Source organism: Buttiauxella noackiae ATCC 51607 (genome assembly GCF_001654865.1).
Taxonomy (GTDB): domain Bacteria; phylum Pseudomonadota; class Gammaproteobacteria; order Enterobacterales; family Enterobacteriaceae; genus Buttiauxella; species Buttiauxella noackiae.
This window is the reverse complement of sequence record NZ_LXEO01000043.1, coordinates 1-57,671: the sequence shown is the minus strand read 5'-3', so window position 1 is coordinate 57,671 and position 57,671 is coordinate 1. Positions and strand designations below refer to the sequence as shown.

53 protein-coding genes, 1 tRNA gene, 1 other RNA gene and 1 pseudogene are annotated in these 57,671 nt (G+C 49.8%); 38 read left to right on the top strand and 18 right to left on the bottom strand.

From position 1 onward, the window contains the following. Nucleotides 1-116: 116 nt before the first annotated feature. From tdcA to M979_RS13940, 8 genes are all read left to right on the top strand, one after another. Nucleotides 117-1,055: a transcriptional regulator TdcA gene (tdcA, locus tag M979_RS13975; RefSeq protein ID WP_064555298.1), complete on the top strand. Its 939-nt coding sequence runs from the start codon at nucleotides 117-119 to the stop codon at nucleotides 1,053-1,055. A gap of 100 nt (nucleotides 1,056-1,155) precedes the next feature. Beyond that, nucleotides 1,156-2,145: a bifunctional threonine ammonia-lyase/L-serine ammonia-lyase TdcB gene (tdcB, locus tag M979_RS13970; RefSeq protein ID WP_034457758.1), complete on the top strand. Its 990-nt coding sequence runs from the start codon at nucleotides 1,156-1,158 to the stop codon at nucleotides 2,143-2,145. An 87-nt stretch (nucleotides 2,146-2,232) separates the two neighbouring features. Then, nucleotides 2,233-3,564, top strand: coding sequence for a threonine/serine transporter TdcC (gene tdcC / locus M979_RS13965; RefSeq protein WP_034457756.1), 1,332 nt, complete (start codon nucleotides 2,233-2,235; stop codon nucleotides 3,562-3,564). Between the two features lie 29 nt (nucleotides 3,565-3,593). Further along, complete coding sequence (gene tdcD, locus M979_RS13960) at nucleotides 3,594-4,802, top strand: propionate kinase (protein ID WP_064555297.1); 1,209 nt, start codon at nucleotides 3,594-3,596, stop codon at nucleotides 4,800-4,802. 30 nt (nucleotides 4,803-4,832) lie between these two features. After that, complete coding sequence (gene pflB, locus M979_RS13955; protein ID WP_064555296.1) at nucleotides 4,833-7,127, top strand: formate C-acetyltransferase; 2,295 nt, start codon at nucleotides 4,833-4,835, stop codon at nucleotides 7,125-7,127. Between the two features lie 157 nt (nucleotides 7,128-7,284). Next, nucleotides 7,285-8,145, top strand: a complete 861-nt coding sequence (locus M979_RS13950) for a small-conductance mechanosensitive channel MscS (protein WP_034457751.1) — start codon at nucleotides 7,285-7,287, stop codon at nucleotides 8,143-8,145. 139 nt (nucleotides 8,146-8,284) lie between these two features. After that, a complete protein-coding gene (gene argO / locus M979_RS13945) occupies nucleotides 8,285-8,920 on the top strand; it encodes an arginine exporter ArgO (protein ID WP_064555295.1) in 636 nt (211 codons plus the stop codon). A gap of 108 nt (nucleotides 8,921-9,028) precedes the next feature. After that, complete coding sequence (locus tag M979_RS13940) at nucleotides 9,029-9,763, top strand: oxidative stress defense protein (protein ID WP_064555294.1); 735 nt, start codon at nucleotides 9,029-9,031, stop codon at nucleotides 9,761-9,763. Nucleotides 9,764-9,875: 112 nt separating this feature from the next. Here the strand turns inward: M979_RS13940 and argP are convergent, their stop codons facing one another. After that, nucleotides 9,876-10,775, bottom strand: coding sequence for a DNA-binding transcriptional regulator ArgP (gene argP / locus M979_RS13935; protein WP_034457745.1), 900 nt, complete (start codon nucleotides 10,773-10,775; stop codon nucleotides 9,876-9,878). A gap of 167 nt (nucleotides 10,776-10,942) precedes the next feature. Here argP and rpiA point away from each other — a divergent pair, with 167 nt between their 5' ends. The 3 genes from rpiA (at nucleotide 10,943) to M979_RS13920 (ending at nucleotide 13,849) form a co-directional block, all read left to right on the top strand. Then, nucleotides 10,943-11,602 (top strand): ribose-5-phosphate isomerase RpiA, encoded by a 660-nt coding sequence (gene rpiA, locus M979_RS13930; protein WP_034457743.1) that lies wholly within the window; start codon nucleotides 10,943-10,945, stop codon nucleotides 11,600-11,602. Between the two features lie 280 nt (nucleotides 11,603-11,882). Next, nucleotides 11,883-13,121 carry a phosphoglycerate dehydrogenase gene (gene serA, locus M979_RS13925; RefSeq protein WP_034457741.1) on the top strand — a complete coding sequence of 413 codons (1,239 nt, stop codon included), beginning with the start codon at nucleotides 11,883-11,885 and terminating at the stop codon, nucleotides 13,119-13,121. A 116-nt stretch (nucleotides 13,122-13,237) separates the two neighbouring features. Beyond that, the gene (locus M979_RS13920) at nucleotides 13,238-13,849 is read left to right on the top strand and encodes a DUF2238 domain-containing protein (protein ID WP_064555293.1); all 612 of its coding nucleotides are present in this window, start codon (nucleotides 13,238-13,240) and stop codon (nucleotides 13,847-13,849) included. Between the two features lie 2 nt (nucleotides 13,850-13,851). Here M979_RS13920 and M979_RS13915 read toward each other — a convergent pair whose 3' ends face one another. From M979_RS13915 to zapA, 3 genes are all read right to left on the bottom strand, one after another. Beyond that, a complete protein-coding gene (locus M979_RS13915) occupies nucleotides 13,852-14,448 on the bottom strand; it encodes a 5-formyltetrahydrofolate cyclo-ligase (protein WP_064555292.1) in 597 nt (198 codons plus the stop codon). Between the two features lie 25 nt (nucleotides 14,449-14,473). After that, nucleotides 14,474-14,657, bottom strand: a non-coding RNA gene (gene ssrS / locus M979_RS13910) — 6S RNA. A gap of 41 nt (nucleotides 14,658-14,698) precedes the next feature. Continuing rightward, nucleotides 14,699-15,028 carry a cell division protein ZapA gene (gene zapA, locus M979_RS13905; RefSeq protein WP_034457736.1) on the bottom strand — a complete coding sequence of 110 codons (330 nt, stop codon included), beginning with the start codon at nucleotides 15,026-15,028 and terminating at the stop codon, nucleotides 14,699-14,701. Between the two features lie 166 nt (nucleotides 15,029-15,194). Here zapA and M979_RS13900 point away from each other — a divergent pair, with 166 nt between their 5' ends. The 8 genes from M979_RS13900 (at nucleotide 15,195) to M979_RS13865 (ending at nucleotide 25,345) form a co-directional block, all read left to right on the top strand. Continuing rightward, complete coding sequence (locus M979_RS13900; RefSeq protein ID WP_034457734.1) at nucleotides 15,195-15,773, top strand: YecA/YgfB family protein; 579 nt, start codon at nucleotides 15,195-15,197, stop codon at nucleotides 15,771-15,773. Between the two features lie 24 nt (nucleotides 15,774-15,797). Continuing rightward, the gene (gene pepP / locus M979_RS13895; RefSeq protein ID WP_064555290.1) at nucleotides 15,798-17,114 is read left to right on the top strand and encodes a Xaa-Pro aminopeptidase; all 1,317 of its coding nucleotides are present in this window, start codon (nucleotides 15,798-15,800) and stop codon (nucleotides 17,112-17,114) included. Then, complete coding sequence (ubiH, locus tag M979_RS13890) at nucleotides 17,111-18,289, top strand: 2-octaprenyl-6-methoxyphenyl hydroxylase (protein WP_064555289.1); 1,179 nt, start codon at nucleotides 17,111-17,113, stop codon at nucleotides 18,287-18,289. The genes pepP and ubiH overlap by 4 nt, the downstream gene beginning before the upstream one ends. 12 nt (nucleotides 18,290-18,301) lie before the next feature. After that, nucleotides 18,302-19,504: an FAD-dependent 2-octaprenylphenol hydroxylase gene (ubiI, locus tag M979_RS13885; protein WP_064555288.1), complete on the top strand. Its 1,203-nt coding sequence runs from the start codon at nucleotides 18,302-18,304 to the stop codon at nucleotides 19,502-19,504. A gap of 420 nt (nucleotides 19,505-19,924) precedes the next feature. Next, entirely contained in the window at nucleotides 19,925-21,022 is a 1,098-nt protein-coding gene (gene gcvT, locus M979_RS13880; protein ID WP_064555301.1) for a glycine cleavage system aminomethyltransferase GcvT, read from the top strand. Nucleotides 21,023-21,044: 22 nt separating this feature from the next. Continuing rightward, nucleotides 21,045-21,434: a glycine cleavage system protein GcvH gene (gene gcvH / locus M979_RS13875; RefSeq protein ID WP_034457727.1), complete on the top strand. Its 390-nt coding sequence runs from the start codon at nucleotides 21,045-21,047 to the stop codon at nucleotides 21,432-21,434. Nucleotides 21,435-21,657: 223 nt separating this feature from the next. Continuing rightward, nucleotides 21,658-24,531 carry an aminomethyl-transferring glycine dehydrogenase gene (gene gcvP / locus M979_RS13870; RefSeq protein WP_034457725.1) on the top strand — a complete coding sequence of 958 codons (2,874 nt, stop codon included), beginning with the start codon at nucleotides 21,658-21,660 and terminating at the stop codon, nucleotides 24,529-24,531. A 70-nt stretch (nucleotides 24,532-24,601) separates the two neighbouring features. Then, nucleotides 24,602-25,345 carry an SDR family oxidoreductase gene (locus M979_RS13865; protein ID WP_064555287.1) on the top strand — a complete coding sequence of 248 codons (744 nt, stop codon included), beginning with the start codon at nucleotides 24,602-24,604 and terminating at the stop codon, nucleotides 25,343-25,345. Nucleotides 25,346-25,393: 48 nt separating this feature from the next. Here the strand turns inward: M979_RS13865 and M979_RS13860 are convergent, their stop codons facing one another. The 3 genes from M979_RS13860 to M979_RS13850 all read right to left on the bottom strand — a co-directional run bounded on the left by M979_RS13860 (nucleotide 25,394) and on the right by M979_RS13850 (nucleotide 27,137). Beyond that, entirely contained in the window at nucleotides 25,394-25,657 is a 264-nt protein-coding gene (locus M979_RS13860) for a pentapeptide MXKDX repeat protein (RefSeq protein WP_064555286.1), read from the bottom strand. Between the two features lie 70 nt (nucleotides 25,658-25,727). Continuing rightward, a complete protein-coding gene (locus tag M979_RS13855; RefSeq protein WP_064555285.1) occupies nucleotides 25,728-26,516 on the bottom strand; it encodes a molybdopterin-dependent oxidoreductase in 789 nt (262 codons plus the stop codon). Nucleotides 26,517-26,525: 9 nt separating this feature from the next. Continuing rightward, nucleotides 26,526-27,137, bottom strand: coding sequence for a cytochrome b/b6 domain-containing protein (locus M979_RS13850; RefSeq protein ID WP_064555284.1), 612 nt, complete (start codon nucleotides 27,135-27,137; stop codon nucleotides 26,526-26,528). Between the two features lie 140 nt (nucleotides 27,138-27,277). Between M979_RS13850 and M979_RS13845 the strand changes: the two genes are divergently transcribed. Beyond that, nucleotides 27,278-27,991, top strand: coding sequence for a response regulator transcription factor (locus tag M979_RS13845; protein WP_064555283.1), 714 nt, complete (start codon nucleotides 27,278-27,280; stop codon nucleotides 27,989-27,991). Nucleotides 27,992-27,994: 3 nt separating this feature from the next. Beyond that, nucleotides 27,995-29,461, top strand: coding sequence for a sensor histidine kinase (locus tag M979_RS13840; RefSeq protein ID WP_064555282.1), 1,467 nt, complete (start codon nucleotides 27,995-27,997; stop codon nucleotides 29,459-29,461). A 43-nt stretch (nucleotides 29,462-29,504) separates the two neighbouring features. On the opposite strand, the gene M979_RS13835 is transcribed toward M979_RS13840, so the two are convergent. The 3 genes from M979_RS13835 to M979_RS13825 form a co-directional block, all read right to left on the bottom strand. Continuing rightward, nucleotides 29,505-30,938, bottom strand: coding sequence for a 6-phospho-beta-glucosidase (locus tag M979_RS13835; protein WP_064555300.1), 1,434 nt, complete (start codon nucleotides 30,936-30,938; stop codon nucleotides 29,505-29,507). Nucleotides 30,939-31,103: 165 nt separating this feature from the next. Next, a complete protein-coding gene (locus M979_RS13830) occupies nucleotides 31,104-31,832 on the bottom strand; it encodes a MurR/RpiR family transcriptional regulator (RefSeq protein ID WP_034457717.1) in 729 nt (242 codons plus the stop codon). Between the two features lie 15 nt (nucleotides 31,833-31,847). Then, a complete protein-coding gene (locus tag M979_RS13825) occupies nucleotides 31,848-32,456 on the bottom strand; it encodes an HD domain-containing protein (RefSeq protein ID WP_064555281.1) in 609 nt (202 codons plus the stop codon). A gap of 169 nt (nucleotides 32,457-32,625) precedes the next feature. On the opposite strand from M979_RS13825, the gene trhA reads away from it, so the two are divergent. Further along, entirely contained in the window at nucleotides 32,626-33,279 is a 654-nt protein-coding gene (gene trhA / locus M979_RS13820) for a PAQR family membrane homeostasis protein TrhA (RefSeq protein WP_034457713.1), read from the top strand. A 39-nt stretch (nucleotides 33,280-33,318) separates the two neighbouring features. On the opposite strand, the gene ygfZ is transcribed toward trhA, so the two are convergent. Continuing rightward, the gene (ygfZ, locus tag M979_RS13815; RefSeq protein WP_034457711.1) at nucleotides 33,319-34,305 is read right to left on the bottom strand and encodes a tRNA-modifying protein YgfZ; all 987 of its coding nucleotides are present in this window, start codon (nucleotides 34,303-34,305) and stop codon (nucleotides 33,319-33,321) included. A 247-nt stretch (nucleotides 34,306-34,552) separates the two neighbouring features. Between ygfZ and sdhE the strand changes: the two genes are divergently transcribed. Together sdhE and M979_RS13805 are read left to right on the top strand one after the other, a co-directional pair. Next, nucleotides 34,553-34,819 carry an FAD assembly factor SdhE gene (gene sdhE / locus M979_RS13810; protein WP_064513590.1) on the top strand — a complete coding sequence of 89 codons (267 nt, stop codon included), beginning with the start codon at nucleotides 34,553-34,555 and terminating at the stop codon, nucleotides 34,817-34,819. Further along, entirely contained in the window at nucleotides 34,800-35,222 is a 423-nt protein-coding gene (locus M979_RS13805; RefSeq protein ID WP_034457706.1) for a protein YgfX, read from the top strand. Before sdhE ends, M979_RS13805 begins: the two co-directional genes overlap by 20 nt. 7 nt (nucleotides 35,223-35,229) lie before the next feature. Here M979_RS13805 and fldB read toward each other — a convergent pair whose 3' ends face one another. After that, complete coding sequence (gene fldB / locus M979_RS13800; protein WP_064555299.1) at nucleotides 35,230-35,751, bottom strand: flavodoxin FldB; 522 nt, start codon at nucleotides 35,749-35,751, stop codon at nucleotides 35,230-35,232. A 100-nt stretch (nucleotides 35,752-35,851) separates the two neighbouring features. On the opposite strand from fldB, the gene xerD reads away from it, so the two are divergent. The 8 genes from xerD (at nucleotide 35,852) to M979_RS13760 (ending at nucleotide 45,452) form a co-directional block, all read left to right on the top strand. Continuing rightward, on the top strand, nucleotides 35,852-36,748 hold the full coding sequence (gene xerD, locus M979_RS13795) for a site-specific tyrosine recombinase XerD (RefSeq protein ID WP_034457704.1): 897 nt from the start codon (nucleotides 35,852-35,854) through the stop codon (nucleotides 36,746-36,748). 24 nt (nucleotides 36,749-36,772) lie between these two features. Then, nucleotides 36,773-37,489 (top strand): bifunctional protein-disulfide isomerase/oxidoreductase DsbC, encoded by a 717-nt coding sequence (dsbC, locus tag M979_RS13790; RefSeq protein ID WP_064555280.1) that lies wholly within the window; start codon nucleotides 36,773-36,775, stop codon nucleotides 37,487-37,489. Nucleotides 37,490-37,496: 7 nt separating this feature from the next. After that, nucleotides 37,497-39,230, top strand: a complete 1,734-nt coding sequence (gene recJ, locus M979_RS13785) for a single-stranded-DNA-specific exonuclease RecJ (RefSeq protein WP_064555279.1) — start codon at nucleotides 37,497-37,499, stop codon at nucleotides 39,228-39,230. A 96-nt stretch (nucleotides 39,231-39,326) separates the two neighbouring features. Then, nucleotides 39,327-40,425 (top strand): peptide chain release factor 2 gene (gene prfB / locus M979_RS13780; RefSeq protein ID WP_122974007.1). Its coding sequence is split into 2 segments (ribosomal slippage): nucleotides 39,327-39,401 and nucleotides 39,403-40,425, totalling 1,098 coding nucleotides; the frame shifts between segments, so codons are not numbered across the junction. A 9-nt stretch (nucleotides 40,426-40,434) separates the two neighbouring features. Further along, a complete protein-coding gene (gene lysS / locus M979_RS13775) occupies nucleotides 40,435-41,949 on the top strand; it encodes a lysine--tRNA ligase (protein WP_064555278.1) in 1,515 nt (504 codons plus the stop codon). A 71-nt stretch (nucleotides 41,950-42,020) separates the two neighbouring features. Beyond that, nucleotides 42,021-42,788 carry an amidase activator ActS gene (gene actS, locus M979_RS13770; protein WP_034457696.1) on the top strand — a complete coding sequence of 256 codons (768 nt, stop codon included), beginning with the start codon at nucleotides 42,021-42,023 and terminating at the stop codon, nucleotides 42,786-42,788. A gap of 220 nt (nucleotides 42,789-43,008) precedes the next feature. Continuing rightward, a complete protein-coding gene (gene pepT, locus M979_RS13765) occupies nucleotides 43,009-44,256 on the top strand; it encodes a peptidase T (RefSeq protein ID WP_064555277.1) in 1,248 nt (415 codons plus the stop codon). Continuing rightward, entirely contained in the window at nucleotides 44,253-45,452 is a 1,200-nt protein-coding gene (locus M979_RS13760; protein WP_064555276.1) for an MFS transporter, read from the top strand. The genes pepT and M979_RS13760 overlap by 4 nt, the downstream gene beginning before the upstream one ends. A gap of 34 nt (nucleotides 45,453-45,486) precedes the next feature. Here the strand turns inward: M979_RS13760 and M979_RS13755 are convergent, their stop codons facing one another. The 3 genes from M979_RS13755 to M979_RS13745 all read right to left on the bottom strand — a co-directional run bounded on the left by M979_RS13755 (nucleotide 45,487) and on the right by M979_RS13745 (nucleotide 47,870). Next, nucleotides 45,487-46,665 carry an MFS transporter gene (locus tag M979_RS13755; RefSeq protein WP_064555275.1) on the bottom strand — a complete coding sequence of 393 codons (1,179 nt, stop codon included), beginning with the start codon at nucleotides 46,663-46,665 and terminating at the stop codon, nucleotides 45,487-45,489. Beyond that, nucleotides 46,666-47,067: a GlcG/HbpS family heme-binding protein gene (locus M979_RS13750; RefSeq protein ID WP_064555274.1), complete on the bottom strand. Its 402-nt coding sequence runs from the start codon at nucleotides 47,065-47,067 to the stop codon at nucleotides 46,666-46,668. It abuts the gene before it with no gap. Between the two features lie 104 nt (nucleotides 47,068-47,171). Then, nucleotides 47,172-47,870, bottom strand: coding sequence for an IclR family transcriptional regulator (locus tag M979_RS13745; protein WP_064555273.1), 699 nt, complete (start codon nucleotides 47,868-47,870; stop codon nucleotides 47,172-47,174). A gap of 211 nt (nucleotides 47,871-48,081) precedes the next feature. On the opposite strand from M979_RS13745, the gene M979_RS13740 reads away from it, so the two are divergent. Together M979_RS13740 and M979_RS24060 are read left to right on the top strand one after the other, a co-directional pair. Further along, nucleotides 48,082-48,155: transfer RNA gene (locus tag M979_RS13740), tRNA-Gly, on the top strand. A 134-nt stretch (nucleotides 48,156-48,289) separates the two neighbouring features. Continuing rightward, nucleotides 48,290-48,411: pseudogene (locus M979_RS24060) on the top strand (integrase); the annotation flags it as partial. Nucleotides 48,412-48,506: 95 nt separating this feature from the next. On the opposite strand, the gene M979_RS13735 reads toward M979_RS24060, so the two are convergent. Next, nucleotides 48,507-49,304, bottom strand: coding sequence for an SDR family oxidoreductase (locus M979_RS13735; RefSeq protein WP_064555272.1), 798 nt, complete (start codon nucleotides 49,302-49,304; stop codon nucleotides 48,507-48,509). Nucleotides 49,305-49,452: 148 nt separating this feature from the next. Between M979_RS13735 and M979_RS13730 the strand changes: the two genes are divergently transcribed. Continuing rightward, nucleotides 49,453-50,346 (top strand): LysR family transcriptional regulator, encoded by an 894-nt coding sequence (locus M979_RS13730; RefSeq protein ID WP_064555271.1) that lies wholly within the window; start codon nucleotides 49,453-49,455, stop codon nucleotides 50,344-50,346. Nucleotides 50,347-50,380: 34 nt separating this feature from the next. Here M979_RS13730 and M979_RS13725 read toward each other — a convergent pair whose 3' ends face one another. Together M979_RS13725 and M979_RS13720 are read right to left on the bottom strand one after the other, a co-directional pair. Continuing rightward, nucleotides 50,381-51,370 (bottom strand): aldo/keto reductase, encoded by a 990-nt coding sequence (locus M979_RS13725; RefSeq protein ID WP_064555270.1) that lies wholly within the window; start codon nucleotides 51,368-51,370, stop codon nucleotides 50,381-50,383. A 26-nt stretch (nucleotides 51,371-51,396) separates the two neighbouring features. After that, on the bottom strand, nucleotides 51,397-52,248 hold the full coding sequence (locus M979_RS13720; protein WP_064555269.1) for an aldo/keto reductase: 852 nt from the start codon (nucleotides 52,246-52,248) through the stop codon (nucleotides 51,397-51,399). Nucleotides 52,249-52,773: 525 nt separating this feature from the next. Between M979_RS13720 and M979_RS13715 the strand changes: the two genes are divergently transcribed. The 3 genes from M979_RS13715 to M979_RS13705 form a co-directional block, all read left to right on the top strand. Beyond that, a complete protein-coding gene (locus M979_RS13715) occupies nucleotides 52,774-55,308 on the top strand; it encodes a type VI secretion system Vgr family protein (protein WP_064555268.1) in 2,535 nt (844 codons plus the stop codon). Next, a complete protein-coding gene (locus tag M979_RS13710) occupies nucleotides 55,308-56,597 on the top strand; it encodes a VRR-NUC domain-containing protein (RefSeq protein ID WP_064555267.1) in 1,290 nt (429 codons plus the stop codon). Before M979_RS13715 ends, M979_RS13710 begins: the two co-directional genes overlap by 1 nt. Nucleotides 56,598-56,609: 12 nt before the next feature. Then, nucleotides 56,610-57,671, top strand: a 1,062-nt coding sequence (locus tag M979_RS13705; RefSeq protein ID WP_064555266.1) for a DUF3396 domain-containing protein, incomplete at its 3' end; no start/stop codon positions are given.

Genomic DNA, 57,671 nt, shown 5'->3' with positions numbered 1-57,671 from the left:
AGTTGATTGCTCTATATGCAATTAACTCTCAAGTATTTGTGAGTCAAGCCACATAACATCCTGTGTGCAATTCGTTATGATCTTCTGCATGGAAAGTAAATTGAGCGCAGAACTTCATGGACAATAATTCGTTACCAAAGACACAACACCTGATGGTATTCCAGGAAGTTGTCAGAAGTGGTTCATTTGGTTCTGCGGCAAAACAGCTTGGCCTCTCACAACCAGCAGTCAGTAAAGTTATTAGTGAGATGGAAGCTTATTTCGGCTTAGAGATCATCATTAGAAAAAATACCGGCGTAATATTAACCGAAGCAGGCAAAGTGTTACTGACATACTCAGAATCCATCACGCGTGAACTGAGAAATATGTGCAGCGAAATGAGTCGAATGATTGGCAATACTGTCTGTGATGTATCATTTGGCTATCCTTCCCTGATCGGTTTTACTTTTTTGCCCGGCATGATGAAAGAGTTTAAAGGGCTCTTTCCGCAATCTCAGGTATCAATGTTTGAAGCCCAGCTTTCCTCATTCTTGCCCGCAATCCGTGATGGTCGTCTGGATTTTGCTATCGGTACGTTGAGTGATGAAATGCTATTGCAGGATCTCCATATTGAGCCGCTGTTTGAGTCAGAATTCATTCTGGTCGCGAACCGAACACGGGTAGTCAAAGGAACGACTACGCTAAGTGCTCTGAGCCATGAACAATGGGTCTTGCCGCAAACGGAAATGGGATATTACAGCGAACTCCTTACTACGCTACAAAAGAACAATATTAAAAGCGAAAACATCGTTAAAACTGATTCGGTAGTGACTATTTATAATTTAGTGTTGAATGCCGACTTCCTGACGGTAATCCCTCGAGATATGATTGCCCCATTTGGTTCTAACCAATTTATAAAAATTCCAGTTGAAGATAAATTACCTATTGCTCGCTATGCTGCGGTGTGGTCTAAAAATTACCGAATTAATCATTCTGCAGCCACATTAGTTGAGCTTGCCAAAAAACACTCGTTGCGTAGCCATTTTCAATTTAATCAATTAACTGAAGTTGCTTAGCATAATTCAGTAATTGATAAATATATAACTTATTCAAGGCGATTGATTTAATAAGCAGTCACCTCCTGTATTGTTTTAGCTTTTTAATGTTGAGGTCAACATGCATATCGACTATGAACTTCCTGTAACTATTATTGATGTTCTTGAAGCAAAAAAAAGACTCGCTGGATATATATATAAAACAGGAATGCCTCGTTCTAATTACCTTAGTGAATGCTGCAAGGGCGAGATATTTTTGAAATTTGAAAATATGCAGCGTACCGGTTCATTTAAAATACGCGGTGCTTTTAATAAACTTAGCTCCTTAACTGAAGAAGAAAGAAAAAAAGGGGTAGTGGCTTGTTCTGCTGGCAACCACGCGCAAGGGGTTTCACTTTCCTGCGCCATTCTGGGCATCGATGGCAAGGTGGTGATGCCTAACGGTGCACCGAAATCTAAAGTGGCAGCAACTACTGATTACTCCGCGCAGGTAGTGATGCACGGTGATAACTTCAACGACACCATCGCTAAGGTCAGCGAAATTGTTGAGATGGAAGGGCGTATTTTCATACCGCCGTATGATGATGAACATGTTATTGCCGGGCAAGGCACCATCGGCCTCGAGATTCTTGAAGATTTATATGATGTCGATAACGTTATCGTGCCGATTGGCGGTGGTGGCTTAATCGCGGGTATAGCGCTGGCGATTAAATCAATTAACCCGACAATTAATATTATCGGTGTGCAGGCTGAAAATGTGCATGGTATGGCCGCATCATTTTATAAAGGCGAACTGATGGCACACCGTACTTCAGGTACATTAGCCGATGGCTGCGATGTTTCTCGTCCGGGCAGAATAACCTATGAAATAGTGAAGAAATTAGTTACCGACATTGTTTTAGTCAGTGAAGATGAAATTCGCAACAGTATGGTGGCGTTAATCCAACGCAATAAAGTTGTTACTGAAGGCGCTGGTGCTCTGGCCACGGCGGCTTTATTAAGTGGCAAATTGGATCACTATATTAAAGGCCGTAAAACAGTAAGTATTATCTCCGGCGGAAACATCGATCTCTCGCGTGTTTCGCAAATCACAGGATCAGCAGATATTTGATATAGCCAACTAATTCGGGTTGCACTCAGAATAATAAATGTGTAGCCCGGAATATAACGGATATTGAATTATTAAAGGAACTCTATTATGAGTAATACTGACGCAACTATTATTGGCCAAAAAGCTGTATCGCAGTGGCGTAAATCTGACACTACCTGGACATTAGGCTTATTTGGCACCGCTATCGGCGCCGGAGTTTTATTTTTCCCTATTCGTGCAGGTTACGGTGGCTTAATTCCAATATTGATTATGTTGTTCCTGGCCTATCCCATTGCATTTTATTGCCACCGCGCACTAGCACGCCTGTGTCTTTCAGGCAGCAACCCTTCTGGAAATATTACCGAAACGGTAGAAGAGCATTTTGGTAAGACTGGTGGTGTGGTCATTACCTTCCTGTACTTCTTCGCCATTTGCCCGCTGCTGTGGATTTACGGCGTTACTATTACCAACACCTTTATGACTTTCTGGGAAAACCAGTTGCAACTCATGCCGCTAAACCGCGGTGTAGTAGCGCTGTTCCTGCTGCTATTGATGGCTTTTGTTATCTATTTTGGCAAAGACCTGATGGTCAAAGTCATGAGCTATCTGGTGTTCCCGTTCATTGCCTGCCTGATCCTGATTTCTGTCTCGCTGATCCCTTACTGGAACTCTGCGGTTATCGACCAGGTGAGTCTCAGCGATATTTCCTTTACCGGCAGTGACGGCATTCTGGTGACCGTATGGCTCGGTATTTCTATCATGGTCTTCTCCTTTAACTTCTCGCCGATTGTCTCCTCGTTTGTAGTTTCTAAACGCGAAGAGTATGAGCAGGACTTCGGCAGGCAGTACACCGAAGACAAATGCTCCAAAATTATCTCCCGTGCCAGCATGTTAATGGTGGCCGTTGTGATGTTCTTCGCCTTCAGCTGCCTGTTCACGCTCTCTCCACAAAATATGGCTGAAGCTAAAGCGCAAAATATTCCGGTGCTTTCTTATCTGGCAAACCACTTCTCATCGATGTCTGGTTCTAAGTCTACCTTTGCAACCACACTTGAGTATGGCGCGTCGATTATTGCCCTGGTCGCTATCTTCAAATCCTTCTTCGGCCACTATCTTGGCACCCTCGAAGGGCTTAACGGTCTGGTTCTCAAGTTTGGCTATAAGGGCGATAAAACCAAAGTCTCTGGGGGAAAACTCAATCTTATCAGTATGGTCTTTATCATGGGGTCGACCTGGGTTGTGGCTTATGCTAACCCGAACATCCTCGATTTGATTGAAGCGATGGGCGCACCAATTATTGCCTCTCTGCTTTGCCTGCTGCCAATGTATGCCATTCGCAAAACCCCTGCTCTGGCGAAATATAAAGGCAGAACCGAAAACATTTTTGTCACAGTAATTGGTTTGCTGACCATTCTTAATATTGTTTACAAGCTTATTTAATTACTTACTCAGGATGAGTGGAATTTAAAATGAATGAATACCCGGTAGTGTTGACGATTAACTGTGGTTCTTCTTCGGTTAAGTTTTCAGTGTTAGATGCAGAAACTTGCGATGTGCTTTTATCTGGAATTTGTGAAGGTATTAATACCGAACATGCATTTTTAACGGTCAATGATGGAGAGCCAGTTATTCTGGCTCACCAGAATTATGAAGAGGCACTGGCGGCAATATCTGCTGAACTTGAGAAGCGTCATTTAATTGATAGTGTGGCCTTTGTTGGCCACCGTATTGCTCACGGTGGTTCTTTATTTAGCGAGTCTGTATTAATTACCGATGACGTTATAGACAAAATTCGCCAGGTTTCACCTTTGGCTCCGCTGCACAATTATGCCAATTTACACGGCGTGGAGTCTGCACGGCTTCGTTTTCCGGGCCTTCCTCAAGTCGCGGTATTTGATACCAGTTTCCACCAGACGCTAAAGCCCGAAGCTTATCTGTACGGTTTGCCATATCGTTACTTTGAAGAGTACGGTGTGCGCCGCTATGGGTTCCATGGAACTTCACATCGTTACGTAGCGCAGCAGGCATGTGAGTTATTAGGTCTTAGGCCAGAAGACTCGGGGTTGGTGATTGCTCACTTAGGAAATGGAGCTTCGGTTTGTGCGGTTCAGAATGGTGCGAGCGTCGACACTTCAATGGGCATGACGCCTCTCGAAGGGCTGATTATGGGCACACGTTGTGGTGACGTGGATTTTGGCGCAATGGCCTGGCTTGCTCGTCAGACAGGGCAATCGATGGATGATCTTGAGCAGGTCGCCAATAAAGAGTCAGGGCTACTGGGTCTTTCAGGTCAGTCATCTGATTTACGTACGCTGGAAAATGCCTGGCACAATGGTGATATACGGGCGCAATTAGCAATAAAAACATTTGTCCATCGTATTACCCGAACAATTGGTGCACATGTCGCTGCGTTAAAACGTTTTGATGGCGTTATTTTTACCGGCGGTATTGGTGAGAACTCAATACTTATTCGTCGCCTGGTCGCCGAGCGGTTACGCGTTTTTGGTATTGAAATGGATGTAGATAAAAATAACCAGCCTAACCGAATTGGTGAACGTGTTATTTCCTGCTCACAGTCGCCGGTCAATTTAGCTGTTATTCCCACCAATGAAGAAAAAATGATTGCGTTTGATGCTTTGCATTTAGGTAGAGAATGCCATCTCGCAGAATACGTCTGAATTAATCATCTGGTACAAAGGAATGAAGTAATGAAAGTGGATATTGATATTACCAACGATAATTATTCCCATGCCTGGCAGCAGTTTTCGGGCGAAGAATGGAAAAAGACAATTAATGTTCGGGATTTTATCCAGCAGAACTATACACCGTATGAGGGTGATGAATCATTCTTAGCGGGTGCAACTCCAGCGACAACTGCGCTGTGGGAAAAGGTCATGGACGGTATTCGTATCGAAAATGCCACCCATGCCCCGGTGGATTTCGACACCAATATTGCCACCACGATTACGGCCCATGCACCGGGTTATATTCTCAAAGAGCGTGAGAAAATTGTTGGTTTGCAAACCGATAAACCGCTGAAGCGTGCCCTCCATCCGTATGGCGGCATCAATATGATCAAAAGCTCATTCGAAGCTTATGGTCGTGAAATGGATGCAGACTTCGAATACCAGTTCACCTCACTGCGTAAAACCCATAACCAGGGGGTATTTGACGTTTATTCACCGGATATTCTGCGCTGCCGTAAATCGGGCGTGCTGACCGGCTTACCGGACGGTTATGGTCGTGGTCGTATTATCGGTGATTACCGCCGTGTGGCGCTCTACGGGATTGCGTATCTGGTACGCGAGCGGGAATTACAGTTTGCCGATCTACAGGGCCAGCTTGAGCGCGGTGAAAAACTGGAAGCAGTGATACGTCTGCGTGAAGAGTTGTCTGAACATCGCCGCGCACTGTTACAAATCCAGGAGATGGCGGCGAACTATGGCTTTGATATTTCACGTCCAGCCAACAATGCACAAGAAGCGCTGCAATGGCTCTATTTTGCTTATCTGGCCGCGGTGAAATCGCAAAATGGTGGGGCGATGTCGCTGGGCCGTACCACCACGTTTATCGATATTTATATTGAACGCGATCTGAAAGCGGGCTTGCTGACTGAGTTGCAGGCACAAGAGCTGGTCGATCATTTTATTATGAAGATCCGTATGGTGCGCTTCTTGCGTACGCCAGAGTTCGACTCGTTGTTTTCCGGCGACCCAATCTGGGCGACAGAAGTCATTGGTGGTATGGGATTGGATGGGCGCACACTGGTCACCAAAAATGCGTATCGCTACCTCAACACGCTTTACACTATGGGGCCTGCACCAGAGCCGAACCTGACGATTCTGTGGTCGGAGGCGTTGCCGAAACCATTCAAAGTGTATGCAGCAAAAGTCTCTATCGAAACCTCGTCTTTGCAATATGAAAATGACGATCTAATGCGCTGTGATTTTGACAGTGATGATTATGCGATTGCCTGCTGTGTCAGCCCAATGGTGATTGGCAAACAGATGCAGTTCTTTGGTGCACGCGCTAACCTGGCAAAAACGCTGTTGTATTGCATCAACGGCGGCATGGATGAAAAACTCAAAATCCAGGTCGGCCCGAAAATGCCGATGTTGTTGGACGATGTTCTGGATTATGAAACGGTGATGAGCAGCCTCGATCACTTTATGGACTGGCTGGCAGCGCAATACATCACGGCGCTCAATCTCATCCACTATATGCACGATAAATACAGCTACGAAGCCTCGCTGATGGCGCTGCACGACCGGGATGTTTATCGCACGATGGCATGTGGTATTGCCGGGCTCTCGGTGGCGGTGGACTCGCTTTCCGCGATCAAATACGCGACGGTGCAACCGGTGCGTGACCAAAGCGGGCTGGCAGTAGATTTCGTGATTGAAGGGGAGTACCCGCAATACGGTAATAATGACGATCGTGTTGATGCCATTGCCTGCGATCTGGTTGAGCGCTTTATGAAGAAGATCCAGGCGCTGCCAACTTATCGCAATGCGGTGCCGACTCAGTCGATCCTGACGATCACTTCAAACGTGGTGTATGGGCAAAAAACGGGTAACACACCGGATGGTCGCCGTGCCGGAATGCCATTTGCACCAGGGGCGAATCCAATGCACGGACGGGATCGGAAAGGTGCGGTGGCTTCATTAACGTCGGTAGCCAAACTGCCGTTCAGCTACGCCAAAGATGGTATCTCTTATACTTTCTCGATTGTTCCTGCGGCATTAGGGCGTGATGACGCCGTGCGCCAGTTAAACCTGGTGGGTTTGCTGGATGGTTATTTCCATCACGATGTGCGAACTGAAGGTGGGCAGCATCTGAATGTTAACGTCATGAACCGGGAAATGTTGCTTGATGCCGTTGAACACCCGGAAAACTACCCGACGCTGACCATTCGTGTTTCCGGCTACGCGGTGCGTTTTAATGCACTCACGCGTGAGCAGCAACAGGATGTGATTTCTCGCACCTTTACTCACGCTATCTGATACCTCGCTGCATTTATTCACTCTTTAAACCCGCCACGTGCGGGTTTTTTTCGGCCAAATTTGTGAGCAACTTGGCATATTCGGTTGTTTTGTTTACCCTTTAAACTCTCTGTTGTGCCTTTCAGGCGCAAAAATCAGTAATGACAAGGAACCGTGAATGGAAGATCTCAACGTAGTAGACAGTATTAATAATGCTGGAGGCTGGCTGGTGCGCAACCAGGCGTTACTGCTGAGCTATGCGGTCAACATTGTGGCGGCGATTGCGATAATCATCGTCGGGATGATCGTGGCTCGCGTGGTTTCCAATACTATTAACCGTGTGATGTTGGCGCGTGGTATTGATGCGACGGTAGCTGATTTCCTTTCCGCTCTGGTGCGTTACGGCATCATCGCATTTACATTAATTGCCGCGCTGGGGCGCGTTGGCGTACAGACTGCGTCCGTTATCGCTGTGCTCGGTGCCGCAGGTTTAGCCATTGGCCTGGCATTGCAAGGTTCGCTTTCTAACCTTGCGGCAGGCGTCTTGCTGGTTACCTTCCGCCCATTCCGCGCGGGTGAATATGTTGATCTCGGCGGTATTGCAGGCTCGGTACTGAATGTGCAGATTTTCTCCACCACTTTGCGCACTGTAGACGGCAAAATCGTTGTCGTGCCAAATGGTAAAATTATCGCCGGCAATATTATTAACTTCTCCCGCGAACCGGTGCGCCGCAACGAATTTATCATCGGCGTGGCGTACGATTCGGATATCGATAAAGTTAAGCAAATCCTGACAGATATCATCACCAGCGATGAGCGTGTGCTAAAAGACCGCGAAATCACCGTGCGCCTCAATGAGCTTGGGCCATCAACCATTAACTTTGTGGTACGTGCCTGGAGCAACAGTGGTGACCTGCAAAATGTCTATTGGGATGTGCTGGAACGCATTAAACGCGAGTTTGATGCACAGGGGATCAGCTTCCCTTATCCGCAAATGGATGTGAATTTCAAACGTGTGAAAGAAGCAGAAGCTGCATAAGAATGATTTTCTCGGCCAGCTTCGGCTGGCCTGATTATTATTAGCCATACTAATAAGCCATTAATATTATCCATTTCCTCTAATAATTATTCCTCATTACACTCTTCCTCAATCGCTAAACATTGAAGAGTGAATCACCGTGTTATCTTATTTCTTTCAAGGTCTTACATTGGGCGCTGCGTTAATCCTGCCGCTGGGGCCACAAAATGCGTTTGTGATGAACCAGGGCATTCGCCGCCAATATCATCTGATGATTGCTTCTCTTTGCGCAATTAGCGATGTAGTGCTGATTTGCGGTGGGATATTTGGCGGTAGCGCGCTGCTGATGCAATCGCCATGGCTGCTGGCTATCGTCACGTGGGGCGGTGTGGCATTCCTCTTGTGGTATGGCTGGGGCGCATTGCGTACCGCGATGAGCAGCAGCGTTGAGCTGGCGTCGGCTGAGGTGATGAAGCAAGGGCGCTGGAAAATTATCGCCACCGTACTGGCGGTGACCTGGCTTAATCCGCATGTTTATCTGGATACTTTTGTGGTGCTGGGGAGTCTCGGCGGGCAACTGGCTGATGAACCGAAACGCTGGTTTGCATTAGGTACCGTGAGTGCGTCTGTTCTGTGGTTTTATGGTCTGGCACTGCTGGCGGCATGGCTGGCACCGCGCCTGCGTACCGCGAAAGCGCAGCGTATTATTAATGGTGTGGTTGGCGTGGTGATGTGGGTTATCGCGTTGCAGCTTGCGTCTGACGGGGTTCGCCACATTGCATCGCTGATAGGTTAATTAGCCTTTATCTGATAGACAACTGACTATTCCAGGCTAAGCTTGCAGCCAGACGTCAGTGTATTTTGCAGACGTAATGACAGTGGAATGTAGCATGGAGGAATTACAGTGAAGTTTAAAACCCTGGCATTAGCCGCTTTAGTGGGATTAGGTTCGGTTCCGGCGTTGGCCGATGAGTTGCCAAATGGCCCACATGTCGTGACATCCGGCACCGCAAGCGTGGATGCTGTTCCTGACATTGCTAAGCTCGCAATCGAAGTTAATGTGTCAGCCAAAGATGCTGCATCAGCTAAAAAACAGGCTGACGATCGCGTTGCACAATACCTGACATTCTTGCAGCAAAGTGGCATTGAGAAGAAAGACATCAATGCTGCCAATCTTCGTACCCAACCAGAATATGAATACCTGAAAGATGGTAAAACGCAGCTTAAAGGCTACATTGCCGTGCGTCAGGTTGATGTCACGCTGCGTAAACTCGACAAAATGAACGAGTTGCTTGATGGCGCATTAAAAGCGGGTCTTAACGAAATTCGTTCTGTTTCTCTGGGGGTTGCAAACCCGGAAGCTTATAAAGACAAAGCACGTAAAGCCGCTATTGACGATGCCGTTCGCCAGGCAAAACTGCTGGCCGAAGGCTTTAGCAGCAAGTTGGGCCCAGTTTATAGCGTGCGTTACCACGTCTCTAACTACCAGCCCGCGCCGATGGTACGGATGATGAAAGCTGACGCGGCTGCGCCGGTTTCAGCCCAGGATACCTACGATCAGCAAACAATTCAGTTTGACGATCAGGTTGATGTGGTGTTTGAACTCGAACGCGCTAAGAGCGAGCAGTCTGCACAATAAATGGTGGATGGCGCTGCGCTTACCCACCCTACAAAATCGTAAAATGTAAGTCGGATAAGCGTTAGCGTCATCCGACAAAACAAGAAGGCCGCTAAATATTAGCGGCCTTTTTCTATTCTGCGTCCTGTCGTAGAACTTTATGTCCGTATTCAAGCAGTGCATCGGTCACATTACGCATCATGCGGCTTTCTGGCGCAAAGCGGTGCCAGTAAAGCATCCGGCGTTGCATCAGCCCCGGTGTCAGGTCAATCAGCTCACCGTTGTTAATCTCTCTTTCAATTTGCAGATGCGGAATCATGCAACATGTGGTTCCCTGGCGCGCCAGTTGTACGAAGGCTTCCGACGAGTTAACAATGTGGCACGGCACGCTGCCCGGCGACAAATCGAAATTTTGCTGTAAGAACGCTTGATGCATGTCGTCGAGATGGTCAAACGCGACGGCAGGGGCTTTTAGCAGCGCTGAACGCGTGACGCCGTTCGGGAAATAGCGCGCTGCAAAATCTTTCGAACCGACAAACAGATAATCTAGCGCACCGAGTCGGTCGACCAGGCAGCTTGGCAGCGGCTGTGGCTGAATGGACACCGCACCGACCACTTCACCGCGACGCAGGCGTTCTTGCGTTCGGGTTTCATCTTCAACCTGAAGATTAAGGCGGATAGGGGAGTCTGCCAGAACAGGCGCGAGTGCCGGCAGCAACCAGGTTGCCAGACTGTCGGCGTTCACCGCAAGCGAAAGCAGCAGTGGCGTGGAGCCCGTTTGTTCATCGCCCAACCACTCTTCTTCAAGCAGTTCGACCTGGCGTAACAACGCCAGTAACTTTTGCCCTTGTTCGGTTGGACGGGGTGGCACGGTGCGCACTAACAACGGTTGGCCGAACATATTTTCCAGTTGCTTGATACGCTGTGAAACGGCTGATTGAGTAATGCAGAGCTTTTGTGCCGCGCGCTCAAATCCTCGTTCACGAATGACTGCATCCAGCGCCTGTAGCGTTCTATAGTCCGGGCGTTTCATTGTTGTTAGCTAACTCCTGTTTTTGTTATCCCCGCACTATGACATAAATTTGCCGCTGATCCAGACCAAAACCGCAAAGTTCGCCTGAGTATTACGGCAATCGCAGGACATTTTTTTGAAGCTTGCTCTATAATGCGCGTCAGTTTTCACAGCACAGGCAAAAAACCATGACGCAGGATGAACTGAAAAAAGCAGTCGGCTGGGCAGCATTACAATATGTGCAACCAGGCACGATCGTTGGTGTGGGTACTGGCTCAACTGCCGCGCACTTTATTGATGCTCTCGGGACTATCAAGCATCAAATTGATGGCGCTGTTTCTAGCTCCGACGCTTCTACCGCCAAACTGAAAAGCCTTGGTATCACGGTTTACGATCTTAACGAAGTGGACTCACTGGGCATCTACGTAGATGGCGCAGATGAGATCAACGGCCAGATGCAAATGATCAAAGGCGGTGGTGCCGCTCTTACCCGCGAAAAAATCATCGCGTCTGTGGCGGAAAAGTTTATCTGCATTGCTGATGCGTCCAAGCAAGTGGGTATTCTTGGTAACTTCCCTCTGCCGGTTGAAGTGATTCCAATGGCACGTAGTTGTGTGGCTCGCCAACTGGTCAAACTGGGCGGCCGCCCTGAATACCGCCAGGGTGTGGTGACCGATAACGGCAACATCATTCTTGATGTTTATGGCCTGAGCATTGTCGAGCCAATTGCATTGGAAAATGCAATTAACGGCATACCTGGTGTCGTGACTGTCGGCCTGTTTGCTAACCGTGGCGCAGATGTTGCGTTGATTGGTACAGCCGATGGCGTGAAAACCATTGTGAAATGATATGACCGGGGCGCATTAGCGCCCCTTAAAATGAATAAAAAATGACAAAATAATCTAACGCCAAATTTGGTGACATATGTCACATTATTAACAACTGTCTACTTTTCATTCCTGGTTCTCTCTTCTACTTAGCATTTTCTGCTGCCAGCTATGGCTTATTCCTTTTTTGACCAGATGAGTGCGCAATCGTTTATATTGCCCCGCCCGTATTTTTTGATATTTTGGCAGAAGGGTGTCTTATCACACAGCACAACATCAGTTCTAAAAATAGGGTCGGGAAATGGCAAAAGTATCACTGGATAAAGACAAGATTAAATTCCTGCTGGTGGAAGGCGTACACCAGAAAGCCGTGGATAACCTTCGCGCAGCAGGCTATACCAACATCGAATATCACAAAGGCGCGCTGGATAGCGAAGCCCTTAAAGAGTCGATCCGTGATGCGCATTTCATTGGTCTGCGTTCCCGTACTAACTTAACTGAAGATGTTCTGTCGGCGGCTGAAAAGCTGGTGGCTGTGGGTTGTTTCTGCATCGGCACCAACCAGGTTGACCTGGATGCTGCGGCTAAACGCGGTGTACCAGTGTTTAATGCTCCGTTCTCCAACACTCGTTCTGTTGCTGAGTTGGTTATTGGCCAACTGCTGCTGCTGCTGCGTGGTGTACCGGAAGCGAACGCCAAAGCACACCGCGGCGTGTGGAATAAGCTGGCGGTTGGTTCTTTTGAGGCGCGTGGTAAAAAACTCGGCATCATCGGTTACGGCCATATCGGGACTCAGTTGGGTATTCTGGCTGAAGCGCTGGGGATGCACGTCTATTTTTACGATATTGAAAACAAGCTGACGCTGGGTAACGCGACTCAGGTTCAACATCTTTCAGACCTGCTCAATATGAGCGACGTGATTAGTCTGCATGTGCCTGAAAATGCATCTACGAAGAATATGATTGGTGCAAATGAATTAGCGCTGATGAAACCAGGTTCACTGTTGATTAACTGCGCGCGCGGTACCGTTGTTGATATCCCGGCTCTGTGTGATGCGCTGGCAAGTAAGCATCTGGCGGGGGCGGCAATCGACGTCTTCCCAACTGAGCCTGCGACCAACAGTGACCCGTTCACGTCACCACTGTGTGAGTTTGATAACGTGATCCTGACTCCGCACATTGGCGGCTCTACTCAGGAAGCGCAGGAGAATATCGGCCTGGAAGTCGCTGGCAAGCTTGCAAAATACTCTGATAACGGCTCAACGTTGTCTGCGGTGAATTTCCCAGAGGTGTCTCTGCCGCTGCACGGTGGAAGCACCAGCCGTTTGCTGCATATTCATGAAAACCGCCCGGGCATTTTGACCGCACTGAACCAGATTTTTGCCGAGCAAGGTATCAACATTGCTGCTCAATACCTGCAAACAACTCCGCAAATGGGTTATGTCGTTATTGATGTGGACGCCGAAGAAGATATTGCTGAAGCGGCACTGAAATCTATGAAGGCGATTCCGGGCACTATCCGCGCCCGTCTGCTTTACTAATCTCAAGTCTACGGGAGCCTGCACGGGCTCCCGTTTTTTCTTAAAGTCCTTTTCCTGAGTTGTTTTTTCCGCCTGTCCCACGGATAGTTAGGCTTTTAGCCAGGTGGCGAAGTAACATGACAACTACATTCTTAAAATCCGGTGCCTTTATACTTCTGCTGATTCTCATCTATACGGGATTTAGCACCGCAGACAGGCTGACCTGGCTGATGGAAGTCACTCCGGTCATTATCATTATCCCTCTGCTTTTAGCGACTCATTCGCGTTTTCCCCTCACGCCACTGCTCTATATTTTGATTTTTCTGCACGCCATTATTTTGATGGTGGGCGGTTTGTATACCTACGCCAAAGTGCCGATCGGTTTTGAAGTTCAGGAGTGGTTGGGTTTGAGCCGTAATCCTTATGACAAACTCGGACATTTTTTCCAGGGGCTGGTTCCCGCACTGGCGGCACGAGAAATTCTGATTCGGGGTGGCTATGTTCGTGGGCGTAAAATGATCGCGTTTCTGGTGTGCTGCGTCGCACTCGCCATCAGTGCGGTTTATGAACTCATTGAATGGGCGGCGGCGCTGTCATTAGGGCAGGGAGCAGATGAGTTTTTGGGGACTCAGGGCGACGTCTGGGACACACAATCAGATATGTTTTGTGCGCTTCTCGGTGCGCTGACTACGGTTTTGATACTGCAATACTGGCACACAAAACAGCTACTGAAACTGCGCGTAGCCTGATCTCACCACTGCCAAATCTTTGACGGCGTGACGACCGCAGGCAATGGGATATCCCATTCTTCTGCGGGTAACGCCGGAACGTGCTGGAAATCGTGTGCCAGCCCAACTGGCCACAAACCATGCTGCTGCCAGTTCTGCAGCGTGCGATCGTAAAAACCACCACCCATTCCCAGTCTTTGCCCTTGCTCGTCGAAAGCAACCAGCGGCGTAATCAGCACATCCAGTTTATTCAGCGGTAGCACGTCGCGGACATCAAGTTTGGGCTCAAGGATTTTCAGACGATTCATCACCAGGTGGCTATCCTGGGCATAACGCAGAAACAGCAAATTGCCCTTACTAAAAGGATGAAGCACTGGAAGATAAACGGTTTTTCCTGCTTGCCATAAAGCGCGAATTAACGGCGTGGTATCCAGTTCACCATCAAACGACAAAAACACGGCGACCGTAGCTGCTTTTGCAATAGGCCCGTATGCGAGCATCCGCACAGCGGCAAGTTCAGCAAAATGGTGTTGTTCAATTGGAGTGAGTGCACGGCGTCGTTGCCGAATATGTTGTCGGATTTCCTGGCGAAGCGATGGGATTAACTGAATTTTCGTCATGGTGATGACTGGTTGGTAGAAAGAGGGAATCTCCGAGATGCCGCCGCAGGCTGTAACCCTTGAACCCTTGGTTCAAGGTGAATGCAGCGTCAGAATCATCAGGCTTCTCGGACGGACCGAGCATGCTCACAGAATCTGGAGCGCCACATTCTTGTGGTATGAAATATCGGCTCAGGGGACTGGCCCGCATGCAAACATCTCAGAGAAATTTGGTCTTCAAAGTTACTCTACCATAGGTAACTGCGAAGTGTTATTCAAAATTTGGACCCTGTCTTTCTGTTATGCGACCTTGTTCAAGCAACGCTTGTTCGATGGTCTGCTGTAACATTCGAATACGTTCTTCCATATTGGAAGCGTAGTCGCGGGTTTTCGATTTTTCCTGAGCCAACTCGTAGCAAATGTTCAGTGCTGCGATGAAAACTAACTGCTCAGTATTTGTGACTCTAGTGCGAACTTTTAAATCTTGCAACCGTTGATTAAGCTCTTCCGCCGCAAGATTCAGTGCATCCTGTTGTTCAGGCGGACAATTCACGCGCAATGAACGACCGAAAATTTGGATATCGACTGGTTGTGCAGACATGCCACCTTCCTGCTGTTAACTCGCCTGCCTTCGTTTACCGTACCTGGTAACGAAAGGGGCGTCACTATAGCTATCCCGAAATGAAGATACAAGCCCTTTTCTGGTGCCTTGGGGTCCCTGGTGGTAGCATAACATGAACTATCCCTGCCAACGATGGCGAATGCGCATGTCTATACAGAACACTATGCCTGACTATGACTTAGTCGGCCAACTATTGAACCAACAAGGTGTGGGTCTGACGGCCTCTGAAATGCACGGCCTGATCAGCGGCATGCTATGTGGTGGCAACAAAGACACCAGCTGGCAACCGCTGTTGCACGACCTGACAAATGAAGGTCTGGCTTTTGGGCAAAACCTTGCAGATACACTTCGCCAGATGCACGGCGCAACCGGTGACTCGCTGGAAGATGATGGTTTTCTGTTTCAGCTTTATCTGCCAGATGGCGACGATGTAACGGTATTCCAGCGTGCTGATGCTCTTGCGGGTTGGGTAAACCACTTTTTACTGGGTCTGGGCGTGACTCAACCTAAGCTCGATAAAGTGACTGGCGAAACCGGCGAAGCTATCGACGATTTGCGTAACATTGCGCAACTGGGCTATGACGAAGACGAAGATCAGGAAGAGCTGGAAATGTCGCTTGAAGAGATCGTCGAGTATGTTCGAGTGGCTGCATTGCTATGCCATGACACCTTTACTCGCCCGGTTCCGACTGCGCCAGAAGTGCAAAAACCCACTCTGCATTAATAATTATAAGCTTCAGGAGGTGTGATGACTCAGCACGAATTTCTCCGGCGCCGTCAGGCGTTGTTGGCCAAAATGGCTCCGGCAAGCGCCGCGCTTATCTTTGCAGCTCCCGAGGTAACACGCAGTGCCGACAGTGAGTATCCGTATCGCCAGAACAGCGATTTCTGGTACTTCACCGGTTTCAACGAACCTGAAGCTGTACTGGTATTGATTAAAAGCGACGAGACCCATAACCACAGCGTTCTGTTTAACCGCCTGCGTGATAAAACGGCCGAAATCTGGTTTGGTCGCCGTCTTGGGCAGGAAGCTGCGCCTGAAAAGCTGGGTGTTGATCGTGCGCTGGCGTTCTCCGAAATCGGCCAGCAACTGCATCAATTGCTCAACGGGCTTGATGTGGTTTATCACGCGCAGGGCGAATACGCTTATGCCGATAACATTGTGTTTGCCGCACTGGATAAACTGCGCCATGGATCTCGTCAGAATCTCAGCGCACCGACGACACTGACTGACTGGCGCCCCTGGGTTCACGAACAGCGCCTGTTTAAGTCGGAAGAAGAAATTGTCGCTATGCGCCGCGCCGGGGAAATCACTGCGCTTGCACATACCCGTGCGATGGAAAAGTGCCAGTCGGGCATGTTTGAATACCAGCTTGAAGGTGAAATCCATCACGAATTTAATCGTCATGGCGCGCGTTTCCCCTCTTACAATACCATTGTGGGTAGCGGTGAAAACGGCTGTATTCTTCATTACACCGAAAATGAAAGCCAGATGCGTGATGGTGATTTGGTGTTAATCGACGCAGGTTGTGAATACAAAGGTTATGCCGGTGACATTACCCGCACCTTCCCGGTGAACGGTAAATTCAGCGCGCCGCAGCGTGCGATTTACGACATCGTCCTCGAATCCCTTGAAACTGCTCTACAACTCTATCGTCCAGGCACCTCGATGCAGGAAGTTACCACGCAAGTGGTGCGCATTATGGTTAATGGACTGGTGAAGCTCGGCATTCTCAAAGGTGAGGTTGAGCAACTGATTGCTGACAATGCCCATCGCCCATTCTTTATGCACGGCTTGAGCCATTGGCTGGGGCTGGATGTACATGACGTTGGCGCTTATGGTCAGGATCGCTCTCGGGTGCTTGAGCCGGGAATGGTTATCACCGTTGAACCTGGTTTATACATTGGGCCAGATGCAGATGTGCCCGCCGAGTACCGTGGCATTGGTATTCGTATTGAAGACGATATTCTTATCACCGCCGACGGTAACGAAAATCTGACCGCCAGCGTGGTGAAATCCGCGGATGATATTGAAGCCTTAATGGCGGCGGCACGTCAGTCATGAGCGTGATTATTGTCGGTGGCGGTATGGCGGGCGCGACCCTGGCACTTGCGATATCGCATTTGACCCACGGAACATTGCCGGTCCATTTGATTGAAGCAGTAGATCCTGAATCTGCGATGCACCCCGGTTTTGATGCTCGCGCTATCGCCATTGCGCAAGGGACTTGCCAGCAATTAACACGCATTGGTGTGTGGCCTGCTATTAAAGACTGCGCGACGGCAATTACCACCGTGCATGTCAGCGATCGTGGCCATGCGGGTTTTGTCACGCTGGAAGCGCAGGATTATCAAATTCCCGCGCTGGGCCAGGTGGTGGAACTGCACGACGTTGGGATACGCCTGTTTGCTCTGCTGCGTAAAACGCCGGGTGTGACTGTACATTGCCCGCAGCGTGTTTCGTCGTTTACGCGTGAAACGGATAAAGTCAGCGTCGAGCTTGATAACGGCGAGCTAATCGAAGGCCAGTTGCTGGTGGCTGCCGATGGTTCGCGTTCACCGCTTGCCGCGCAGTGCGGCATGACCTGGCAGCAACAGGATTATCAACAGGTGGCGGTTATCGCCAATATCACCACCTCTGAGCCTCATCACGGGCGCGCATTCGAACGTTTTACCGAGCATGGTCCGCTAGCGATGTTGCCGATGTCTGATGGGCGCTGCTCGTTAGTCTGGTGCCATCCGCTGGACGCTCAGGCTGAAATATCGCAGTGGAGCGACGAGCGTTTCTGCAACGAATTACAGCGTGCATTTGGCTGGCGACTTGGGCGAATTACCCATGCTGGTGCGCGAGCGCAATACCCTCTGTCGTTGACTACGACTTCGCAGTCGGTATCACACCGCGTTGCGTTGGTCGGAAATGCTGCGCAAACCTTGCATCCGATTGCCGGACAGGGATTTAACCTTGGCTTGCGGGATGTCATGTCGCTTGCTGAAAATCTGGCTGTTGCGCACGAAGCATCTCAGGATGTTGGCAGCTATGCCGTTTTGGCTCGCTACCAGCAACGTCGCAGTGAAGATAAAATTGCCACCATTGGCGTGACGGATGGCTTAGTTCAACTGTTCGCCAACCGTTGGGTTCCGCTGGTAGTGGGGCGCAATCTTGGACTAATGGCGATGGAACATTTTACCCCGGCACGTGATGTGTTGGCACGGCGTACCCTCGGTTGGGTTGCGCGTTAAAGGAGAGTCAATTTGCAAAGCGTTGATGTGGCGATTGTTGGTGGTGGCATGGTTGGACTGGCAGTTGCCTGTGGTCTACAAGGCAGTGGTTTGCGAGTCGCTGTGTTGGATAACCACCTCCCGCAACCACTAGCCCCTGAATCTGCACCGGCATTACGTGTCTCTGCCATCAATGCCGCCAGCGAAAAACTGCTGGCTCACCTTGGCGTATGGCCGAAAATTATCGCTCAACGCGCCAGTTGTTATCACGGCATGGAAGTGTGGGATCAAGACAGCTTCGGGCATATCGCTTTTGACGATAAATCCTTTGGTTTCAGTCATCTTGGACACATTATCGAAAACTCGGTAATCCATCATGCCTTGTGGCAGCGTGCCGAGCAGTGCAGCGACGTGACTCTGATGGCTCCAGCCGAATTGCAACAGGTCGCATGGGGTGAAAACGAAGCGTTTATTACCTTGAAAGATGGTGCAATGCTGACCGCGCGTTTGGTTGTCGGCGCTGATGGTGCGAACTCCTGGCTACGCAATCAGGCCGATATTCCGCTGACTTTTTGGGATTATCGCCATCATGCACTGGTTGCCACCATCCGTACCGCTGAACCACATGAAGCAGTGGCTCGTCAGGTGTTTCATGGTGAAGGGATTTTGGCCTTCCTGCCATTAAGTGACCCGCATTTATGTTCGATTGTCTGGTCATTGCCGCCGCTGGAAGCTGAACGTATGCAACAGGTAAGCGATGAAGAATTTAACCAGATGCTGTCCGTCGCATTCAATATGCGCCTTGGTTTGTGCAGTGTTGAAAGCGAACGCCAGGTATTCCCACTGACAGGCCGTTACGCCCGCAATTTTGCGGCTCACCGCCTGGCGCTGGTTGGCGATGCGGCACACACCATTCATCCGTTAGCCGGGCAGGGTGTGAATCTTGGGTTTATGGATGCCGCTGAACTGATTGATGAAGTGCGTCGTTTGCATCGCCAGGGCAAAGACATCGGGCAGTATTTGTATCTGCGTCGCTACGAGCGTAGCCGTAAACACAGCGCGGCGATGATGCTTGCCAGTATGCAGGGTTTCCGCGATCTGTTTGCTGGAAGCAACCCGGCGAAGAAACTGCTGCGCGATATTGGCCTGAAACTAGCGGATACGTTGCCGGGTGTGAAACCGCAACTTGTAAAGCAGGCGATGGGCTTACACGATCTTCCGGCCTGGTTAAGATAACTACGTCACAATTCCCTTTTCGTTTATCGGAAAGGGAAACGCCCCCTCATTTGAAAAATTCTAATCTCACCTGTTATTTCGGATTACTTTTTCTCATTCCACGTTTTTAGCGATGTAGTGAATTTGTTTCTGAAATGGTCGTAAATGTTAGCTAACGCTAAATTATGACTCAAACACTTCTTATTTATGCGCGGTGTCTCGCATTTTTCCAGTCGAATACTCTGCATGCTGCGGCTTCTGTTTTGGTCATAAGCTAATGCTATAACGATTTTAGCCTTATGGTTTACTCCCTCATTCAGTGGTAACTTCAGACAAAAGGTAACGTTTGCGTCGCCCTCGGGATCGATGGCGGTGCTGGGTTTCGTCTGAAGAAAAGAAAAGCGAAATACGCTTTTCAACCAGATGGTTAAAGAGGAAAAAATGACTCAAAAGACCCCTTTGTTTGAACAGCACAATCTCTGCGGTGCGCGCATGGTGGACTTCCATGGCTGGATGATGCCATTGCACTATGGCTCGCAGATTGATGAGCACCATGCAGTGCGCAACGATGCCGGAATGTTTGATGTCTCCCACATGACCATCGTTGATCTGAAAGGCAGCCGCACCCGCGAATTCCTGCGTTATCTCGTCGCAAACGACGTAGCGAAATTGACCCAACCGGGTAAAGCCCTCTACACCGCCATGCTCAACGCCTCCGGCGGTGTTATCGATGACCTGATTATCTATTTCCAGACCGAAGACTTCTTCCGCCTGGTGGTGAACTCCGCCACCCGCGAAAAAGATCTGGCCTGGATTAATCAACACGCTGAACCGTTCGCCGTTGAAGTCACCGTGCGTGATGACTTGTCGCTGATTGCTGTTCAGGGTCCAAATGCTCAGGCTAAAGCCGCGCAATTGTTTACTGAAGAACAACGCAAAGCAGTGGCTGGTATGAAGCCATTCTTCGGTGTTCAGGCGGGTGACCTGTTTATTGCCACCACCGGTTATACCGGTGAGGCGGGCTATGAAATTGCCATGCCAAATGAAAAAGCTGCCGAGTTTTGGGCGCAACTGGTTGAGATTGGCGTGAAACCTTGCGGCCTTGGCGCGCGTGACACGCTGCGTCTGGAATCCGGTATGAACCTGTATAGCCAGGAAATGGATGAGAGTGTTTCTCCATTAGCCGCGAATATGGGATGGACTATCGCCTGGCAACCTGAAGACCGTGATTTTATTGGTCGTGAAGTCCTGGAGAGCCAGCGTGAGAAAGGCACCGACCAGCTCGTTGGCTTGATCATGACGGAAAAAGGCGTATTACGTAATGAACTGCCTGTTCGTTTTACTGATGAATCAGGCAACATCCGTGAAGGCGTTATTACCAGCGGGACCTTCTCGCCGACGTTAGGTTACAGCATTGCTCTGGCACGTGTTCCTGCGGGCATTGGCGAAACTGCCATTGTTCAAATCCGCAACCGAGAAATGCCGGTCAAAGTAACCAAACCAATTTTTGTTCGCGGCGGTAAAGCTGTCGCGCAGTGAATTTGAAATCAGGAGAAAAACAATGAGCAATGTGCCTAACGAATTGAAATACAGCAAAGAGCATGAGTGGCTGCGTAAAGAAGCTGATGGTACTTACACCGTTGGTATCACCGAGCACGCGCAAGAGCTGCTGGGCGATATGGTGTTTGTCGACCTGCCAGATGTTGGTGCAACTGTAAGCACGGGTGATGACTGTGCTGTTGCCGAGTCTGTGAAAGCGGCTTCCGATATCTATGCACCAATCAGCGGTGAAATCATTGCCGTGAATACCGAACTGAGCGATGCGCCAGAATTGATCAACAGTGAGCCGTACGCCGCGGGTTGGATCTTCAAAATCAAAGCTAGCGACGAGTCTGAACTGGACGGTCTGCTGGACGCAACTGCGTACGAAGCTCTGTTAGAAGACGAATAAATTCCCTCATCCTTCGTGTTGCTGGGGTGTTGGCGTCGCTCAAACACCTCAGTCACGTACTTATGTACGCACCTGGCGATGTTTTCGCTTACCGCCTACCAGCAACACAAATGATTTTAGGAATTGAAATTAGTCGGGTGAGCTGTACCAGCCCGGTTTGTAGGGTGGATAAACATAGTGCCATCCACCGCTAAAGCCCCACATGTTTCAGGAATCACCGCTCATGACCCAGTCTTTACGTCAGCTTGAAAATCACGAAGCGTTTATCGACCGTCACATTGGACCAAACGCACAGCAGCAACACGAAATGCTGGAGACGGTGGGCGCTCGTTCGTTAAACGAGCTGATCGCTTCGATCGTTCCGGCTGATATCCAGCTTGCCGAGCCACCGCAGGTGGGTGAGGCTGCAACCGAATTCGCGGCTCTGGCTGAATTAAAGACCATTGCCAGCCGTAACAAGCGTTTTAAAACGTACATCGGCATGGGTTACACCGCGGTGCAAACTCCCCCGGTGATTCTGCGTAACATGTTGGAAAATCCAGGCTGGTATACCGCATACACGCCGTATCAGCCTGAAGTATCACAAGGCCGTCTTGAAGCTCTGCTTAATTTCCAGCAAGTTACGCTGGATCTTACTGGCCTTGATATCGCTTCTGCTTCTTTGCTCGACGAAGCCACTGCCGCTGCTGAAGCAATGGCAATGGCTAAGCGCGTCAGCAAACTCAAAAATGCCAACCGTTTCTTTGTTGCCGCCGACGTGCATCCGCAAACGCTGGATGTGGTGCGCACCCGTGCTGAAACCTTTGGCTTTGATGTGATTGTTGATGACGCCGCGAAAGTGCTGGATCATCAGGATGTATTCGGTGTGCTGCTGCAACAAGTGGGTACTACCGGTGAAGTGCATGATTACAGCGCGCTGATTAGCGAACTGAAACAACGTAAAGTCATCGTGAGTGTTGCCGCTGACTTTATGACGCTGGTTCTGCTGACCGCACCAGGTAAACAAGGTGCAGACATCGTGTTTGGTTCCGCACAGCGCTTCGGCGTGCCAATGGGCTACGGTGGTCCACATGCCGCGTTCTTTGCCGCGCGTGACGAATTTAAACGCTCCATGCCTGGCCGTATTATCGGTGTCTCCCGCGATGCAGCGGGCCGTACTGCGCTGCGCATGGCGATGCAAACTCGCGAGCAACATATCCGCCGCGAGAAAGCGAACTCCAACATTTGTACGTCTCAGGTTCTGCTGGCAAACATTGCGAGCCTGTATGCAGTTTTCCACGGCCCGGCTGGCCTGAAACGCATTGCATGGCGCATTCACCGTTTGACTGATGTTCTGGCCGCAGGCTTACAGCAAAAAGGCCTGGTGCTGCGTCACAAACATTGGTTTGACACTATCTGTGTTGAAGTGTCCGATAAAGCTGCTGTTCTGGCGCGCGCTGAAGCGAGTGAAATCAACCTGCGCAGCGACATTCTGAATGCAGTTGGCATCACACTTGATGAAGCCACCACGCGTGAAGATGTACAGTCGCTGTTCACCGTATTGCTGGGTGAGAACCATGGTCTGGATATCGACAAATTAGATCAAAACGTGGCAGGTGATAGCCTGTCTATTCAGAAAGGCATGTTGCGTGAAGACGCGATCCTGACGCATCCGGTATTTAACCGCTATCACAGCGAAACCGAAATGATGCGTTACATGCACTCGCTTGAACGCAAAGATCTGGCGCTCAACCAGGCGATGATCCCACTTGGCTCATGCACCATGAAGTTGAACGCTGCTGCTGAGATGATCCCAATTACCTGGCCTGAATTCTCAGAATTGCATCCATTCTGCCCGGCAAACCAGGCAGAAGGTTACCACCAGATGATTTCTCAGCTGTCTGACTGGCTGGTGAAACTGACCGGTTACGACGCGCTTTGCATGCAGCCAAACTCTGGTGCGCAAGGTGAATATGCGGGCTTACTGGCGATTCGTCGTTACCATGAAAGCCGCAACGAAGGCAGTCGTAATATCTGTCTGATCCCAAGTTCAGCACACGGTACTAACCCGGCATCTGCGCAAATGGCTGGCATGGAAGTGGTGGTGGTGGCTTGTGATAAACAGGGCAACATCGATCTTCACGATCTGCGCCTGAAAGCCGAACAGGCTGGCGATGCCCTGTCTTGTATCATGGTGACCTACCCGTCTACTCACGGCGTGTACGAAGAGACGATCCGTGAAGTCTGCCAGATCGTGCATCAGTTTGGCGGCCAGGTTTACCTCGATGGCGCAAATATGAACGCACAGGTCGGGATCACTTCACCGGGCTATATCGGCGCCGATGTTTCTCACCTTAACCTGCACAAAACCTTCTGCATTCCACACGGCGGCGGCGGCCCAGGTATGGGGCCGATCGGTGTGAAAGCGCACCTGGCTCCGTTCGTACCAGGCCATAGCGTTGTGCAAATTGAAGAGATGCTGACTCAACAGGGCGCAGTTTCCGCAGCACCGTTTGGTAGTGCATCGATTCTGCCAATCAGCTGGATGTACATCCGCATGATGGGTGCGCAGGGGCTGAAAAAGGCAAGCCAGACGGCAATCCTGAACGCTAACTATATTGCCACTCGCCTGAAATCTGCCTTCCCGATTCTTTATACAGGGCGCAGTGGCCATGTGGCGCATGAATGTATTCTCGATATTCGCCCACTGAAAGAAGAGACTGGCATCAGCGAACTGGATATTGCTAAACGACTGATTGATTTCGGTTTCCACGCGCCAACGATGTCGTTCCCGGTTGCGGGTACGTTGATGGTCGAGCCAACTGAATCAGAAAGCAAACTGGAACTGGATCGCTTTATCGATGCGATGCTGACTATCCGCACTGAAATCGACCGCGTTGCGCGTGGTGAATGGCCGCTGGAAGATAACCCACTGGTTAACGCGCCGCACACGCAGGACGAAATCGTTGCTGACTGGACACATCCATATACCCGCGAACTGGCGGTGTTCCCGGTAGGCCATAGCAATAAATACTGGCCAACGGTGAAACGTCTGGATGATGTATACGGCGACCGCAATCTGTTCTGCTCTTGTGTGCCGATGAGCGAATATCAGTAACATTTATCCCGCGATACACTCTTAAGGGCACTTCGGTGCCCTTTGTTTTATCTGTAAATCAGGAGGCAAAATGGGCGTGGTTTTGGTAACGGGCGCAAGTCGTGGCATAGGCAGGGCGACCGCTATCCTGTTGGCACAGGCTGGCTACAAAGTCGTGGTTAATTTTCTGCAAAATAAACAAGCTGCTGATGAAGTGGTGAGTATTATTCGTGCGCATAGCGGCGAGGCGCTTGCCATCAAAGCGGATATCGCCGATGAACTGCAAGTGATGGCGATGTTCGCTGAAATCGACAATGCTTTCGGGCCAGTGACCGCGCTGGTCAATAACGCCGGGATCTTGTTCCAGCAATCCACCATCGAAGAACTGACAGCAGACCGAATCAATCGAGTGATGGCGACTAACGTCACCGGTTATTTTCTCTGTTGCCGGGAAGCCGTAAAACGCATGGCGTTTCGCCACGGTGGAAAGGGGGGCGCGATTGTTAATGTTTCGTCTGCTGCGTCACGTTTAGGTGCGCCAGGCGAATATGTTGATTATGCGGCGTCAAAAGGTGCGGTGGATACGTTAACCACCGGGCTGTCAGTGGAAGTTGCAGCGCAGGGCATTCGCGTAAATGGCGTGCGCCCTGGTTTCATCTATACCGAAATGCATGCTTCTGGCGGTGAAGCCGGGCGTGTTGATCGCGTAAAAGATCTTTTGCCGATGAAACGTGGCGGCCAGCCAGAAGAGGTCGCACAGGCTATTGTCTGGTTGCTTAGCGATAACGCCTCTTACGTGACGGGGAGTTTCCTGGATTTAGCGGGTGGCAAATAGGATCAATGGCAGTCACCTGAATGCTTCGGTGAACTGCCATTATTTGGGTTATGACTTTTTACCCATCTCGTCTTTAGCCATATTGTCTTTAGACATTTTGTCCTTGGACATATGATCCTTTGACATACTGTCTTTCGACATATGGTCTTTCGACATGCACTCTTTTTTCATACTGTCTTTAGAGCAGTCATGAGACATTTTCCCCATGTTATCTTTGGCCATATTATCTTTAGCCATATTATCGGCAGCATTTGCAGCCGTTACACCAAAGAATAACGCTGAGCACATCAGAGCTGTGTAGAGTTTTTTCATTTTCTATATCCTCGTCGTTTAATTAACTACTTAGGTTTGTGAAGTCTTAATAATTCATGGGCCTACTACTTTAACTTCCACCGAACCAGTTATAACCCTGATCCTCCCAATAACCTCCGGGATAACGATTGGTTATTTCCATAACTAAAATATGTTTTGGGTTTTTATATCCTAACTTGGTTGGCATTCTTAACTTCATTGGGAAACCATATTTACGCGGCAATATTTCGCCATCGTAAGTTAATGCAATAATGGTTTGTGGATGCAGCGCCGTTGCCATATCGATGCTGGTGTAATAATCGTCAGCGCATTTGAAACTGATGTAGCGGGCATTTAAATCGGCACCAATGCCTTTGAGAAATAGCGAGAATGGCACGCCGCCCCATTTGCCAATGGCGCTCCAGCCTTCAACACAGATATGGCGTGTCACCTGACTGACCTGCGCCATTTGATGCAGTTGAGCGAGTGTCCAGGGACGTTTATCAGCCACTAAACCGGCGACTTCCAGACGGTATGAATCGCCATTAACCACAGGTGCTTCCTCTTCACTGTAAAAAGCATTGAAGGGAAAGGGGCGTGTCATCATGCTTTCCGGATAAACCGGCGCGAGGTCATTGGCATTAAATATCCAGCCCTGTACCCGGTCATTAAAGCGTGAAATACGGCTTAATGTGTTTTCTACCGATTGGTTATCACTAATATCGCAACCGGTTAGTATCATCAAACCACCCAGCGTTAAACCTTGTTTTAAAAAACGGCGGCGACCTTCCGATGATAACTGCTTATTAATTTCTTTCTTGGCGTCGTGAATAATGGCTGCTTTATCGGAGTCAGAGAAAAGCTTATTTTTATTGTTCATCTTTTTCCCTTATCGCCCACGCAGCATAGCGAGTAAAGTTTTTGGCACCAGCGCCACCATAATCAGATGAATGATGACAAATCCCACCATTCCAGACATGGCATAAAAATGGATAAAGCGCGCGTTGTCATAACCCCCTAATAATTCGCGTAAGAGTGGAAACTGTACTGACTTCCACACCACCAGGCCTGAACAAACTAAAATGATCCCGTCGATCATGACGAATAAATACGCCATTTTTTGTACCGTGTTGTAATGGCGCAGATCGTCATGAGCCAGTTTTCCACGCAGAGCTGCGAGAAAATCGTTTATTAATTCACGCGGTGATAAAGGCCAAAACTTGCGTTTCAGGCGGCCACTAAAAATATTAATCAGCAGATAAACCACGCCGTTTATACCGAATAACCACATCCCGGCAAAATGCCATTGCAACGCACCGCCTAACCAACCACCGAGGGTTAACTCTGCTGGAAAAGTAAAATTAAACAGCGGCGAGGCGTTATAAATCCGCCATCCGCTTGCCACCATGACAAGCATTGCCAGTGCATTCAACCAGTGGCAAATCCTCAACCACATCGGATGAACGATGATGGGTTTAACCTGAAACGTTGGAGTATCCATCGTTTTATTTCCGGTTATTGCGTTGAAATGAGTGTGGTCTAAATCTGTTCGCCAAAGTCTCACGAAAAGTTAAATTAAATGTGATAACTCCACGTCCGTTTGTTGTATAGACTTCCTTTAACGCAGGTATAAAAGGCGAAGTGATGAAGCCCAAAAAGTTACTAATCGTCGAGGATGACGAAAATATTGCTGAACTTCTGCAACTCCATTTGCGAGAAGAAGGCTATGAGCTTGTCCATGCGGCAGATGGCACTCAGGGATTGCAACTACTCAAGCAGGGGGGCTGGGATGCGCTGATTTTGGATCTTATGCTTCCGGGTGTTGATGGACTGGAAATCTGCCGCCACGCCCGCACCATGACGCGTTATACGCCGATTGTGATGATAAGCGCGCGATCCAGTGAAACGCACCGGGTTTTAGGGCTGGAACTCGGTGCCGATGATTACCTGGCAAAGCCATTTTCGATGCTGGAACTTGTCGCGCGCGTTAAAGCACTTTTCCGCCGCCAGGAAGCGATGAGCCAGAACCTGATGCAGGATGCAGGATCACTGACTTTTGACCGACTTACAATTGATCCGCTTGCGCGAGATGTGCGCCTCAGAGAACAACCTGTTGAACTGACGCCGCGTGAGTTTGACTTGCTGTGGTTTTTTGCCAAACACCCTGGCAAAGTCTTTTCCAGGCTGAATTTGCTCAACCAGGTTTGGGGCTATCAACACGAAGGCTATGAACATACGGTAAACACGCATATCAATCGGCTGCGCATCAAGATTGAAGATAACCCTGCAGAGCCTGAATTCATTCTGACGGTGTGGGGAAAAGGGTATAAATTCATCGCACCGCGACACGAGTAAATCATGCGAAAACTCACTCTCTCACAGCGCCTGACTCTGGTTTTTGCGTTACTGCTTATCACTTCTTGCTCGTTGTTGGGGTGGGTGCAAATTCGCACCAGCACGCAGTACAGCCAGGCGATGATTCAACAACTTTCCGGCTCACTCGCCGAACACATCAACCAAAGCTATCCACTTCTTGGACAAGATGGCCTGAATAATGATTCAGTGCGGACTTTGTTCGATCATTTGATGACGGTAAACCCGAGCGTTGAAGTTTATCTGTTAGATGAACAAGGCAATATTATTGGCGATGGTGCACCGCCGGATCATATTAAACGCCATCAAGTCGATCTGGCGCCGATCCAGTTAGCTCTTAACGATCGGCAATATCCGATCTATGGTGATGATCCACGCAGTCTTGATGGCAAAAAAGTGTTTAGCGTGGCACCTATGCGGCAAAACGGGCAGGTGAAAGGCTATCTATATGTCATTTTGCTGGGTGAAAATTACAATGCGCTTGCCAGCGACGCGCAGTCGAACACGTTGTTTAAAGTGGTTTTGCTCTCGATAAGCCTGGTTGCATTACTGGGTTTGATTGTTGGGGGGCTGGCATTTCGCTGGATTACCCGGCCACTGCGCTCGCTTTCACGCCAGGTGAATGCGCTGGAAACCGGTGGCATGGCAGAAATGCAGGCTATGGCCGCACTCCCTTGCGAAAAAGTAGAGAGCAATGATGAAATTAGCCAGTTACGCCAGGGGGTTATCATGATGGCGAGGCGGATTTCAGAACAGTGGCACCGCCTTTCGCAGCAAGACCAGCTGCGCCGTGAATTTATCGCCAATATTTCTCATGATCTGCGCACACCGTTAACCTCACTTCACGGTTATCTGGAAAGCTTATCTGTTATGTCCGCAACACTTTCCGAAGCTGAGAAAAAGCGGTATCTGGAAATCGCTTTAGCGCAGAGCCAGAAAGTACGTACCCTCGCACAATCATTGTTTGAGCTAGCTCGCCTCGAATACGGTGTGGTGAAACCACAAAAAGAGCATTTTTGCCTGAGTGAACTGTTGCAGGATGTCTTCCAGAAATTCGAACTTATGACGCAAACTCGTCAGTTGCAACTGGTGGCTGATATTCAACCTGGTTTGCCGTTGATTGATGCAGATTTGGGGATGATTGAGCGGGTGCTGACTAACTTGCTCGACAACGCAATTCGCCATACGCCAGAGCAGGGAACTGTCGCGGTTCGCCTGTGGAAAGAGGATGAAAAAGTGATGGTGCAAATAAGCGATAATGGGCCCGGGATCCCACAGGAGCTCAAAGAGGGGCTGTTTGTGCGCCCGTCTATTGTTAACCAGTCGCACATCAGAGTAGGTGGATTAGGGCTGATGATAGTGCGCCAGATGTTACAGCTACATGGTAGCGATATTGCGCTGGTGGAAGGGCCTGAAACTGGTGCCTGCTTCCGTTTTGGATTACCTACCTGAATTATAACGCCCCAAAAATGGGGCGTTATATCGAGCAAATTAATCAAAGATTTTCGCCGTTACTGGAAATCACTTCTTTGTACCAGTTAAAGCTTTTCTTACGTGAGCGTGACATATCGCCAGTACCGTCATCGTGCTTGTTCACATAGATAAAGCCGTAGCGTTTGCTGTACTGACCGGTGGTGAATGAAACGCAGTCAATGCAGCCCCATGGGGTATATCCCATCAAATCTACGCCATCATACGTGACCGCTTTCATCATTTCGGAAACGTGAGCTTTCAGATAATCAATGCGGTAATCGTCGTTGATTGAGCCATCTTCTTCCACTTTGTCGTAAGCGCCAAAACCATTCTCAACGATGAACAGTGGTTTCTGGTAGCGTTCATACAACTCACAAAGTGCATAACGCAGGCCAACCGGGTCAATTTGCCAGCCCCAATCAGATGCTTTAACGTGTGGGTTCGGTACGCTGCCCTGGAAGCCAGATAACGCATCACCACTACCGCCTTCGGCCTTCACGGCGTTAGTCATGTAATAGCTGAAGCCGAGGTAATCGCATACGCCTTCACGCAGGATTTGCTCGTCACCTGCTTCCATTTTGATATTGAATTCGCGGCGCTCCCACTCGTTCAACACATAAGACGGGTAGTAACCACGCAGTTGTACGTCGGTGAAGACATAACGTTCGCGCATGGACTCCTGTGCATACATTTGATCTTCTGGTTTGCAGGAGAAAGGATATAGCGGCACCATCGCCAGCATGCAGCCAATTTGCATCTCAGGATTGATACGGTGACCAATTTTCACCGCCATAGCACTGGCCACGAACTGGTGGTGCAGTACCTGGTACATCACTTCTTCAGGGTTATCGTGTTCGGTGTAAACCACACCAGAGCAGCAATAACCGAACAGCGGCGCGCGCCAGTTACGTTGGTTATTGATCTCGTTAAAAGTCATCCAGTATTTCACTTTGCTTTTGTAGCGCTCGAATACGACTTCAGCAAAGCGAACAAAAAAATCGACCACTTTACGATTGGTCCAGCCACCGTATTCAGTCACCAGATAGTGAGGCATTTCAAAGTGGGACAGGGTGATTACCGGCTCGATGTTGTATTTCAGCAGCTCATCGAACATATCATCGTAGAATTTCAGCCCTTCTTCATTCGGCTGCAGTTCGTCGCCTTTAGGGAAAATACGCGTCCAGGCGATTGAGGTGCGGAAGCATTTGAAGCCCATTTCTGCAAACAGTGCGATGTCTTCTTTGTAACGTCCATGAAAATCAATGGCTTCATGGTTCGGGTAATATTTGCCGGGGATAACTTCCTGAGTGATTTCACGCGGTACGCCATGCGCGCCACCGGTTAGCACATCACAAATACTTGGGCCTTTACCTTCTTTGTTCCAGCCACCTTCAACCTGGTGTGCAGCAACTGCACCGCCCCATAAAAAATCTTTAGGTAAAGTCAGTTTTTTCATATTTTGTAATCTCACAGTCAGTGCCAGAAATAATGTGGAATACATCACAAAATGGCAGTGCATTAATAAACTCTGGTCTGGAGTCTAGCAAATGAGATTTAATTGTCACGATATAACAAATCACGGTTTATGTGATTTGTTACATGAAAAAAACAGGCTGTTTTTTTATGCCATCTTCTTAGCCAATTTACGGCCGATGGTTTCTAAAATATAAATGACCGGGATTTGCGTGGTGATGTCATACACCCCACCGACGCGTGTAAGGGGAATGTGCCAGGAGATATTAAAGTCCGCAAGCTTTGCCAGCGCTGAGTTCTCGTGGCTGGTAATGGAGAGCACTTTACAGTTGTGCAGGCTAAACTGGCTGGCGAAACGCAGGATCTCTTCTGTTTCGCCAGAAACAGAAAGCACAATTGCCAGGGCATTTTTCGCCATGTCATTAGTGACTGGGAAATAAGGGTCATCAATATGGTTACTAAATTTTCCGACATTAGAAAAGAAACGTGCACCATATTTAGCTAAAGCACCAGAAGTCCCTGCTCCGACAAATATAATTCGTTCGGATGAGCAAATTATATCAACTGCCTGATCAATTAAATTATCAAATTCTTCATTGTTGGTACTTTTAAAAAAGCTGATTATTTCACTCGGGCCAAAATTAACCAGCTGCTCATCATTTTGTTCAAGATACAATTTAAAGCGCACACGAAATTCAGAATAGCCTTCGCAGTTCAGCTTACGGCAAAAACGCAGCACTGTCGTCGTGGAAACGCCCACCGCATCAGCCAACTCGCGGATTGTCATGTACATCACTTTGTCACGATTTTTGATGACAAAGTTATAGACCAGCATTTCCAGGCCATTGAGATTGGCAATTGCTGCATGAGTAAACATCTGGGTCTTCCTGAATTAAATTAACCAGCCTTTTTCTTGCGCTGAATATAAATGACCGACGACATGTTGCCATAATTCGGGCCAGCTTTCGCCCACCAGCGCGTTGCGCTTCAATACTTGTTCAAGCGAAATTCCATTCTCACGCCAGCTTTGCCCTTCGTTATGCAAATTTTGCAGGATAGGCAGGATTCTATCGAGCGCACCTGCGAAGCGAGAATCGGCTGTGGCACCAGCTTCATATTCCTGCCAGAGCTGTAAAAACAGAGTGCTCTGTGGTTTGGGTAACAAACCAAACAACCTTTCAGCTGCGACGGCTTCTTTCTCGGCAATGGCTGTGCGAGCGGCAAGGTCATAAACCAGGACATCACCGACATCAATCTCGACGATATCATGTAGTAATGCCATCTGGACGACGCGGGAAATATCAACATTCTCTGGCGCGAAGGGAGCAAGACTCATGGCTGCTACGGCAAAATGCCAGCTATGTTCAGCTGAGTTCTCGGGGCGACCATGACCGATAATCTTAGTGCGACGCTCAACAAGTTTCAGCTTGTCGATCTCCATCAGAAAGTTAATCACTTCACTCATTGCGCCAAAAGATAGCTGCGTCATCCTGTGCTCCATTAGTAAATTATTGGTGTGAATTTATTGTATCGATATCGTTATAAGCTCTGATGGATTTATTTTAGCGTACAGGTGTTAGCTGGAATCATTCTCAGTTATGCTGTTCCGGTCATACTTCAATTTGAGTGTGCTAAGCATTATCCATTTTTGTCTCACCGGGAGTTGCCATATGGTTGACAAACCATTGATAGTGAAAGGATATTCAATGGCGGAGGAAATCGCCAATAGTATTAGCCACGGTATAGGGCTGGTTTTTGGGATCGTCGGGCTGATTTTATTACTAGTACAGGCGTTTGATACCAACGCAAGCGTGACAGCGATAACCAGTTATAGCCTGTACGGTGGTAGCATGATTTTGCTGTTTCTCGCTTCAACGCTTTATCACGCGGTTCCCCATCAACGCGCTAAGCGTTGGTTGAAGACCTTTGATCACTGCGCGATCTATTTACTGATAGCAGGGACTTACACACCCTTTTTACTCGTCGGGCTGGACTCGCCTCTGGCGCGCGGGCTGATGATTGTTATCTGGGGCCTGGCACTAGTAGGTATTCTCTTTAAGCTGACCATCGCGCATCGCTTTGAGGTTTTGTCGTTAGTGACTTATCTGCTGATGGGCTGGTTATCGTTGGTGGTGATTTACCAGATGGTAATCAAACTGGCTCCGGGCAGCGTAACGCTTCTGGCCCTCGGCGGCGTGATTTACTCGTTAGGCGTTATTTTCTACGCCTGTGAACGAATTCCTTATAATCATGCTATCTGGCATGGCTTCGTGCTGGGCGGCAGTTTTTGCCACTTCCTCGCAATTTACCTGTATATCCATTAAATCTGTCGCCCCCGAACCGGGAGCGACAGTTAATCAGAATTACTCATCTTCTAATGAATAAGGCAGCCGCTCAATAACAAGCTCGCTGCCGTTATCGTCGCGAACGCGCAGTACGCTATTGGCTTCCAGATCGTTGTTCATCACAACCTGCACCAGTACGCGCCCATCATCAAGCTGACTGGCTGCAAGTACCGTACCGGTACGACGCCAGTTATCACCCATTTTCAACTCCAGGTCTTCACCGGCTTCCGGTAAACGACTGGCTTTGCCTGCGAGATACCACAGAGCACGCTTGTTAGCGCCACGGAATTTCGCCCGAGCCACCATTTCCTGGCCGGTGTAACAACCTTTTTTGAAGCTAATTCCGCCCAGCGCCTGAAGATTTGTTGCCTGCGGGATGAACTGCGCACTGTTAACAGGTTCAATTACCGGAATACCAGCTTCAATCTCCAGCGCTAGCCATTGCTGGCTGTCGTTACGCTGTGCTTCGCCCTGTAATTTTTCGGCCAGCAATTGGGCGGTAGATTCATCTGTCACCAGCATGAAACGCTCGGCAGGTAAGTTGAACCATAGGAGCGTGGTCGCACCTTCTTGTACAACCGGATTCTCTGCGTCTGGCAGAGTAGCAAATAGATTAGCTAGCGCAGCACGAGCCTGGAAACCTGCAACGCCCATCAGCACGCTTTCATCATCTGGAGCGATGGTGACTTTAGAAAATACTGCATATTTTTTTAGCTCAACAAGCTGCGCATCACGCAGGTTGCGGCGCTCAATCAAGGCATAACCCTCGCCACGATGGAACAGACGCAAGTTGCTCCACATTTTTCCTTTCGCGTCACAATGCGCGCAAAGCGTGTGCTGGTTGGCAGCCAGTTGTGCAACGTCAGCCGTGACCTGACCTTGTAGATAGGTTTCTGCATCTTTGCCTGTCACGCTTGCCAGTGCCCAATCATCAAGAGTCATGAGTGTTAGCGGCAGACGAGCTGCGGCTGTAGGCTGACGCGGAGGAAATGGAGTGAAAGCCATAGTTATGTCCCTGGGTTTTGAGCAAATGAATTGGCTCAATGGTAAAAGAGCCATCTGGCAATGCAAGCAGTTTGATTACGCGAGTTGTGCGCTTACGAGTTTTCTCGCAAGGTTAATGTCACTGCAACGCATTACAGATTTTTCTTTCGATAAAGCGCGCAAACGGTAACATTCATTTAATGCGTGCCATAAAAACACGTTACACTAACATTTGTACCTACTTTGTCAGAGAACCAGGAAAGAGCACATGGATATCAATAACAAAGCCCGAATTCATTGGGCGTGCCGCCGGGGAATGCGCGAGCTGGATATTTCGATTATGCCATTCTTCGAATATGAATATGACTCGTTAAGCACTGAGGATAAGCAGTTGTTTGTCCGTTTGCTCGAAAGCGATGATCCAGACCTGTTCAATTGGTTAATGAATCATGGCAAACCAGCAGATACAGAGCTGCAACGAATGGTGACACTGATTCAGACACGGAATAAAGAACGTGGTCCTGTGGCAATCTGATCTTCGCGTCTCCTGGCGTGCACAATGGCTGTCTCTTTTGGCTCACGGTCTGGTTGCCCTGTTAGTGCTGCTGATACCGTGGCCGATGAGCTACACGCTAATCTGGATGCTGCTACTTTCGCTGGTTGTATTTGACAGTGTGCGCAGCCAGCGGCGCATTCATGCCTGCCAGGGCGAAATGAAACTTCTGACCGATTACCATCTGCGTTGGCAAAACCAGGAGTGGGAAATCGTTGGTTCCCCTTGGGTTTTACGCAGTGGCATGATGCTGCGCTTACGTCGTGCCGGGCGCAAACGCTGCCAGCATTTATGGCTGTCTGCCGACAGCATGGATACAGGTGAGTGGCGTGATTTGCGTCGCCTGATGCTGCAACAACAGGCGAGTGGAAGTGGGGAAGCTTAATTAGCTTTCAGGCAAAATGTTCAGCCATTTCTGCAAGAATTTGCTCACACCAGGTTTCGATTCGTTCATCGCTTAAATCGTACTGATTAGTTTCATCAAGCGCCAGGCCTACGAACAGTTGCCCATCTGCAATAACCGGTTTCGGGCTAGTAAACTCGTAGCCTTCAGTTGGCCAATAGCCAATAAACTGAGCGCCGCGTGGGGCAAGTTTGTCGTGCAGCATGCCCAAAGCATCAAGGAACCATTCACCGTAGCCGAGCTGATCGCCCATGCCATAAAGTGCCACCGGTTTGCCTTCAAGATGCAGATTATCCAGTTGATCCCAGACGGCTTCCCAGTCTTCCTGTAACTCGCCGAAATCCCAGGTGGGGATACCGAGAATTAACACATCGTATTGTTCCATCATGGCGGGTGAATCATCTTTCAGATTGTGCAGTGTCACCAGTTCAGGGCCAATGATGTCACGAATTTTTTCGGCAGCCATTTCGGTGTAACAAGTGCTGGAGCCATAAAAAAGGCCAATGTTCATCGCGTTAACAACTCTTTTAAAAACGTGCAGGATTGCAAGTGTATCAGATCCCATTGTGCATCATGCATAATGGACACAATTCGCCAAATGTGAGGCTGCAGTGGAACAGGATCTGGCCCGAATCGAACAATTTCTTGATGCGCTCTGGCTTGAGCGGAATCTGGCACAAAACACGTTAGACTCCTACCGTCGGGATCTGAAGATGGTTGCGGAGTGGCTGGAACGTCACTCTCTGAGCCTGTTGAATGTGCAAACTGGCGATTTGCAGTCGCTGTTTGCTGAACGCCTTGAAGGTGGCTATAAAGCAACAAGTTCAGCGCGTATGCTGAGCGCGATTCGTCGGTTGTTTCAATATCTCTACCGCGAAAAATTACGCGAAGATGACCCGAGCGTGATGCTTTCATCGCCAAAACTACCACAACGTTTGCCGAAAGATTTAAGCGAAGCGCAGGTAGAACGTCTGCTGCAAGCTCCTTGTATTGACCAGCCAATCGAGCTGCGTGACAAGGCGATGCTCGAATTATTGTATGCTACTGGGCTGCGTGTATCGGAGTTAGTTGGGCTGACGATGAGTGATGTCAGCCTACGTCAAGGAGTTGTACGGGTCATCGGTAAAGGTAATAAAGAGCGTCTGGTTCCAATGGGTGAAGAAGCCGTTTACTGGCTGGAAAACTACCTGGAACATGGGCGACCATGGCTGCTCAATGGCGTGTCGATTGATACTGTTTTCCCTAGTAATCGAGCCCAACAAATGACGCGCCAGACATTCTGGCATCGCATTAAACACTATGCGGTGCAGGCCGGAATCGACAGCGAAAAGCTGTCACCGCACGTTCTGCGACACGCATTTGCCACGCATTTACTGAACCATGGGGCGGATTTACGAGTCGTACAGATGTTGCTTGGGCACAGTGATTTGTCCACAACCCAAATTTATACGCATGTAGCAACCGAACGTTTACGCAAGCTACATCAACAGCACCACCCACGAGCGTGAGTGGCAAAAGATAAAGGAATCATCATGAAAAAGCGTTTGTGGCTGCTGCCATTATTAGCGGTCTCTGTGTCCGGTTTTGTTCATGCTGACGACGCAGCAATCAAGCAGTCTCTTGCTAAGCTAGGCGTGCAAAATGCTGACATTCAGTCGGCACCTGTTGCGGGCATGAAAACGGTTTTAACCGATAGCGGCGTTTTGTATGTAACCGAAGATGGTAAGCACGTTATTCAGGGGCCGCTGTACGATGTGAGCGGTGCACAGCCTGTTAATGTCACCAATCAACTGCTGGTGGGTAAACTTAAAGCTCTCGAAAAAGAGATGATCGTTTATAAAGCGCCGCAAGAGAAACACGTCATTACGGTTTTCACTGACATTACCTGCGGCTACTGCCACAAGCTGCATGAAGAGATGAAAGACTACAACGCGCTGGGTATTACCGTGCGTTACCTGGCCTTCCCGCGCCAGGGTCTGCAAAGCCAGACTGAAAACGACATGAAAGCAATCTGGTGTGCAAAAGATCCTAAAAAAGCCTTCGATGCGGCGATGAAGGGCGAAGCGGTAGCGGGTGGGAGTTGCGATATGAATATCGCGAACCATTACAACCTGGGCGTGCAGTTTGGTATCCAGGGAACGCCTGCGATTGTGCTGAGTAACGGTACGGTTATTCCAGGCTACCAGGGGCCGAAAGAGATGAAGCAAATGCTGGACGCGCACCAGCAACTTACCAATGTAGGCGGGTAGTTAACGGGTGAAACAGCAAACACAACTTCGCCGCCGTACGGTCGATGAATCCGTGGTGTTACCCCAGCAATTGCACCCACTTTTAAAACGCCTTTACGCCAGCCGTGGTGTGCGCGGTGAGCAAGACCTGGAACGCAGTGTGAAGGGAATGCTCTCGTGGCAACAGCTTAATGGCATGGATAAAGCCGTTGAAATCCTGCATAACGCTTTTCGTGAAGGTTTGCGCATCATCGTGGTCGGCGATTTTGATGCCGATGGCGCAACCAGCACCGCGTTAAGCGTGCTGGGGCTGCGTAGCCTTGGGTGTCAAAACGTCAGCTATCTTGTACCTAACCGTTTCGACGACGGATATGGTTTGAGCCCGGAAGTGGTGGATCAAGCTCATGCGCGTGGCGCGCAGCTGATTTTGACCGTCGATAACGGGATCTCTTCCCATAGCGGTGTTGAACGAGCGCACGCACTGGGCATTCCTGTAGTTGTTACGGACCATCACTTGCCGGGGCCTGAACTTCCGGCGGCTGATGCCATAGTTAACCCAAATTTGGTTGATTGTGAGTTCCCGTCAAAATCACTTGCCGGTGTTGGCGTTGCCTTTTATCTGATGCTGGCAATGCGTGCTCATCTGCGTGATTGTGGTTGGTTTGAGCAGCAAGGGTTGGCGATTCCAAACATTGCAGAACTGCTGGATCTGGTGGCGTTGGGCACGGTAGCTGATGTTGTTCCGCTTGATACCAATAACCGCATTTTGACCTGGCAGGGTTTGAGCCGCATTCGCGCCGGCAAGTGTCGCCCTGGAATTAAAGCTTTGTTAGAAGTCGCTAACCGTGAGCCGCAAAAACTCGCAGCCAGCGATTTAGGCTTTGCATTAGGCCCACGCCTAAATGCGGCAGGGCGCCTGGATGATATGTCCGTTGGTGTGGCGTTATTGCTCAGTGAAAACATTTCTGAAGCACGTATGTTGGCCAATGAGCTGGATGCACTCAATCAGACACGTAAAGAGATTGAGCAGGGCATGCAGGTTGAAGCACTAACGCTGTGCCAACAACTTGAACACAGCCATGATGAGCTGCCATATGGCCTGGCGATGTACCATCCGGAATGGCATCAGGGCGTAGTCGGAATACTGGCTTCACGTATCAAAGAGCGCTTTAACCGCCCGGTAATTGCATTTGCGCCTGCCGGAGACGGCACGCTCAAAGGCTCTGGCCGCTCAGTGCAAGGCTTGCATATGCGCGATGCTCTTGAACGGCTTGATACTCTGTATCCTGGCATGATGCTGAAATTTGGCGGCCACGCGATGGCTGCAGGTTTGTCGCTGGAAGAAGCTAAATTTGAAGAGTTCCGCCAGCGTTTTGGCGATCTGATCGGCGAATGGCTTGATCCCGCATTGCTTCAGGGCGTGATTTGGTCAGACGGCGCTATTTCTGCGCAAGAGATAACGCTGGAAACCGCTGAGATGCTGCGCGATGCCGGGCCGTGGGGGCAGATGTTCCCGGAGCCATTATTTGACGGTAAATTCCGTTTGTTACAACAACGGCTGGTGGGCGAGCGCCATCTTAAAGTGATGGTTGAACCAATCGGCGGTGGCCCGTTGATTGACGGGATTGCTTTTAACGTCGATACCGCATGCTGGCCTGATAATGGCGTGCGTGAGGTTGAACTGGCCTTTAAGCTTGATGTGAATGAGTTTCGGGGTAATCGCAGCGTTCAGTTGTTAATCGATCACATCTGGCCGATTTAGCCAACCAAAACTATAAAAAGCGGCGTAATTCCGGTAAACTTTCCGGTCTACGACCGCATTTTCGTCTTCTGTCATCAACATAAGATAATACAGACCATGTTTGAAATTAACCCGGTAAAAAACCGCATCCAGGACCTCACTGAGCGCAGCGACGTTCTTAGGGGGTATCTTTGACTATGATGCCAAGAAAGAGCGCCTGGAAGAAGTAAACGCAGAGCTGGAACAGCCTGATGTGTGGAACGAACCTGAACGCGCGCAAGCGCTAGGTAAAGAGCGTTCTTCACTGGAAGCCATTGTCGACACCTTAGACCAAATGACCCAGGGGCTGGAAGATGTTAACGGCTTGCTGGAATTGGCCATCGAAGCCGACGACGAAGATACCTTCAATGAAACCATTGTTGAGATAGACCAGCTCGAAGCCAAACTGGCACAGCTGGAGTTCCGTCGTATGTTCTCCGGCGAATATGACAGCGCTGACTGTTATATCGACATTCAGGCAGGTTCTGGCGGCACCGAAGCGCAAGACTGGGCCAGCATGTTGATGCGTATGTATCTGCGTTGGGCAGAAGCTCGTGGCTTCAAAACCGAAATTATTGAAGAGTCTGAAGGTGAAGTTGCCGGTATTAAATCCGTGACTATTCGCATTCAGGGCGAATACGCCTTTGGCTGGTTGCGTACCGAAACTGGCGTCCATCGTCTGGTTCGTAAGAGCCCGTTCGATTCCGGGGGCCGTCGCCACACCTCCTTTAGCTCCGCCTTCGTTTATCCAGAAGTGGATGACGACATTGATATCGAAATCAACCCGGCAGATCTGCGTATCGATGTGTATCGTGCATCTGGCGCAGGTGGTCAGCACGTTAACCGTACAGAATCTGCGGTGCGTATTACCCACCTTCCGACCAATACAGTGACTCAGTGCCAGAACGACCGTTCGCAGCATAAGAACAAAGATCAGGCGATGAAGCAGATGAAGGCGAAGTTATACGAGCTGGAAATGCAGAAGAAGAATGCTGAGAAGCAGTCGCTGGAAGACAATAAATCGGATATCGGCTGGGGCAGCCAGATTCGTTCTTACGTACTGGATGACTCCCGTATCAAAGACTTGCGTACAGGTGTAGAAACCCGTAACACGCAGGCGGTACTGGATGGCGATCTGGACAAATTTATCGAAGCAAGTTTGAAAGCAGGGTTATGAGGAACCAACATGTCTGAACAACAAGCACAGGGTACCGAAGCGGTCGATCTTAATAATGAACTGAAAGCACGCCGCGAGAAGCTGGCAGGCCTGCGCGAGCAGGGCATTGCTTTCCCAAATGATTTCCGTCGCGATCATACCTCAGACCAATTGCACGCTGACTTCGATGCTAAAGAGAACGAAGAGCTGGAAGAACTGGGCATCGAAGTTGCCGTTGCTGGTCGTATGATGACTCGCCGAATCATGGGTAAAGCGTCTTTCGTTACTCTGCAAGATGTTGGTGGTCGCATTCAGCTTTATGTTGCGCGTGATGATTTGCCAGAAGGCATCTACAACGAGCAGTTCAAAAAATGGGACCTCGGTGACATCCTGGGTGCGCGCGGTAAGCTGTTCAAAACCAAAACCGGTGAGCTTTCTATTCACTGTACTGAACTGCGTCTGCTGACCAAAGCGCTGCGCCCGCTGCCGGACAAATTCCACGGTCTGCAGGATCAGGAAGCGCGCTACCGTCAGCGTTACCTGGATCTGATTTCTAACGACGAATCCCGCAACACCTTTAAAATTCGTTCGCAAATCATGGCTGGCGTTCGTAACTTCATGGTTGAGCGCGGCTTTATGGAAGTGGAAACGCCAATGATGCAGGTGATTCCGGGTGGTGCCTCTGCGCGTCCATTCATCACGCATCACAACGCGTTGGATATCGACATGTACCTGCGTATTGCGCCGGAACTGTATCTGAAGCGCCTGGTTGTTGGTGGCTTCGATCGCGTATTCGAGATCAACCGTAACTTCCGTAACGAAGGTATTTCTCCGCGTCACAACCCAGAGTTCACCATGATGGAACTCTATATGGCGTATGCGGATTACAAAGATCTGATCGAGTTGACCGAATCTCTGTTCCGTACTCTGGCACATGACGTGCTGGGTACTGCGCAAGTGAAATATGGCGAAGAGATCTTTGACTTCGACCAGCCGTTCGCCAAATTGACCATGCGTGAAGCCATCAAAAAATACCGCCCGGAAACTGATATTGCAGATTTGGACGATATGGGCAGAGCACTGGAAATCGCAGCAGCTATCGGCATCAAAGTTGAGAAGAGCTGGGGCCTGGGCCGTGTAGTCACCGAGATCTTTGAAGAAGTGGCTGAAAGCCATCTGATTCAGCCGACCTTCATTACTGAATACCCGGCAGAGGTGTCTCCACTGGCGCGTCGTAATGACGAAAACCCAGAAATCACTGACCGTTTCGAGTTCTTCATCGGTGGTCGTGAAATCGGTAATGGCTTCTCCGAGCTTAATGATGCAGAAGACCAGGCACAGCGCTTTGCAGACCAGGTTTCTGCAAAAGATGCAGGCGACGACGAAGCGATGTTCTTCGATGAAGACTACGTGACTGCACTGGAGCACGGTTTGCCACCAACGGCGGGTCTGGGTATTGGTATCGACCGTATGGTTATGCTGTTCACTAACAGCCACACCATCCGCGACGTTATCTTGTTCCCGGCTCTGCGCCCGGTTAAGTAAGTTGTACTGGTTCCTCCCTGCGCTGCGGGGAGGAACATCTTCTTCTCAGTTAATGTATTCCGAGGATTGGTTTGCGCAAGGAAAGCACAGTCAGAAAGTGGGCACCGAATGCCGTCATCCTGGTGCTAAGCCTGTTACTCGTCGCTTGCTCATCAAATAAAGCGGGCACCACTCAAGCCTCTTCAGGTAGCTACAGCGGTTCGGTTTATACCGTCAAACGTGGTGACACACTCTCGCGTATTTCGCGTATGACCGGCACAAGCGTCGGCCAGTTGGCTCGCCTTAATGGTATTCCTGCTCCTTATACGCTGGAGATAGGGCAAAAAATCCGTGTTAAAAGTAGCTCTGGTTCTTCATCTTCATCGAAGAAAACAGCCGTTGCGAAAACCTCAAAACCACGTTCATCTTCCACCAGTAGCGTTGCGAAAGTCGCTGCTCCTCCGGTTGGCTCAAAATGCTGGCTCTGGCCAACGTCGGGTAAAGTGATTGCGCCATTCTCCGATAGTGACGGTGGGAATAAAGGTATTGATATAGCCGGTAAACGTGGGCAACCCGTTTATGCTTCTGCGGCCGGAACCGTGGTTTACGTCGGTAACCAGCTGCGCGGTTATGGCAACTTAGTGATGATTAAGCATAACGAAGAGTACATCACGGCCTACGCTCATAACGAAACGACACTGGTAAATACCAGCCAGAAAGTTAGCGCTGGCCAGAAAATTGCTACTATGGGCAGCAGCGGTTCAGATTCGGTGAATTTGCACTTCCAGATTCGTTATCGTGCAAATGCTATCGATCCACAGCGCTACTTACCTCCTCCAGGTAGCAAGCCATCTTGCTAATTAATAGAAGCCAGATATTTTCTGGCTTCTATTAAATACCATTCCTATTGATCTTTATCACGCACCCTTATCCTTTCCTGGCTAATAATGCTGCTCACTTAAATTCATAATATGAATGGTAAATATGTTGCAGGATATTAACTAAGTTATAAAAATATAACTCACTTAATGAATTTGTAATATTTATCAACCATTCCATGTTAATGGTGAGTAGTAAATAATGACAATACGTATCAACGCAGACCAAATAATAGATACCTTTATCAGGTATACAAAAATCAACACCACTTCCGTTCCAGATAATCAACACCTTCCTAGCTGTGAAAATCAGTATAAATTAGCGCAACTTGTTGCCAGTGATTTCGCAACTGAAAATGCTGTTAAGACCACCATTAACGATAATGCTATTACCGTTCTTAGCCTTGCCGCAAATAGTCCAGCAATGCCATCCATTGTCTTCTTTGCACATCTCGACACTGCGCCAGATAACGCCAATGACACCCACGCTGTACGCGTGAAAAACTATGACGGTACAGATATCGTGCTGCCTGCGACTGGTGATGCGATTACCGTTGAAGCATTCCCGGAATTACTGGGCTACGTTGGCCAGGACATCATCACCACCGACGGCACCAGCCTGCTGGGTGCAGATGACAAAGCGGCCATTGCGGCGGCAGTTGAAGCCATTCGCTATATGATTGCCACGCCTGGCTTTAAACATGGCGATATCAAACTGGTGTTATTGCCGGATGAAGAAATTGGTATTCGTGGTGCTAAAGCGCTAAATGTCGCGCAGCTCAATGCTGATTTTGGTATTTGCCTGGACTGCTGTGGTATCGGTGAATACGTGATTGAAAACTGGTATGCCGGTAGTGCCAAAATGACCTTTAAAGGCGTGACGGCTCATCCTATGAGCGCCAAAGGTAAATTAGTCAATGCTCTGCTCATTGCTAATGAAGTTATCAATGCTTTGCCTGAAAATGAGCGTCCGGAATTAACGGAAGGCCGCGAAGGGTATTTTTGGGTAAATAAAATCTCTGGTAATACCGTTAGTGCAACGCTTGAAATTGCACTGCGTGATTTTGAAATAGAGGGTTACCAGAACAGAAAATCGACATTGCGGGCAATTACCGAACAATTGCAAAATCGCTACGGTCACGAAAATATCATTCTGGAACTATCTGATACCTACGATAATGTTAAAGCGGGTCTCGATAAAAAACCGGAAATTATTGCCAGTGTTCAGCAAGCAATGCGCAATTTGGGAATCGAGCCGAAGCCGTTAATTATGCGTGGTGGGTATGACGGCAGCGTTATCACTCCAGCTGGTTTGCCTACAGTAAATATCTTTACCGGTGCCCATAATTTCCACTCAACCAAAGAGTTCCTCCCTGCAGAATCCCTGCGCCTGGCAAGTGAAATGCTGCTGGAAATCATCACTCTGAGCGCTCAGGAGGTTTCTGCGTGAATAAGTGGATAATCGAGTTTGTTCTGTATGCGGTTTATATGGTTTTTGGTGCAGCCTGGGCGACAACCGGTGCAGTGATGCCGCAAATCATGGCCGATTTTAATATCGATGTTTCTCATGCGGCGTTGATGTCGAATGTGATTCTGTGGGCGAAAATTCTCGGTGCCTTCTGCACGTCAATTCTGACGGCACAACTGGGCGCGAAGAAATCCTATCTTTTGGGTTGTGTGCTTACCGGGTTATCGATATTCATCCCATGGACCAATAATTTCGACCTGTTGTTAGTGATTCGCTTTATGGGCGGCCTGGGCGGCGCAATTTGCCTGGTTTCATTGGTGCCGACCGTGGCACGTTTGTTTAATAACAAAACCGCCTCTGCACTCAACAGCCTGAACTGCACCTCCAATATCATCGGCACTATTATCGCGTTGACGCTGGCGGGCAGCTTATCTGTCTACTTTGGTGGCTGGAGAAACCTGCTGGCAGTATATGGCGTGATCACGCTGGTTCTGGGAGTGGTGTGGCTTATCTTCTTTACCGATGAAGAAGTTACCGTTACTACTGCAAGCAACGACGGGAGCACGGATAAACTGCGCATCATGAAAGATGCGATTTTTAACCGCGTGGTGTGGGGAATGATTGCCCAGTACGTCGGCGCGATGATCATGATGATTTTCATGTTCACCTTCCTGCCACTTTACTACGCCAAATATGCACACCTGCCGCCAGAGTCACATGCTCATCTGAGCGGTACCGTGAACCAGGTCGGTATTATGCTTGGTGCGATTGTTGGACCTTTCTTCAAAGCTCGCGGCTACCATTATAAAAACTGGTTATTTAGCACCAGCATTGTAATGGCGATAACCACCTTCATTATGCTGTTTGCAACAAACGACATTCTGATTCTGGTCTGCTCATTCCTGACGGGTTTTGTGTTTGCGACCTGGTTTGCCTTTATCTTCTCTATCCCAAAAGAGATGCTAAAAGGGGCCAATACCCAAACCGTTACCTATACAATGTCGACATTCTGGGTATGCACTTTCGTTATCGCTACCGCTAACAGTCAATTAATTGGCTGGTCGATTGATGCAACCGGTAGCTTCACAATGGGCTTTATTTGGGTGTTTGCGTTGATGGTTGTTTCACCTATCGTTGCACTGCTGGTATTCCCGAAAAAAGCGGCAGCTCACGCTTAAAAAAGAGAGGGAAACCGTGAGGTTTCCCTTTATCTCAGTTGCGTTGATTATGTTTACGCGTAAGCCAGAGTAGGGGGATTTGAGCTAACAACACCAACAGCATGCCCACCCATGGGGTCATTGCCATCTTGTTTTGCGCCACTAATCCACTGCCCAAAATTTCCCCCAAAGTGATACCCAGGTTAAAAGCCGAAATATTCAACGCTGAAGCGAAATCCACTGCGCGAGGAGCCCAACGTGATGCCGTTTCCAGCATTCCTGCCTGAAAACCTGGCGACATTCCGAATGCCAGCACACCCCAAATAAATAGCAGCGGTACAACAGCCAGTTTGTTTGAGAGGCTGAATGCCAGGAGCACAAATACCGCCATCAGAGCTGGCAGCATACGACGTAACGCAGTAGGCCAGCCGAGACTTGCAGCCCAGCGTCCTCCCGCCATATTTCCAACTAAAGTGGCTATGCCAAAAACCACTAATAATATGCTGGCAGTGTGAACTGAAAACCCACTAATACCAGTCAAAATAGGGGTGATAAAGGTGAAGGCTGCAAAACTTGCCCCAAAGCCGAGTATGGTAATACTCATCATCGCCAGAATCGTGGGCTGCTTTAATGCAGACAGCTGAACAAACGCCGATGCTGCCTTCTGTGTGGGTAATGTCGGAACCCAGCGTGCCGTTGCCACCAGAGCAATTGCGGCTAACACTGCGACCCCAAAAAAGGGCAAACGCCAGCCCAGACCGTTACCCATCAGGCTTCCCAATGGCACACCAATAATCATCGCAAGCGTCAGGCCTGCAAACATAACGGAAATTGCCCGACTTGCAGCTCCCGGTGCAGCTAATCGGGCAGCAACAGTGGCACCAATAGCAAAAAAACTGCCGTGTGCAATTGCTGTGATGATGCGACCCAGCAATAGCATGTGATAGCCGGTAGAAAATGCGGATAGCAGGTTACCAAAAAGAAAGGTCGTCACTAATGCCAGTAGCAATGGTTTACGCGGCAATCGTGCAAGCCCAAGAACGACAATTGGTGTGCCAATGGCGAGCGCAAGCGCGTAGGTTCCGACCAGGCTTCCGGCCTGCGCCAGCGACACATGTAAATCTTGTGCAATGGCGGGCAGCACACCGACGACGATAAACTCCGCCACACCAATAGCAAATGCCGTAACTGCAAGGGCCCATACACCCGCATGAATGCGATGTGTCGAGCTCATTTATGCTCTCCCGACTGCGGCCAGCGCAATGATCTGATCGGCTTCTACCGTTGCGCCAGCTATACCTACGGCTCCTGTTACGTGGTTCTGTTCATCGTAGAGCACTACGCCACCGCCAAAACTAATTAACCCACCGTTTGTGGATTCGAGAGTATAAATTGCACCGCCCGGCTGAGCATCTGCACCAAGAGTCAGGCTATCTGTGCGGAACAGTGCTGCTGTGCGTGCTTTCTTAATGGAGACATCAATGGCGCCAGGGACGGCGTTGTCCATGCGCAAAAAACCACGAAGTAGACCCGCGTCATCCACCACGCTGATATTGATAGCAAAGTTCATCTCTTGAGAGAGCTTACGGGCGCGCTCAATCACTTGCACAACGGTTGATTCACTTAAAACAGACATTGGAAAACTCCTTGATGTGATAAAGAGTTGCCAATGATTGCTGTGAGCTAATAATTTGTGAAGACAGGGAGAGTGCCTGGAGGCTGAAGTTTGATAATGCCGAACTAATCTTGGTTAAATGCGATAGCGAGCGCTTTCAAGGCTGGCTTGCTTAAACGCTTGGCTGGAGCTGCTACGCCTAATGCTGCAATAACGCATCCTTGCCGACGAAGCGGTATAGCCAGGCAATGTAGCCCCACTTCAGCTTCTTCAAGGTCGAGAGCATAACCTTGCTCGCGGATGGTATGTAATTCCTGCTCAAGTTTTGCAGGCAGTAGGTTTGCTCGTCGCAAACTGCGCACTAATCCAGGTTCATTAGCTAAAAATATCTTGCCAATAGCTGAGGTCGTTAACCCTTCACGGCGCCCGCGTGGACTGGCTATACGTAGGTTATTACACCCTTCGATAGCATCAATATAAAGATACTCACGCGTGCCACAAGGCACTGCCAGATAGCTGGTTTCGCCGCTTAGTCTCGCTATTCTCAATAAAGCTGGTGTAAATACTTCCCGTAATTGTTCATCCGCGTCTGCCAGAGGTTGCGAGATATCTCGCAAACGCAAGCCTAGTGCGTAATGCGTTCCTCTGCGGGTTACGTAACCCAGTGCCGAGAGAGTGTTAAGCAGACCATGTAATGTGCTTTTGTTTAAATCAAGTCGTGCTGATAAATCGGCTAGACGAGCGACACCACCTGCGGCAGCAATATCTTCAAGTATCGCCATCGCGCGTTCAACTGACTGTATGCGGCGGTTCTCATCAATCATTTTTAAGCTCTATGCAGTTGAAATGTTCACCATTGTAGAACTTATAGGGTGGAGGGGACAACGGGAGGGAAGTGCCAATAAGTTGATTTACCAACAAGGCTAAAATATTCGCATGCCTCTAATAAAAACAATCGCTTAATAATCCACCATGTAAAATGAAAAGGCGCTTGCCAGTGAAGGCTGAACGTCTATAATGCCTACGCACTTCTAAGCGGGTGTAGTTCAATGGTAGAACGGCAGCTTCCCAAGCTGCATACGAGGGTTCGATTCCCTTCACCCGCTCCAAACTCAAGTCTCCTGAAGTCTACCAAACTCAATTTTCCCTTGATAAATCAGCAGTTATAGCATTCTGTTAGTCTATTGAACTCAATTGTACTCCTCCAGGGTCAAGCTTAATGTGGGGTAAAATGTACCCCTGCTATGCCGTTGTGACTGGTAGGGCCGAGTAAAATCCAGCACCGTCACCCCTCATGAGAAAGAGCACTACGCTTTTTTAACTCAGGATCAATTACCAGAGTTTCTTCGGACTCTGAATACCTATCAATGGCTGATGTTGGGTCTGACCAAAATGATTAATTTCCTGAGCAGCAGAGGCGGCATTTATTGAAATAAAACCTATGACCAAAGTAATGGTAGTTAGGGTTTCAGGTTTTTATATTTATTGTTTTTTGAGTACAAGTTCAGTTCATTAATAATGCACTCAGGTTCTTCCCTGAGGGGCATATTGTCGATGTCCAAAACCCCATCATTTTTTTGTGGATCATCAATCCGCAGGTCTGCAAACAGTGGGGTAAGATCCTGCTGTGCTTCACCTTGTTCAGCCACAAGCTCAAAAGTTTTATTTTTTGCCGCATCGTTGGTCAGGGCACTGACCAGAACCTGGGCGATTTGCTCTCTGGATATCACGCCATCTTCCGGTGTTCCAGCATGGCGACGATCTCCCTGAAGCATAACGATTCTGTACTCATCATCATTGTTGTAATCAAACCAGCCGGGCCTGACGATGGTATAGGGGTGACCGCTTGCCCTGACCAGACGCTCGGCACGTCTTTTCCAGTCATGAACCTCAGTGCGTTGATTCCAGGTGCTGAGTCGTTCAGTCACGCCAATCGTGGTCATTAGTCCGATACGAACAGGCGTTTTCTTGAAGATGCGTAAAATGTTACGCACACCGCCGTAATCTATCGCTCTGGCACCAATACGACCCTGACCATCGGAACCGAGAGTAAAGATGATGGCATCAATATCTTTCGGCAATTCGGTGAGTGTTTCCGGCATTGAAACATCGCCGTAAAAAACATTCGTTCCACGAGGAAGCAATTTTACTTTGCGCTTATTTCTGACCAGCGCTACGGGCTGATGGCCCATTTTGATGGCGGTATTCAAGACATGCAGACCAATACTTCCTGTCGCGCCTGCAACGAGTATTTTCATGATAAACCTTCTGATAATTCAGACTTATATTCGATACAGTCAGACTATCAATTATCATTAATGTCAGAAATGGGGCTAAAATGATTGTGTCTATGAATACCCTTCATGAATGTGCGATGAAGGGAATGCCTCCATAAGGAAATCACCGATGCTCAAAGAAAACTTCAACGAACTGCAAATCTTTCTTGTGGTGGCAAGGGAGCGAAGTTTTACCAAAGCAGCGGGCAAACTGGGTGTTTCTCAGTCTGCACTCAGCCACGCGATGAAAGCGCTGGAGGAAAGGCTGAATATCCGCCTTCTGACCCGCACGACCCGAAGCGTTGCCCCCACAGAAGCCGGTGAGAGAATTATTGCCTGCCTTGAACCCCGTATTGCCGATCTTGAGCAGGAGCTGGAATCGCTGGTTCAACTGAACGGCACTGCCTCCGGCAATATCCGTTTATCTGCCGGGGAGCATGCCGCGCGAAGTCTGGTATGGCCGAAGTTAAAACCCTTCCTCAGGGAATACCCGGAAATTAATCTCGAACTGGTGGTGGATAACGGCTTTGTCGATATTGTTGAGGGACGTTTTGATGCCGGGATCCGTCTTGGCGAAAGTGTGGATAAGGATATGATTGCGGTAAGAATTGGGCCAGACATGACAATGGCCGTGGTGGGAGCACCGTCTTATTTTGCCGCTAACCCCATGCCCAAAACACCGCACGAGCTACAAAATCATCGGTGTATCAATATGCGCCTGCCGACTGCCGGGGGACTTTACCACTGGGAGTTTGAGAAAGAAGGAAAACCGTTACGGGTCAGAGTCGAAGGGCAGGTAACGTTTAATCTGCAGACGGAAAGGATTGATGCTGCTTTATCCGGTTTTGGCATCGCCTGTATACCTGAAGACAGGGTTCAGGATTATATAAAGTCAGGAGAGCTTATTCAGGTTCTGCAGGACTGGTGTCCATCTTTCCCCGGATATTATCTCTACTACCCGAGCCGTAAGCAGCATCCACCCGCTTTTGCACTGATGATTGATGCACTTCGCTACTCGGAATAACGGGTCCGCCATTTGCTGTGGACCCGTCCGGGTATTAACGACCTACGCGAGCCTGGTGCTCAGGAGAGTAACGTTCGCCGACGATTTTAATCGTTTCAATTGCCTGGGTTATCTGATGAGAATCATCCTGCGAAAGAATGATGTCGGCAGCTCCCAGGTTCTCCTCCAGCCGGTGCAGTTTGGTGGTGCCAGGGATGGGAACAATCCACGGCTTTTGTGCCAGTAGCCATGCCAGCGCGATTTGCGCAGAGGTCACGCCTTTCCCAGCTGCCAGTTCACCCAACAACGAGACCAGCTTTTCATTGGCTTCAATCGCCTGTTCGGCGAAACGCGGCACGGTGCTTCTGTAATCATCCTTGCCAAACGTCGTTCCAGGCTTAATCGATCCCGTCAGGAAGCCTTTGCCTAATGGGCTGAAGGGCACAAAACCAATGCCCAATTCCTCCAGCAACGGCAGGATCTCCTGCTCAGGCTCGCGCCACCACATGGAGTATTCACTTTGCAGGGCAGTGACCGGTTGTACCGCATGCGCCCGACGAATGGTTTGCGCACCCGCTTCGGACAGACCGAAATGTTTAACTTTGCCTTCAGCGATCAGGTCTTTTACGGTACCCGCAACATCTTCAATCGGCACATCCGGGTCGACACGGTGTTGATACAGCAGGTCAATGACATCAGTCTTAAGACGGCGTAATGATCCTTCCACCGCTTCACGAATATGCTCCGGACGGCTGTTTAAAATCTGCTGCTTGTTGTCGTCGCCAAAGGTAAAACCAAATTTGGTGGCGATGACCACACGGTCACGGAACGGTTTTAAGGCAATGCCTACAACCTCTTCATTAAGGAAGGGGCCATACACTTCGGCGGTATCGAAGAAGGTGACACCACGTTCGACCGCAGCGCGAATGAGCTCGATAGCCTGACGAGTATCGGTCGCCGGGCCGTAGCCGTGACTTAAGCCCATGCAGCCGAGCCCAAGCGCGGAGACTTCGAGTCCTGATTGACCAAGATAACGTTTTTGCATTGAATGAATACCTCTTTTATCGCGACTTAAACGTCAAGTTTGCGGCCAGTCAGCCATTCAACCATCGCCGGGTCGCGGTGAGAGAAGAAGGCGCTGGTTGCAGTATCAAGTGCGGCAATCTGCAGCATATCTTCAGAACTGAGTTCAAAATCGAGTATGTTGATGTTCTCTGCCATGCGCTCTTTGCGCACCGATTTCGCCAGTGAAACGATGCCGCGCTGGAAGATCCAACGCAGTACAACCTGGCCGACGCTTTTGCCATACTTCTGACCAATTGCCGTTAACACGGGATGCTGGAACAGGCCATTTTTACCTTCAGCAAACGGTGCCCAGGCTTCCGGCTGAATGCCACGGCTTTGATTCCATGGAACCGCATGCAGTTGTTGGTTGAAGGGGTTAACTTCAATCTGGTTTACCGCCGGGACGACTTTGTTGAAGGCGATAAGGTCGGCCAGTCGGTCAGGATGGAAGTTGCTTACGCCAATGGCGCGAATTTTTCCTGCCTGTTGCAGTTCTTCCATAGCACGCCATGCCCCGTGGACATCGCCGTAAGGCTGGTGAATCAAATAGAGGTCAACATAGTCCAGCTGCAGGCGATTCAGGGAGCGTTCGAACTGGGCTTTAGCGCCTTCGTAATTCGTATCCTGCAGCCACAGTTTGGTGGTGACAAAGAGTTCGTTACGGGCGATGCCGGTCTGTTTCAGCGCGTTCCCGACCTGAGTTTCATTCTGGTAAGACGCAGCGGTATCGATCAGGCGGTATCCTGTATCGATGGCATCAATAACGGCTCTTTCGCATTCAGCAGCATCCGTCATCTGGAAGACACCAAAGCCCAGCAGGGGCATTTCAATACCGTTGTTCAGTTTTACAGTTTGCATGACGTTATCCTTCAGCTGTTGTGTTGGAAAAGCATAACGCAAAGCGATTTATTTGATTAGATGGGGTAATTAGCTAGGGTTTATTAGATGTGCTCATTAATTGATAGAGCTGAGGGGCGGGTTTGTGCCCAGGCTGACCTGTTCCCATTGATTAATACGCCTTAACGGCCTGTCAGCGAAAAGCTTCTCACTCTGCTGATACAGGAACTAAAGCGATGATTCCATGACCTTCCGGGACCCAAATCTGGCTGGTTGCCGGTATCACCGATATGAGAAATGGCTTCAATGGCCTGGCTACAAAGCACAGATGGTGCTAACCAGCGGCAACAGCACTTCAGGGTAATCTGCAGGGGGAATGATGTTGAATCTCCGGGCAGAGTAGTAAATGTCAGATCAATGACCCGATATATTACTGGCGACAGTCTGATTCTTAAATATCCCTTATGGAATAAGGGATAAAATCGTGAAACTATTCCCCGATTTACGTTAAGGACGCCCTGATTTTCATAATGGGTACTTTGTCTAATGACTAAGGAAGGGCATTTGGCTACTCAAGTTAAAACACTGTCCGGCTATTCGCTAGAGATCTGGGGCGGAACGTTCCCGGCAGATGTGCTGCGTTTTCGTGGTCGGGAAGCATTAAGCGAGCCGTTTCGCTGGGTGATTGAGTTCACGTCGCCACAAGCCAACCTCCGGCCTGAACAGGCACTGATGAAGTACGCCAGTTTCAGTATGCGGGACGGCAAGGTGGTGCATGGCGTTCTTACCCGGTTGGAATGGCTTTCCACGAATGCCGATGAATCCCGCTACCGCGTCACCCTTGAATCTCGTCTTGCCTTACTGTCCCGCACCCGCCGCTGCGGTGTTTATCAGAATAACTCTGTACCCGAAGTGGTTGAACAGGTGCTGCGAGCGCACGGGCTGGAGGCGCCTGACTTTGAGTTTCGCCTGTTCCGCGAATATCCGCCGCGTGAAGTGATTACCCAGTGGCGTGAAACAGACCTGGAATTTATCCAGCGTATTCTTGCAGAGGTGGGGATCTGGTTCCGTTTTGAAATGAATGCCGCAACGGAAATGGAAATCGTCATTTTTGGTGATAGCCAGTTGCAGTATATGTTCGGTGTCAGCCTGCCTTACGGGGAGCTTTCGGGGCTGTCTGACGGTGCGCGTGAATCGGTGTGGGGTGTGCGCACCTGGCACAATGTGGTGAGTGGCGGTGTCGCCTTGCGTGATTACAACTACCGTACCGCCACCACGCCGCTGGACGCGACAGTCAGCGTGCGCAATGACGTGGTGACTACGGGAGAACATTATCACTACAGCGCCCCATACCGGGAAGCAGGGGATGACAGCGCCCCTGAGCCGGAGACTGAAAGCGGCGCATTTTACGCCCGACTCCACCACGAACGCGAGCTGAATAAATCGGCCCGTATCCACCTGTTCAGCAACGCTTCCCAGCTCAGCCCCGGCCAGGTGCTGGAGCCGCAGGGTGATGTCGTCCCGGCGCTGAAAGAAGGTGTGATAATGACGCTGGTGACGTTTATCGGCTCCCGCGATTCACGGCTGTATGTCTCTGTCTGGGGCCAGCCCTACACCGAACGGTACTGCTTCCGCCCGGTGTGCCCTGAACGCCCGGAAACCCACGGCACACTCCCGGCCAGAATCGAGAGTCGCGAGAAGGGGGATATCTACGCACACCTGGATGAGCAGGGTCGTTACCGGGTGAAACTGGACTTTGACCGTGATGACCGCGAACAGGGTTACGCATACCTGTGGCTGCGGATGGCAAAGCCGTATGCCGGTGACACATTCGGCTGGCACACGCCGCTGACTGACGGTACCGAAGTCGCTATTGCTTACGGGAATGGCGATATTGACCTGCCGTATATTTCTCATGCGCTGCATGACTCCGGGCACCCTGATATCGTCAGTCGCGATAACCGCAGCCAGAATATTTTGCGCACCGCCTCACGAAATGAGTTGCGGATGGAAGACCTGCGGGGCAAGGAGCATATCCAGCTCACCACGGAAGCGGGGAAAACCCAGCTGAACACCGGACATCTGGTGGATGCACAGGGCAAACCCCGTGGCACCGGCACCGAACTTCGCACCGACGGCTACGGCACGCTGCGCGCAGCAAAGGGGCTGTTTATCAGCGCAGACGGACAGGCGAAAGCGCAGGGGCAGGTGCTGGATATGGACGCGGCGCTGAAGACTATCGACCTGCTGCAACAGCAACTGGCCCGGCTGGCTGCCGCCGCTGAACAGGCCAAAGCACTGAAGGCAGACATCGACAGCCAGAAACAGATGTTTGAAGCGCGCCTGAAACCGCTGAATAAAATCCTGCACGTCTCGGCCCCGGAAGGGGTGGCTTTTACCAGCGGTGAGAATATGCAGCTTGCAGCAAAGAAGAACGTTGCCATCAGTGCCGGAGGCGATATCAGCGTGGGTGTGATGGGCAACATGACCGCGCTGACGGGGGAAAAGCTGGGGATGTTTGCGCGCAGCGGGCCGATGAGCCTGAAAGCGAGCGAAGGCCCGGTGGAGATGCAGGCCCAGAACGGCAATCTGCGGCTGTTTGCGGAGAAGAAACTGACGCTGACCAGCACCGAAGACATTCTGTTCGCGGGCAAGAAGCGCATCACGCTGATTGGCGGTGGCGGCAGTTATCTGAAGATAGAGGCGGGGAAGGTGGAGTACGGCACGACAACCCAGTATCTGCGCAAGATGAAGCGGACGGTGAAGGCTGGGGCGCAGGGTATGCCGATGAAAATGCCCCGCACCGGCACTGCATACATCTATTCGGCTATCTATCAGTTGCAGGACAAAAACGGCAACATTCTGGTGAATACACCCTATCGCCTCACCACCCCATCAGGCCAGACAGCAACAGGATTCAGCGATAACGAAGGCCGCTCCGTGCCGGTTTATACCCGTCAGCAGGAGGATGTGGAACTGCATGTCCTGACGAAAACACCACAGCCGGAAGAATCGATGTGGTTTGTGGGGGAAACCGATACGCAACAACTGGAAACTGAACTCAGGGAGAACCCGTCATAATGGAAATGCCCGATTTACCCGATACACCGACACCCGATATTCCCGACGGGGGGACCAACCCACCGTGGGACTGCACCACGACGGGCGTCGAAATGGTCGAGAAACAGTCACGTCTGCCGACCACCGAAAACCGTCAGTACCTGCATATCAAGGTGGAATACGCCATGCGTTTTCCGCAACTGTCGGCGCAGATCCGCCGTGAAGGCAAAACTTACCAGATGAGTCTTAAGCAGACCATGATGAGTGGTCTTATACGCGTGGATGAAATCGCGCGAAACTACTGCTGGTACTACAAGGCGGAAGTGCCGTTTGATATGCGTACCACACCGCCACGCCCTTTTCTGAGCAGTACGCTGCTGAAAAAGGACGGCCCCGGCCGTCGCCATACCACCAATCCCTTCCCGGTGCCCGGCAGGGGGATATACCGCCGTCCTGACATCATTATTGTTAAGAACAAACAGGATCGCTGGCCAGGGCTGGCCGGGCCAGATACTGAAGGCAGTATGCATGGTGACAATCTGGCCCGCTTGGTGGAGGTGAAGTTTCCGGGGGATGATTTTGGCGAAGGGCAATATGGGGACTACATGAAAATTGTAGGCGGAATTGGTCATGAAGATCGCATGACCATTCTGGAGATCCACGACTGTCGCCCGGAAGAGCACCAGTGGGCTGATCAGGTGGTCAACGCGACTCTGAAAGCCTGGCAGAGCAGCGGGGCAAAATACTGGCCGCTGGCTCTCTTCCCCCCGATATTTATACCCCGTCCGCCCTCCCGCCCTGTTGCTGCCAGAATAGAGCCCTGGACGTATGCCGGGCACGTTGTAGCCGACCTCAGTGAGGGCGCGGTGCGTGGCGTGGCTGAAGGCTGGAACGCCCTGTCAAAAGAGACGCAGCAGGTCCTGAATTCAGCGGCCAGCTGGCTTAACGACAGCGGTGAGTGGGTTTACCGGCAGGGAAGCGAGGCCTGGGTCTGGGCCAGCAAAACCGGTAAGGCAGTGAAATCCTGGACCAACGCCCAGATTAAAGCCGCATGGGCAGAAATACAGCACGCCACCGATATGACGCTCGATATGCTCAGACAGGTGGACTGGGTACAGGTTTTAACCAATGTCGCGAAAACGGTCGGCGTTATTCTGGTTGCCGTGGGTATCGGCGTTCTGGTGGTAACACTGGGTATCCCGGAAGCCATTATTGGGGCATTTTTACTGATTGTTCGTCTGGCAATAAGCGCCTGGGGAACACTGGCAGCTATTCTCGGTACGGGGACGGCAGCACTGGCGGCCGGTTAAAAAGGAGCAGGTATGGAATTGCAGGATTTTGAGCTGAACTACATCGAGAAATGGCTGCCGGAAGCCTCCGTGAAATATAAAGACGGCAGTCCGGCGGTCAATCTCAGTCTGATTATCACCGTCTTTTTTAAAGACGGGCATACACTGGAAGTCCGCCGCAGGATGGTGGAGTGTGTGGATCGTTTTTATGAGGAATTTAAGCCATATCTGAAAAAAACGTTACCAGGTAAGAAGTGGACAGCTATTACAGAGAAGAATTATGCCAAACAAAAGCAGGAACTACTTGATTCCACGCCTGAAGAGATTGTCGACTGGGTTCTAAGCAGCGCTACTGAATCTAATCTGGCACCAGATTACAGCATTCTCATTGTCGGTGAGCGTATCTACCACAATGAGAATGATCGCTCAGTCATTAAGTTAACACTCCCGTTGTCACTACTGAAAGAGCCTGACGGCAAAAAGCGCTATGAAGCCTGGCTGATGTGGCTGTGTGACACCTTCTCGGTGGAAAGTGGTTATGCGGGACTGTCGTTTGCACTTCCTTATGCCCGTGAGCGAATGTTTCCGTATGAATTTGCCTTGGCGCAGCGTTTTTCCGGCGTGATGGTGGATTCTCTTGGCACGCTGGAAGGCGGTGGCGCTGTTATGGGCCTGAAAGGTGCCTGCTGGTACACCATTCTGGGTACGCCGTGGCTGGAAAAGCTGGGCGGAGCGGAAAAATTAACGCATCGTTTGGCCAAAACGCCTGAAATAAGCCTGCTTCCCTATAGCAACGGGGTGATCCTTAAAGCCGGTAGGCTTCCTCCTCCATTAGGCGAAATGAAAATCGAAGGATTATCGCCACTTCTGGTCAAAGTTAACCAGCTCATTAAACCCGTGCGGTTTAATGAATCAAGATCCCTGCATTTCTACTCGGAATATGAAGGACTTCAGTTCGACAAAAAATCCACCATGCAGTGGTACAGGCGTTTCGATGAAGCGAGTGCTCTGCTGGATAAAGACGAAATAGGAAAATCCTACGACCCTGTGCGCATTACTCGCTGGACCGATGAAATTGCGCCCTACGCCGGGCAG

What these genes read in the sequence shown, in the direction of transcription:
- tdcA (WP_064555298.1), top strand. Translation starts at nt 117, where the DNA reads ATGGACAATAATTCGTTACCAAAGACACAACACCTGATGGTATTCCAG.
- tdcB (WP_034457758.1), top strand. Translation starts at nt 1,156, where the DNA reads ATGCATATCGACTATGAACTTCCTGTAACTATTATTGATGTTCTTGAA.
- tdcC (WP_034457756.1), top strand. Translation starts at nt 2,233, where the DNA reads ATGAGTAATACTGACGCAACTATTATTGGCCAAAAAGCTGTATCGCAG.
- tdcD (WP_064555297.1), top strand. Translation starts at nt 3,594, where the DNA reads ATGAATGAATACCCGGTAGTGTTGACGATTAACTGTGGTTCTTCTTCG.
- pflB (WP_064555296.1), top strand. Translation starts at nt 4,833, where the DNA reads ATGAAAGTGGATATTGATATTACCAACGATAATTATTCCCATGCCTGG.
- M979_RS13950 (WP_034457751.1), top strand. Translation starts at nt 7,285, where the DNA reads ATGGAAGATCTCAACGTAGTAGACAGTATTAATAATGCTGGAGGCTGG.
- argP (WP_034457745.1), bottom strand. Translation starts at nt 10,775, where the DNA reads ATGAAACGCCCGGACTATAGAACGCTACAGGCGCTGGATGCAGTCATT.
- rpiA (WP_034457743.1), top strand. Translation starts at nt 10,943, where the DNA reads ATGACGCAGGATGAACTGAAAAAAGCAGTCGGCTGGGCAGCATTACAA.
- serA (WP_034457741.1), top strand. Translation starts at nt 11,883, where the DNA reads ATGGCAAAAGTATCACTGGATAAAGACAAGATTAAATTCCTGCTGGTG.
- M979_RS13920 (WP_064555293.1), top strand. Translation starts at nt 13,238, where the DNA reads ATGACAACTACATTCTTAAAATCCGGTGCCTTTATACTTCTGCTGATT.
- M979_RS13915 (WP_064555292.1), bottom strand. Translation starts at nt 14,448, where the DNA reads ATGACGAAAATTCAGTTAATCCCATCGCTTCGCCAGGAAATCCGACAA.
- zapA (WP_034457736.1), bottom strand. Translation starts at nt 15,028, where the DNA reads ATGTCTGCACAACCAGTCGATATCCAAATTTTCGGTCGTTCATTGCGC.
- M979_RS13900 (WP_034457734.1), top strand. Translation starts at nt 15,195, where the DNA reads ATGTCTATACAGAACACTATGCCTGACTATGACTTAGTCGGCCAACTA.
- pepP (WP_064555290.1), top strand. Translation starts at nt 15,798, where the DNA reads ATGACTCAGCACGAATTTCTCCGGCGCCGTCAGGCGTTGTTGGCCAAA.
- ubiH (WP_064555289.1), top strand. Translation starts at nt 17,111, where the DNA reads ATGAGCGTGATTATTGTCGGTGGCGGTATGGCGGGCGCGACCCTGGCA.
- gcvT (WP_064555301.1), top strand. Translation starts at nt 19,925, where the DNA reads ATGACTCAAAAGACCCCTTTGTTTGAACAGCACAATCTCTGCGGTGCG.
- gcvH (WP_034457727.1), top strand. Translation starts at nt 21,045, where the DNA reads ATGAGCAATGTGCCTAACGAATTGAAATACAGCAAAGAGCATGAGTGG.
- gcvP (WP_034457725.1), top strand. Translation starts at nt 21,658, where the DNA reads ATGACCCAGTCTTTACGTCAGCTTGAAAATCACGAAGCGTTTATCGAC.
- M979_RS13865 (WP_064555287.1), top strand. Translation starts at nt 24,602, where the DNA reads ATGGGCGTGGTTTTGGTAACGGGCGCAAGTCGTGGCATAGGCAGGGCG.
- M979_RS13860 (WP_064555286.1), bottom strand. Translation starts at nt 25,657, where the DNA reads ATGAAAAAACTCTACACAGCTCTGATGTGCTCAGCGTTATTCTTTGGT.
- M979_RS13855 (WP_064555285.1), bottom strand. Translation starts at nt 26,516, where the DNA reads ATGAACAATAAAAATAAGCTTTTCTCTGACTCCGATAAAGCAGCCATT.
- M979_RS13850 (WP_064555284.1), bottom strand. Translation starts at nt 27,137, where the DNA reads ATGGATACTCCAACGTTTCAGGTTAAACCCATCATCGTTCATCCGATG.
- M979_RS13840 (WP_064555282.1), top strand. Translation starts at nt 27,995, where the DNA reads ATGCGAAAACTCACTCTCTCACAGCGCCTGACTCTGGTTTTTGCGTTA.
- M979_RS13835 (WP_064555300.1), bottom strand. Translation starts at nt 30,938, where the DNA reads ATGAAAAAACTGACTTTACCTAAAGATTTTTTATGGGGCGGTGCAGTT.
- M979_RS13830 (WP_034457717.1), bottom strand. Translation starts at nt 31,832, where the DNA reads ATGTTTACTCATGCAGCAATTGCCAATCTCAATGGCCTGGAAATGCTG.
- M979_RS13825 (WP_064555281.1), bottom strand. Translation starts at nt 32,456, where the DNA reads ATGGAGCACAGGATGACGCAGCTATCTTTTGGCGCAATGAGTGAAGTG.
- trhA (WP_034457713.1), top strand. Translation starts at nt 32,626, where the DNA reads ATGGTTGACAAACCATTGATAGTGAAAGGATATTCAATGGCGGAGGAA.
- ygfZ (WP_034457711.1), bottom strand. Translation starts at nt 34,305, where the DNA reads ATGGCTTTCACTCCATTTCCTCCGCGTCAGCCTACAGCCGCAGCTCGT.
- sdhE (WP_064513590.1), top strand. Translation starts at nt 34,553, where the DNA reads ATGGATATCAATAACAAAGCCCGAATTCATTGGGCGTGCCGCCGGGGA.
- fldB (WP_064555299.1), bottom strand. Translation starts at nt 35,751, where the DNA reads ATGAACATTGGCCTTTTTTATGGCTCCAGCACTTGTTACACCGAAATG.
- dsbC (WP_064555280.1), top strand. Translation starts at nt 36,773, where the DNA reads ATGAAAAAGCGTTTGTGGCTGCTGCCATTATTAGCGGTCTCTGTGTCC.
- lysS (WP_064555278.1), top strand. Translation starts at nt 40,435, where the DNA reads ATGTCTGAACAACAAGCACAGGGTACCGAAGCGGTCGATCTTAATAAT.
- pepT (WP_064555277.1), top strand. Translation starts at nt 43,009, where the DNA reads ATGACAATACGTATCAACGCAGACCAAATAATAGATACCTTTATCAGG.
- M979_RS13755 (WP_064555275.1), bottom strand. Translation starts at nt 46,665, where the DNA reads ATGAGCTCGACACATCGCATTCATGCGGGTGTATGGGCCCTTGCAGTT.
- M979_RS13750 (WP_064555274.1), bottom strand. Translation starts at nt 47,067, where the DNA reads ATGTCTGTTTTAAGTGAATCAACCGTTGTGCAAGTGATTGAGCGCGCC.
- M979_RS13745 (WP_064555273.1), bottom strand. Translation starts at nt 47,870, where the DNA reads ATGATTGATGAGAACCGCCGCATACAGTCAGTTGAACGCGCGATGGCG.
- M979_RS13735 (WP_064555272.1), bottom strand. Translation starts at nt 49,304, where the DNA reads ATGAAAATACTCGTTGCAGGCGCGACAGGAAGTATTGGTCTGCATGTC.
- M979_RS13730 (WP_064555271.1), top strand. Translation starts at nt 49,453, where the DNA reads ATGCTCAAAGAAAACTTCAACGAACTGCAAATCTTTCTTGTGGTGGCA.
- M979_RS13725 (WP_064555270.1), bottom strand. Translation starts at nt 51,370, where the DNA reads ATGCAAAAACGTTATCTTGGTCAATCAGGACTCGAAGTCTCCGCGCTT.
- M979_RS13720 (WP_064555269.1), bottom strand. Translation starts at nt 52,248, where the DNA reads ATGCAAACTGTAAAACTGAACAACGGTATTGAAATGCCCCTGCTGGGC.
- M979_RS13715 (WP_064555268.1), top strand. Translation starts at nt 52,774, where the DNA reads ATGACTAAGGAAGGGCATTTGGCTACTCAAGTTAAAACACTGTCCGGC.
- M979_RS13710 (WP_064555267.1), top strand. Translation starts at nt 55,308, where the DNA reads ATGGAAATGCCCGATTTACCCGATACACCGACACCCGATATTCCCGAC.